This is a genomic window from Tistrella sp. (assembly GCF_002684955.1).
Taxonomy (GTDB): domain Bacteria; phylum Pseudomonadota; class Alphaproteobacteria; order Tistrellales; family Tistrellaceae; genus Tistrella; species Tistrella mobilis.
The window spans coordinates 1-49,397 of sequence record NZ_NYWI01000035.1; the positions used below are offsets into that span (position 1 = coordinate 1).

At 69.4% G+C, this 49,397-nt stretch carries 48 protein-coding genes and 3 tRNA genes; 35 read left to right on the forward strand and 16 right to left on the reverse strand.

Annotated elements, in window-relative coordinates:
* Window positions 1-22 precede the first annotated feature (22 nt).
* From CMO28_RS12255 to CMO28_RS12280, 6 genes are all read left to right on the forward strand, one after another.
* Window positions 23-99, forward strand: a tRNA-Met gene (locus tag CMO28_RS12255).
* 172 nt (window positions 100-271) lie between these two features.
* Window positions 272-685: an MbcA/ParS/Xre antitoxin family protein gene (locus tag CMO28_RS12260; RefSeq protein WP_322111341.1), complete on the forward strand. Its 414-nt coding sequence runs from the start codon at window positions 272-274 to the stop codon at window positions 683-685.
* Window positions 679-1,377: an RES family NAD+ phosphorylase gene (locus CMO28_RS12265; RefSeq protein ID WP_296713829.1), complete on the forward strand. Its 699-nt coding sequence runs from the start codon at window positions 679-681 to the stop codon at window positions 1,375-1,377. The genes CMO28_RS12260 and CMO28_RS12265 overlap by 7 nt, the downstream gene beginning before the upstream one ends.
* 3 nt (window positions 1,378-1,380) lie before the next feature.
* The gene (locus CMO28_RS12270; protein WP_296713831.1) at window positions 1,381-1,713 is read left to right on the forward strand and encodes a hypothetical protein; all 333 of its coding nucleotides are present in this window, start codon (window positions 1,381-1,383) and stop codon (window positions 1,711-1,713) included.
* A 79-nt stretch (window positions 1,714-1,792) separates the two neighbouring features.
* Complete coding sequence (locus tag CMO28_RS12275) at window positions 1,793-2,113, forward strand: zinc ribbon domain-containing protein YjdM (RefSeq protein WP_014744243.1); 321 nt, start codon at window positions 1,793-1,795, stop codon at window positions 2,111-2,113.
* Between the two features lie 79 nt (window positions 2,114-2,192).
* Window positions 2,193-2,945: a hypothetical protein gene (locus CMO28_RS12280; RefSeq protein WP_296713834.1), complete on the forward strand. Its 753-nt coding sequence runs from the start codon at window positions 2,193-2,195 to the stop codon at window positions 2,943-2,945.
* Window positions 2,946-2,963: 18 nt separating this feature from the next.
* Here the strand turns inward: CMO28_RS12280 and CMO28_RS12285 are convergent, their stop codons facing one another.
* Window positions 2,964-3,548: a TetR family transcriptional regulator C-terminal domain-containing protein gene (locus CMO28_RS12285; RefSeq protein ID WP_296713835.1), complete on the reverse strand. Its 585-nt coding sequence runs from the start codon at window positions 3,546-3,548 to the stop codon at window positions 2,964-2,966.
* A 69-nt stretch (window positions 3,549-3,617) separates the two neighbouring features.
* On the opposite strand from CMO28_RS12285, the gene CMO28_RS12290 reads away from it, so the two are divergent.
* Complete coding sequence (locus tag CMO28_RS12290; protein WP_296713837.1) at window positions 3,618-4,715, forward strand: DUF418 domain-containing protein; 1,098 nt, start codon at window positions 3,618-3,620, stop codon at window positions 4,713-4,715.
* 7 nt (window positions 4,716-4,722) lie between these two features.
* Here the strand turns inward: CMO28_RS12290 and CMO28_RS12295 are convergent, their stop codons facing one another.
* The gene (locus CMO28_RS12295; RefSeq protein ID WP_296713838.1) at window positions 4,723-5,313 is read right to left on the reverse strand and encodes a biotin transporter BioY; all 591 of its coding nucleotides are present in this window, start codon (window positions 5,311-5,313) and stop codon (window positions 4,723-4,725) included.
* A 369-nt stretch (window positions 5,314-5,682) separates the two neighbouring features.
* On the opposite strand from CMO28_RS12295, the gene CMO28_RS12300 reads away from it, so the two are divergent.
* Both CMO28_RS12300 and CMO28_RS12305 read left to right on the forward strand, forming a co-directional pair.
* Complete coding sequence (locus CMO28_RS12300; RefSeq protein ID WP_296713840.1) at window positions 5,683-6,162, forward strand: PadR family transcriptional regulator; 480 nt, start codon at window positions 5,683-5,685, stop codon at window positions 6,160-6,162.
* Between the two features lie 104 nt (window positions 6,163-6,266).
* Window positions 6,267-6,605, forward strand: coding sequence for a DUF2218 domain-containing protein (locus CMO28_RS12305; RefSeq protein WP_296713842.1), 339 nt, complete (start codon window positions 6,267-6,269; stop codon window positions 6,603-6,605).
* Here CMO28_RS12305 and CMO28_RS12310 read toward each other — a convergent pair whose 3' ends face one another.
* Window positions 6,606-7,871 carry an MFS transporter gene (locus tag CMO28_RS12310; protein ID WP_296713844.1) on the reverse strand — a complete coding sequence of 422 codons (1,266 nt, stop codon included), beginning with the start codon at window positions 7,869-7,871 and terminating at the stop codon, window positions 6,606-6,608.
* A gap of 108 nt (window positions 7,872-7,979) precedes the next feature.
* Between CMO28_RS12310 and CMO28_RS12315 the strand changes: the two genes are divergently transcribed.
* The 3 genes from CMO28_RS12315 to CMO28_RS12325 all read left to right on the forward strand — a co-directional run bounded on the left by CMO28_RS12315 (window position 7,980) and on the right by CMO28_RS12325 (window position 9,803).
* On the forward strand, window positions 7,980-8,879 hold the full coding sequence (locus tag CMO28_RS12315; protein WP_296713846.1) for a LysR family transcriptional regulator: 900 nt from the start codon (window positions 7,980-7,982) through the stop codon (window positions 8,877-8,879).
* 76 nt (window positions 8,880-8,955) lie between these two features.
* Window positions 8,956-9,444 (forward strand): VOC family protein, encoded by a 489-nt coding sequence (locus CMO28_RS12320; RefSeq protein ID WP_296713847.1) that lies wholly within the window; start codon window positions 8,956-8,958, stop codon window positions 9,442-9,444.
* A 5-nt stretch (window positions 9,445-9,449) separates the two neighbouring features.
* Entirely contained in the window at window positions 9,450-9,803 is a 354-nt protein-coding gene (locus tag CMO28_RS12325) for a DUF1428 domain-containing protein (RefSeq protein ID WP_322111342.1), read from the forward strand.
* Window positions 9,804-9,812: 9 nt separating this feature from the next.
* Here CMO28_RS12325 and CMO28_RS12330 read toward each other — a convergent pair whose 3' ends face one another.
* From CMO28_RS12330 to CMO28_RS12340, 3 genes are read right to left on the reverse strand one after another with little or no spacing between them, the layout of a single operon-like run.
* On the reverse strand, window positions 9,813-10,358 hold the full coding sequence (locus CMO28_RS12330) for a GNAT family N-acetyltransferase (RefSeq protein ID WP_296713852.1): 546 nt from the start codon (window positions 10,356-10,358) through the stop codon (window positions 9,813-9,815).
* 10 nt (window positions 10,359-10,368) lie between these two features.
* Window positions 10,369-10,938, reverse strand: coding sequence for a helix-turn-helix domain-containing protein (locus CMO28_RS12335; RefSeq protein ID WP_296713854.1), 570 nt, complete (start codon window positions 10,936-10,938; stop codon window positions 10,369-10,371).
* A gap of 42 nt (window positions 10,939-10,980) precedes the next feature.
* Window positions 10,981-11,472 carry a MarR family winged helix-turn-helix transcriptional regulator gene (locus tag CMO28_RS12340; RefSeq protein WP_296713856.1) on the reverse strand — a complete coding sequence of 164 codons (492 nt, stop codon included), beginning with the start codon at window positions 11,470-11,472 and terminating at the stop codon, window positions 10,981-10,983.
* 118 nt (window positions 11,473-11,590) lie between these two features.
* Between CMO28_RS12340 and CMO28_RS12345 the strand changes: the two genes are divergently transcribed.
* Together CMO28_RS12345 and CMO28_RS12350 are read left to right on the forward strand one after the other, a co-directional pair.
* Window positions 11,591-12,481, forward strand: coding sequence for an EamA family transporter (locus CMO28_RS12345; protein WP_296713858.1), 891 nt, complete (start codon window positions 11,591-11,593; stop codon window positions 12,479-12,481).
* A gap of 18 nt (window positions 12,482-12,499) precedes the next feature.
* On the forward strand, window positions 12,500-13,534 hold the full coding sequence (locus CMO28_RS12350; protein WP_296713862.1) for an NADP-dependent oxidoreductase: 1,035 nt from the start codon (window positions 12,500-12,502) through the stop codon (window positions 13,532-13,534).
* Here the strand turns inward: CMO28_RS12350 and CMO28_RS12355 are convergent.
* Both CMO28_RS12355 and CMO28_RS12360 read right to left on the reverse strand, forming a co-directional pair.
* Window positions 13,521-14,474 carry a DMT family transporter gene (locus CMO28_RS12355; protein ID WP_296713863.1) on the reverse strand — a complete coding sequence of 318 codons (954 nt, stop codon included), beginning with the start codon at window positions 14,472-14,474 and terminating at the stop codon, window positions 13,521-13,523. The two genes, CMO28_RS12350 and CMO28_RS12355, sit on opposite strands and share 14 nt — an antisense overlap.
* A 102-nt stretch (window positions 14,475-14,576) precedes the next feature.
* Complete coding sequence (locus tag CMO28_RS12360; protein ID WP_416370969.1) at window positions 14,577-15,530, reverse strand: ornithine cyclodeaminase family protein; 954 nt, start codon at window positions 15,528-15,530, stop codon at window positions 14,577-14,579.
* 162 nt (window positions 15,531-15,692) lie between these two features.
* On the opposite strand from CMO28_RS12360, the gene CMO28_RS12365 reads away from it, so the two are divergent.
* Entirely contained in the window at window positions 15,693-16,166 is a 474-nt protein-coding gene (locus CMO28_RS12365; protein ID WP_296713868.1) for a MarR family winged helix-turn-helix transcriptional regulator, read from the forward strand.
* Window positions 16,167-16,288: 122 nt separating this feature from the next.
* Window positions 16,289-17,671, forward strand: a complete 1,383-nt coding sequence (locus CMO28_RS12370) for a hypothetical protein (protein ID WP_296713870.1) — start codon at window positions 16,289-16,291, stop codon at window positions 17,669-17,671.
* 213 nt (window positions 17,672-17,884) lie between these two features.
* Here CMO28_RS12370 and CMO28_RS12375 read toward each other — a convergent pair whose 3' ends face one another.
* Both CMO28_RS12375 and CMO28_RS12380 read right to left on the reverse strand, forming a co-directional pair.
* Complete coding sequence (locus CMO28_RS12375; protein ID WP_296713872.1) at window positions 17,885-18,262, reverse strand: ArsC/Spx/MgsR family protein; 378 nt, start codon at window positions 18,260-18,262, stop codon at window positions 17,885-17,887.
* Window positions 18,262-19,446 (reverse strand): M14-type cytosolic carboxypeptidase, encoded by a 1,185-nt coding sequence (locus CMO28_RS12380; RefSeq protein WP_296713874.1) that lies wholly within the window; start codon window positions 19,444-19,446, stop codon window positions 18,262-18,264. The genes CMO28_RS12375 and CMO28_RS12380 overlap by 1 nt, the downstream gene beginning before the upstream one ends.
* Window positions 19,447-19,574: 128 nt before the next feature.
* On the opposite strand from CMO28_RS12380, the gene CMO28_RS12385 reads away from it, so the two are divergent.
* From CMO28_RS12385 to CMO28_RS12395, 3 genes are all read left to right on the forward strand, one after another.
* Window positions 19,575-20,759, forward strand: coding sequence for a trans-sulfuration enzyme family protein (locus CMO28_RS12385; protein ID WP_296713877.1), 1,185 nt, complete (start codon window positions 19,575-19,577; stop codon window positions 20,757-20,759).
* A 61-nt stretch (window positions 20,760-20,820) separates the two neighbouring features.
* Window positions 20,821-20,913, forward strand: a tRNA-Ser gene (locus CMO28_RS12390).
* A gap of 415 nt (window positions 20,914-21,328) precedes the next feature.
* Entirely contained in the window at window positions 21,329-22,858 is a 1,530-nt protein-coding gene (locus CMO28_RS12395; RefSeq protein ID WP_296713879.1) for a DEAD/DEAH box helicase, read from the forward strand.
* A gap of 103 nt (window positions 22,859-22,961) precedes the next feature.
* Here the strand turns inward: CMO28_RS12395 and CMO28_RS12400 are convergent, their stop codons facing one another.
* The 6 genes from CMO28_RS12400 to CMO28_RS12425 form a co-directional block, all read right to left on the reverse strand.
* Window positions 22,962-24,644 (reverse strand): methyl-accepting chemotaxis protein, encoded by a 1,683-nt coding sequence (locus CMO28_RS12400; RefSeq protein WP_296713880.1) that lies wholly within the window; start codon window positions 24,642-24,644, stop codon window positions 22,962-22,964.
* A 94-nt stretch (window positions 24,645-24,738) separates the two neighbouring features.
* On the reverse strand, window positions 24,739-25,599 hold the full coding sequence (locus CMO28_RS12405) for a PhzF family phenazine biosynthesis protein (RefSeq protein WP_296713882.1): 861 nt from the start codon (window positions 25,597-25,599) through the stop codon (window positions 24,739-24,741).
* On the reverse strand, window positions 25,596-26,855 hold the full coding sequence (locus CMO28_RS12410) for an MFS transporter (protein ID WP_296713884.1): 1,260 nt from the start codon (window positions 26,853-26,855) through the stop codon (window positions 25,596-25,598). The genes CMO28_RS12405 and CMO28_RS12410 overlap by 4 nt, the downstream gene beginning before the upstream one ends.
* A complete protein-coding gene (locus CMO28_RS12415) occupies window positions 26,843-28,024 on the reverse strand; it encodes a C45 family autoproteolytic acyltransferase/hydolase (RefSeq protein WP_296713886.1) in 1,182 nt (393 codons plus the stop codon). The genes CMO28_RS12410 and CMO28_RS12415 overlap by 13 nt, the downstream gene beginning before the upstream one ends.
* Entirely contained in the window at window positions 28,021-29,013 is a 993-nt protein-coding gene (locus CMO28_RS12420) for an ATP-grasp domain-containing protein (RefSeq protein ID WP_296713888.1), read from the reverse strand. The genes CMO28_RS12415 and CMO28_RS12420 overlap by 4 nt, the downstream gene beginning before the upstream one ends.
* A 58-nt stretch (window positions 29,014-29,071) precedes the next feature.
* Window positions 29,072-30,571 carry an MATE family efflux transporter gene (locus tag CMO28_RS12425; RefSeq protein WP_296713891.1) on the reverse strand — a complete coding sequence of 500 codons (1,500 nt, stop codon included), beginning with the start codon at window positions 30,569-30,571 and terminating at the stop codon, window positions 29,072-29,074.
* A 295-nt stretch (window positions 30,572-30,866) separates the two neighbouring features.
* On the opposite strand from CMO28_RS12425, the gene CMO28_RS12430 reads away from it, so the two are divergent.
* The 16 genes from CMO28_RS12430 (at window position 30,867) to cmr5 (ending at window position 49,182) form a co-directional block, all read left to right on the forward strand.
* Window positions 30,867-31,769 (forward strand): EamA family transporter, encoded by a 903-nt coding sequence (locus tag CMO28_RS12430; protein ID WP_062764744.1) that lies wholly within the window; start codon window positions 30,867-30,869, stop codon window positions 31,767-31,769.
* Window positions 31,770-31,789: 20 nt separating this feature from the next.
* Window positions 31,790-32,551 (forward strand): DUF6065 family protein, encoded by a 762-nt coding sequence (locus tag CMO28_RS12435; protein ID WP_296713893.1) that lies wholly within the window; start codon window positions 31,790-31,792, stop codon window positions 32,549-32,551.
* 73 nt (window positions 32,552-32,624) lie between these two features.
* Window positions 32,625-34,265: a sensor domain-containing diguanylate cyclase gene (locus tag CMO28_RS12440; protein WP_296713894.1), complete on the forward strand. Its 1,641-nt coding sequence runs from the start codon at window positions 32,625-32,627 to the stop codon at window positions 34,263-34,265.
* Between the two features lie 301 nt (window positions 34,266-34,566).
* Window positions 34,567-34,740 (forward strand): hypothetical protein, encoded by a 174-nt coding sequence (locus CMO28_RS12445; RefSeq protein ID WP_156503198.1) that lies wholly within the window; start codon window positions 34,567-34,569, stop codon window positions 34,738-34,740.
* A gap of 169 nt (window positions 34,741-34,909) precedes the next feature.
* Entirely contained in the window at window positions 34,910-36,532 is a 1,623-nt protein-coding gene (locus tag CMO28_RS12450; protein WP_231889437.1) for a 2-isopropylmalate synthase, read from the forward strand.
* A 292-nt stretch (window positions 36,533-36,824) separates the two neighbouring features.
* Window positions 36,825-37,865 (forward strand): rod shape-determining protein, encoded by a 1,041-nt coding sequence (locus CMO28_RS12455; RefSeq protein ID WP_014744280.1) that lies wholly within the window; start codon window positions 36,825-36,827, stop codon window positions 37,863-37,865.
* A gap of 199 nt (window positions 37,866-38,064) precedes the next feature.
* Window positions 38,065-38,970, forward strand: a complete 906-nt coding sequence (mreC, locus tag CMO28_RS12460) for a rod shape-determining protein MreC (RefSeq protein WP_062764747.1) — start codon at window positions 38,065-38,067, stop codon at window positions 38,968-38,970.
* Window positions 38,971-38,986: 16 nt separating this feature from the next.
* A complete protein-coding gene (mreD, locus tag CMO28_RS12465; protein WP_296713898.1) occupies window positions 38,987-39,502 on the forward strand; it encodes a rod shape-determining protein MreD in 516 nt (171 codons plus the stop codon).
* Window positions 39,503-39,587: 85 nt separating this feature from the next.
* Window positions 39,588-41,594 carry a penicillin-binding protein 2 gene (gene mrdA, locus CMO28_RS12470; protein WP_296713900.1) on the forward strand — a complete coding sequence of 669 codons (2,007 nt, stop codon included), beginning with the start codon at window positions 39,588-39,590 and terminating at the stop codon, window positions 41,592-41,594.
* Window positions 41,591-42,742, forward strand: a complete 1,152-nt coding sequence (rodA, locus tag CMO28_RS12475; RefSeq protein ID WP_296713902.1) for a rod shape-determining protein RodA — start codon at window positions 41,591-41,593, stop codon at window positions 42,740-42,742. The genes mrdA and rodA overlap by 4 nt, the downstream gene beginning before the upstream one ends.
* Before the next feature lie 105 nt (window positions 42,743-42,847).
* A tRNA-Lys gene (locus CMO28_RS12480) sits at window positions 42,848-42,923 on the forward strand.
* 309 nt (window positions 42,924-43,232) lie between these two features.
* Window positions 43,233-44,663 (forward strand): RAMP superfamily CRISPR-associated protein, encoded by a 1,431-nt coding sequence (locus tag CMO28_RS12485; RefSeq protein ID WP_323755089.1) that lies wholly within the window; start codon window positions 43,233-43,235, stop codon window positions 44,661-44,663.
* Window positions 44,660-46,738 (forward strand): type III-B CRISPR-associated protein Cas10/Cmr2, encoded by a 2,079-nt coding sequence (gene cas10, locus CMO28_RS12490; protein ID WP_296713905.1) that lies wholly within the window; start codon window positions 44,660-44,662, stop codon window positions 46,736-46,738. The genes CMO28_RS12485 and cas10 overlap by 4 nt, the downstream gene beginning before the upstream one ends.
* The gene (locus tag CMO28_RS12495) at window positions 46,731-47,903 is read left to right on the forward strand and encodes a type III-B CRISPR module-associated Cmr3 family protein (protein WP_296713907.1); all 1,173 of its coding nucleotides are present in this window, start codon (window positions 46,731-46,733) and stop codon (window positions 47,901-47,903) included. The genes cas10 and CMO28_RS12495 overlap by 8 nt, the downstream gene beginning before the upstream one ends.
* Window positions 47,900-48,772 (forward strand): type III-B CRISPR module RAMP protein Cmr4, encoded by an 873-nt coding sequence (cmr4, locus tag CMO28_RS12500; protein WP_296713908.1) that lies wholly within the window; start codon window positions 47,900-47,902, stop codon window positions 48,770-48,772. Before CMO28_RS12495 ends, cmr4 begins: the two co-directional genes overlap by 4 nt.
* Window positions 48,769-49,182 carry a type III-B CRISPR module-associated protein Cmr5 gene (gene cmr5 / locus CMO28_RS12505; protein ID WP_296713910.1) on the forward strand — a complete coding sequence of 138 codons (414 nt, stop codon included), beginning with the start codon at window positions 48,769-48,771 and terminating at the stop codon, window positions 49,180-49,182. The genes cmr4 and cmr5 overlap by 4 nt, the downstream gene beginning before the upstream one ends.
* Window positions 49,183-49,397: the final 215 nt, after the last annotated feature.

Below are 49,397 nucleotides of genomic sequence, written 5' to 3' on the forward strand. Positions count from 1 at the left end.
CTGCCAACCGCCTACGCCCTGACGCGGGGTGGAGCAGCCCGGTAGCTCGTCAGGCTCATAACCTGAAGGTCGCAGGTTCAAATCCTGCCCCCGCAACCAAGTTTCCAGCAAACGCCGCCCCGGCCATTCGCCGCGGGCGGCGTTGCTGCGTTTGGGTATCGCGCTTCCGTTGCGCCGGGCAGGCAGGGCAAGGGAGGGCGCGCTGCATCTCTGCCGTCTATTGCCGTTTGGCATCCAGGCTCCATATTATTGCCAGATGCAGGAGGCGCAGATGCAGCTACACCCGATCGCCCCAACCCCGTTCCATCAGCAGGACCCCGCGATCACCGACGCGGAAGCCGGCGCACTGGCGCGGGCCACGGTGAACCTGTTTCGGGCCTGGGGGCTGAGCGATGCCGAGGCCAGAAACCTTTTGGGCGGCATGGCGGCACGGACCTGGGCGCGGTGGAAGGATGGCGAGATCGGCCGGATCGACCGGGATCTGCGGATGCGCATGGCGCATCTGATGGGCATCCATAAGGGGCTGCGCTATCTGTTCAGGGAACGGGACCGCGGTTATGCCTGGGTGCGCAAGCCGAATGCGGCGTTTGCCGGCAAGTCCGCCCTCGACATCATGATGCGGGGCGAGTTGTCCGATCTGGCACTGATGCGGGACTGGCTCAACGCCGAGCGCGGCGCATGGTGAGCGGCGAGGCCGTGTTGCGGCGGGTATGCTGGGAGACGACCTGGCGAATCATCCGCTCAATCTGGCCGCCCATCGACCTGTTCGAGGACATCGCCGATCCGCATGATTGGGAGGCGCTGGTTGCCGTCGAGGCCAAGACCAATCCCCGTGTCCGCGACGAGGTCGGCGATCTGGGCAAGGTGCCTCCGGCGCGTCGGATCGGCGGGCCCGGAGCCAGTCTGGTGATGGCGCCGTTCGTTCACTGTTCGCCCGCCCGCCCGGGGCGTTTCACGAATGGCAGCTACGGCATTTATTATGCCGGCGATCGCGAGGAGGTCGCCCTGGCGGAGACCATTCATCATCACGGACAATTCATGGCGGCAACCGGCGAGGCTCCCGGCTGGACCTCGGATTTCCGCGCCCTGATCGGTGCGATCGATCGGGACCTGCATGACGTGAATGCCGTGCCGGAGGTTCTCCATCCCACCGATTACGCCGCATCGCAGGCGGAAGGTGCTGTACGTCGCGCTGCGGGCAGCGACGGCCTGGTGTGGAACAGCGTCCGGATGCCGGGCGGGCAGTGTATCGGGGTATTCTGGCCCGATGTGGTGACGATCCCGGTTCAGGGCGCGCATTTCTGCTATCACTGGAATGGTACACGGGTGGATTTCGTGAAGCGCTATGGAACCGGAGAGATTCTGGAAGTGAGGTGAGACGTGGAAGAGGGGGACCCGGATGCACCATCCTCTCCGGTCTGCTATGCCGCCGAGGCCGATGATGTCTATATGGGCTATGCCGTGCGGGACGAGATCCTGGTCCTGCTGACCGATCTTCTGCGTCGGGAAGATATGGTGGGGCGGGATGAGGCGGTGCGTGCGGTGCTGACCGAGGAAATCCGGCGGCTGGGCGGCACGCCGCCGGAACCGGGCGATCTTCGGGCAGCGAGGGCTGTGCCGGCGGCGGATGTTCTGCGCCGGCTGGCGGATCTGCTGCCCCGGCTGCGCGATGACGGCCTTCATGCGGTCTTGCGGCGGCTGGTCGATCGGTGATCGGGCAGGTTCGCGCTTGCCTTCGGCGCCGGGGAAGCGGAGGGGGCGGCGCTGATGCAGCACCTGAAGGAGACCGGACATGTCCGACCAGGGTGACGACTACGTGTATGACGAGGCCACCGGCGAATGGCTGCCGGCCTCGGAGTTGGCTGCCTCGCAACCCGAGGGCCAGGCCCCCGCGGGGGAGCGGGTGGTGAAGGATGCGGCCGGCAATGTGCTGGCGGACGGCGACCAGGTGACGCTGATCCGGGATCTGAAGGTGAAGGGCACCAGCCAGACGCTGAAACAGGGCACGGTGATCCGGTCGATCCGTCTGACGGCGAATGACGAGGAAATCGACTGCCGGCACGAGTCCATCAAGGGGCTGGTGCTGCGGACCGAGTTCGTGCGCAAGCGCTGATGATCCGGACCGGTACCGGTGGTTGCGGTGCATGCCGCGTCACCTGTACAGTCGGGTGGTCCCACAGCCCCGAGAGGCCATGTCCGAGATGATGCCGACCGTCTATCAGAGCGATCTGTTCATCCCCCGCTACCGGCCGATCAGCCGCGGGCGCTGGGAGCTGCGGGTGGTGCCGATGAACATGGCCCCGGGCTATTGGACGATGTCGGCGCTGGTCGAGAACATGGCCGTGCTGCTGCGCGACCGGCAGAGCTGGATGTCGACCACCCCGCTCGAGATCGAAAGCCAGGAGATCGGCGTGCATCTGGCACGCGGCCATGTGCTGATCTATGGCATGGGCATGGGCTGGTCGGCACTGGCGAGCGCGCTTCAGGATGCGGTCACCGCGGTGACGGTGGTCGAGTTCGACCCGGATGTGATCGCGCTGCATGAAGAGCTGGATCTGGCGGCACAGCTGCCCGAGGCGGCGCGGGTCAAGCTGAAGATCGTGCAGGGCGATGCCTATGCCTATGTGCCCGACCGGCCGGTCGACCTGCTGATGCCCGATATCTGGCTGCCGATGCTGAATGACGGCCGGGTGGACGAGGTGCGGCAGATGCAGGCGAATGTGCAGGCCGGCGCGATCTATTTCTGGGGCCAGGAGCTGGAGATCGCCCGCCATGCCGTGGCGGCCGGCCATGCGCTGGACGATGACGGCATCGCCGCCGCCATTGCCGGGATGGGCCTGCCGCTGGTCGGCCCCGAACACCCCGGCTATACCGAAAAGCTCGTCGCCGCTGCCCGGCGCTGGCTGCGCGACCGCTGGCTGCCGGGCTCCACGCCACCCTGGTAATGGCAATATGCGCCCCGGTCAGCCGTCCCCGCCGCATTCCAGGCGGAAAGCGGTGCGCAGATGGGCTTCGGCCCCTGCCGTGTCGAGACCTTCGGCGCCCGAGAGCAGCAGCCCGGCCAGGCCGTCATAAAGCGCACCCAGCCTGAGCGCCGTGGCGTCGGGATCGTCTGCCCGCCAGCAGCCTGCGGCGTGGCCGTCGCGCAGGATGGCGGCCAGACTGTCCTGCATGCGCTGCCGCGCGGTCGAAAGCGCGTCGGCGAGCGCTGTATCGGTGCCGGCAAGATCCGTCGCCTCGATCCAGAGCCGCCAGTAGATCCAGGCATCGGGCGCGAAGGCGGTGGCGAGATAGCGCTCCATCGCCACCGCCGGCGGCCGGCTGCCGTGGTTGATGTCCCCGGCCACGGCGTCGAAGATCGCCGACCAGGCCAGCGCCCGTAGTTCCGGCCAGCGGAAATAATGGTTGAGCAGCCCCGTGCCGACGCCGGCGCGGTCGGTCACCATCCGGGTGGTCGCCGCCTTCAGCCCCGCCGTCAGCAGCACCTCCGCCGCCGCGGCAAGGATGAGATCCCGCCGGCCGCGGGGCGCATCGTCATGCCGTGCCACATGTCCCTCCTTGACTCGTTGAGCGGTTGCTCAATAGATTGAGCACATGCTCAATGGCGGGAGGATATCATGCCGGGCCCATTCCGCACCACACCAGCGCGCAACACAGCCGTGGATACCATCCGCCTGGTCGGGCTGGTCGGGATCTGCGTGGTCAATCTGCCCTTCATCGCCCTGCCGGGTGCGGCCGGGCTGGTGCTGCCCGATGCCGGCCTCGACCGCCTGGCCATGCTGACGGTGGAGACATTGTTCCAGGCCAAGTTCTTCCTGCTGTTCTCCTTCGTGTTCGGCTGGAGCTTCCATCTTCAGGATCTGGCGGCACGGCGCGCCGGCGCCAGCCCCGCCCGCCGGCATCTGCGCCGCATGGCCGCGCTGGCGGTGATCGGCTGCCTGCACGGCATCCTGGTCTTTCCGGGCGATATTCTGGTGATCTATGCCCTGCTCGGCTGCGGGCTGGTGGCGGTGCGGCATCTGTCTGCGCCGGCGCTGGCCAGGCTTGCGCTGGCGATGCTGCCGCTGGCGGCGCTCTGTCTGACCGTGCTCTGGGTGTCGCTGCCGGAAGCGGCGTTCAGCCAGCCCCCGGCCGGCGACGCGCTGTCGCAGCGGATCGACGAGTGGCTGTCGACGCTGGGTTTTCTGCTGGTCTTTCAGGGCCCGCTCGCCTTCGGGGCGTTCTGCCTGGGGCTGGCGGCGGGCAAGAGCGGTTTCTTCGCCCCCGACCATCCGTGGCAGCACCGGCTGGACCGGGCGCTGCCCTGGCTGCTGGTGATCGGCCTGCCGCTCAACCTGTTTCATGCCGCAGCGACCGGCGGGCTGCTGCCGGCGGAATGGGTGTTCGCCACCCTGGCGGGGGTCTGGGCACTGGCGCCGGGGGCGCCGATCCTGGCGGCCGCCTGGTTGGCGCTGATCCTGCGGCTGACGCGGTTCCGGCCGCTACCCGAGATCCTGATCGCAGCCGGCCGCAACTCGCTGTCGATCTATGTGCTGCAGGGCATGCTGGCGGGGCTGACCTTCTGCGTGGTCGGCCATGGCAGCGTGGGGCAGGCGCGGCTGCTGGTCGTGGCCTTGCCGCTGGCCGGGGCCGCCATTCTGGCATTGGCCGCCTGGGCGGTGGTCGCCGGCCGCGGGCCGCTGGAGCGGCTGCTGCGGCGGATGTCGGGGGCCTGACCCGGCTTCAGCGTCGGTCAGTTGACCGGTCGCCAGAGGATCGGCGGGCCAGGAGCATCAGCACCGCCACCGCGAGCGCTGATTTCACCAGCCCGCCGGCGATGAAGGGCAGGACGCCGTGTTCGATGGCACGGTCGAGACCGATCTTCGTCGACAGCCAGGCAGCCCCCAGCGCCAGACAGATCGCGTGGGCAAGGATCATGGCCGCCAGCGCATGCACCGGCCGCTCCCCATTCCAGCCGCGTTCGGCAAGCAGGCCGGTCAGGGCCCCTGCGATCGGGAAGGCGATCAGATAGCCGCCGGTCGCCCCGGTGAAGCGGTCGATGCCCGAGGTGCCGTCGGCCAGCACCGGCAGGCCGGCGGCGCCGGCCGCCAGCCAGACCAGAATGGTGAGTCCGCCCAGCCGCCAGCCATAGAGCGCGCCGATCACGAAGACCGCGAAGGTCTGCATGGTCATCGGCACCGGCACCATCGGCACTTCGGCGAAAGACGAGGCGGCGAGCAGGGCGGCGCCGATCAGCACGGCGGCGCCGCGCCAGCCGATCGGGCGGGCCTCGGGGCGGAGCGGGCTGAAGCTGCGAAGGCTGGTCTCGGACATGGGATGCGGACCCCCTGGATGGCTGCGGCGGGCGATAAACCGGCCCAAAATGCAACCATAAGAAGGCAGGGCCGCGAAATCCATCTCTCAAGTTGATTGTTGTTCGGATTTCTGGTGGCCGATGACGCGGGGCTTGTTCTAAGATAGTCTAAGATATATCTTGAGACTGTCTGGAAGAGAGGAGTGACGCAGATGCGTTTCGTACACAGGCAGTGCGACCGTCGCGGTCGCGGGTTTCACGGCGAAGGCCGTCACGGGCATGAGAGTGACGGCCTCGATGGGAATTTTGGTCGCGCGTTTGGCAGTGGCCATGGCTGGGGCCGCGGCTTTGGCCGCGGTTTTGGCCGTGGCCGCTCTGGCGAGGACTGGATGTCGGAGCGGGGCGGCCGCCGGCGCTTCTTCGATGCGGGCCAGCTGCGGCTGGTGCTGCTGAAGCTGATCTCGATGCAGCCGCGCCATGGCTACGACCTGATCCGCGCGGTGGAAGAGCTGACGGGCGGGGCGTATGTGCCGAGCCCGGGCGTGGTCTATCCGGCGCTGTCGATGCTGGAAGACATGAACCAGGTGGCGGGCACCGAGGCCGAGGGCGGCCGCAAGGTCTTCGCGATCACCGCCGATGGCGAGGCGGAACTCGCCGCCAATGCGGCGATGGTGACCGAGCTGATGGCCCGGCTGGCGGCGATGGCCGAGATGCGCGAGCGGGTGGACACCACCCCGGTCGAACGCGCGATCGGCAATCTGAAGATGGCCCTGCGTGGCCGGCTGACGGCACCCGATGCCGATCGCAAGCTGGCGCTGGAGATCGCCCGGATCCTGGACGAGGCGACGCAGAAGATCGAGCGGTCATGACGAAGAATTCGAGGCTTGCGGTCCTCAGGCGGCGCCATGGTCTTGAGCCGCCGCTCCGCCCCGTTCCCGATCTTCCGACCGCGCCCCTGATGGAGACGACCCCTATGACGACCACCACAACCACCGTCACCAGCACCGCCGTGGTGCCGACGGCGCATGGCAGCCGCTATCTGCAGCAGCTGTGCAAGCATTGGAGCCACAACCTGACGGTTGAGTTCAGCCGCGAGCAGGGCTCGGTGATCTTCCCCCACGATGCCCGCGGTGCCGCATGGCCGGGCGATGCCCGGCTGCTGCTGGATGCCGGCGACGGCACCCTGACCTGCCGGATCGAGGCCAGCTCCGACGGGCAGCTGGAGGCGCTGAAGGGCGCGGTGGTGCGGCATCTGGACCGTTTCGCCTTCCGCGAGGCGCCGCTGCATGTCGACTGGCGGGACGGCGTCTGATCAGGCGGCGCCGGCCCGGCGCGGTGCCGTGGCCGAAAGGATGAGGCCGAGCAGGGCGAAGCTGCCGGTGAGGGCCGCGATCGCCGTCCAGCCGCCATGCTGCCAGAACCAGCCGCCGACCGAGCCGGTGATGCTGGAGCCCAGATAGTAGAACAGCAGATAGAGCGACGCGGCATGGCCCTTGGTGGCGCCGGCAAGGGGGCCGACCGAGCCGCTGACCACCGAATGGCAGACGAAGAAGCCGGTGGTGACCAGCACGATGCCGGCGATGATCGCGGGCAGGGCAGGCACCAGGGTGACCGCCACTCCGGCAAGCGTCAGCAGGAAACCCGCGATCAGCAGCGGCCGGCGGCCGAAGCGGTCGCCGAGGCCTCCTGCGATCGAGGACGAGACGATGCCGAAGCCGAAGGCGAGGAAGATCATCGCGACCCGGGTCTGGCTGAGATCGAAGGGGGCCGCGGTCAGCCGGAAGGTGGTGTAGTTGAACAGGGTCACGAAGATGCTGGTCAACGCAAAGCCGGTAGCATAGAGCCGGAGCAGCCCCGGATTGCGCAGATGCCCGGCCCAGGCCCGCAGATGGAAGCCGGGTGAGACGCCCCGTGCCGCCACGAAATTGCGCGAGCGCGGCAGCAGGATCAGGAAGCCGATCGCGGCCACCAGGCCGAGGCCGCCCATCACCGCCATCGCCATGCGCCACGAGGTGAATTCCGTCAGCAGCCCCATGCCGACCCGGCCCATCATCGCGCCGAAACCGGTGCCGGCAACATAAAGCCCCATGGCCTTGCCCAGATGGCGCGGCTCGATTTCTTCGGCCAGATAGGCCATGGCCACGGCCGGCACGCCGCCCAGCGCCAGGCCTTCGAGCGCCCGGGCGATCAGCAGCCCGTGCCAGTCGGGGCTGAGGGCGGCGGCGAGGTTCAGCGCCGCCGCCGCCGCCATCGAGCCGAACATCAGCCCGCGCCTGCCCAGCGCCTGAGAAAAGGCGCCGGCCAGCAGGATGGAGAGCGCGAGCAGGCTGGTGGTGACCGACAGCGCCAGCGAGGCGGAGGCGGCGCCCAGGCCGAAACTGGTGGCGAAGGCCGGCAGCAGCGGCTGCACACAATAAATCAGGGAAAAACTGGCGAAGCCCGCCAGGAACAGCGCGATGCCGGTCCGCCGCCAGGCCGTGGTGCCGCGGGTGATCCAGACCGGGCCGTTGATTCTGACGGCGGTCGGAGCCGGGTGGTGCCGGTGGCGGGCGGGAGCCATGGTCGATTGCAGGGTCATGGAGCAGGCGCTTTCGGGGCCGGGTCTGGTCTTTCGGATATAGCGCTGGCCCTTTCAATGCGTCCAATATATGGAAGAAGCAATCTTCATATCTTTGGTGTATGGCTGATGGAATTGCGGCACATCCGGTACTTCCTGGCGGTGGCCGAGGAGCGCAACTTCACCCGGGCGGCGGCCCGGCTGGGCATCGGCCAGCCGCCGCTCAGCCTGCAGATCCGGGATCTGGAGGCGGAGGTCGGCACGGCGCTGTTCCACCGCGTTCCCCATGGCGCCGAGCTGACGGAAGCGGGGGCCGCCTTTCTGGCGGCGGTGGAGGCGATCCCGGGCCAGGCGGCCGGGGCGGTGAAACTGGCGCAGCGCGCAGCCCGGGGCGAAACCGGTCGGCTCAGCCTGGGCTTCACCGGCACGGCCGCCCTCAACCCGCTGATTCCCGAAGCCATTCGCGCCTTCCGGCGGGCCTGTCCCGAGGTGGTGCTGACCCTGACCGAGGCCAATTCGGTGGCCCTGGTCGAAGGGCTGCTGGAGGGGCGCCTGCAGGTCGCGATCCTGCGTCCGGCCGCGACCGACCCGGCCGAGCTGGCGGTCCACAATCTGGCCGACGAACCCCTGGTGGCAGCGCTTCCGGCCACCCATGCCGCGGCGGCGCTAGCGGGGCCGATCGATCTGGCGCAGCTTGCCGCCGATCCGCTGATCCTGACCCCGCGGGCGATCGGCACCAGCCTGCACGATGTGGTGGTCGCAGCCTTCAGGGCGGCGGGGTTCGAGCCGGTGCTCGGCCAGCCGGCGCCGCAGATCGCCTCGATCCTGTCGCTGGTTTCGGCCGAACTCGGCGTGTCGCTGGTGCCGGTATCGATGTGCCAGCTGGGCATGCGCGGCGTGGTCTATCGCAGGCTTCGCGATCCGGAACCGACCGTGGGGCTGGCGGTGGCCTATCCCCGCCACCGACCACCCCAGGTCGTGCTGAATTTCGACCGGCTGATCCGGCAGGTGGCGCGGGCGGCATCGTGACCTCCGTCCCCTCGCTTGACGAGGTGATCGATATCCATATAGGTTGATATCAACAATATTCAGGAGGGGCCTGCCCATGACCACGACCGCGCAACCATCGGCGGCCGAACGTGCCGCGGCCTTCGGGCTCCATTCGCTGACCCCCCATCTGGTCTGCGCCGGTGCGGCTGCTGCCATCGATTTCTATAAAGCCGCCTTCGGCGCCGAAGAGCTGATGCGGCTGCCGGCCCCGGACGGATCGATCCTGCATGCCTGCATCCGGGTCAACGGCTCGTCGGTGATGCTGGTCGACGAAAACCGCGGCGGCGGCCTTTCCGGGCCGAAGGCGCTGGGCGGCACCGCCGTCACCCTGCATCTGGTGGTCGACGACGTCGATGCGGCGGTCGATCGCGCGATCGCCGCCGGGGCGGTGGTGGTGATGCCGGTCGCCGACCAGTTCTGGGGGGATCGCTATGGCGTGATCGCCGATCCCTTCGGCCATCAATGGTCGCTGGCGACGCCGGGCGATCCGAAATCGCCCGAAGACCTCGCAGAAGCGGCCGCCGCGGCCATGGGGGGTGTGTGATGACCATCGGCTATGTCGACGGGTTCGTCGCGGCGGTGCCGAACGCCGCCCGCGAGACATTTCGTGCCCATGCCGAAGCGGCAGCGGTGGTGTTCCGCGAGAACGGCGCGCTGGGCGTGACCGAATGCTGGGGCGACGACGTGCCCGAGGGTGAGGTGACCTCGTTCTCCATGGCCGTGCAGCGGCGCCCGGACGAGACGGTGGTGTTCTCGTGGATCCTGTGGCCGTCGAAAGAGGTGCGCGATGCGGGCATGGCGAAGGTCATGGCCGATCCGCGCCTTCAGCCCGAGGTGATGCCGATGCCCTTCGACGGCAAGCGGATGATCTTCGGCGGGTTCGTCCCCATTGTTCAGGCCTGAAGATGGCGTTCAGGCCTGAGGGGCCTGCGCGCCCAGCTGCTTGTACATGAAGGTCGTGGCACCCATGCCGCGACCGTCGGTGCGGATGCAGTAGTCGGGGATGGTGCCGACGGTGACATAGCCGAGTGCCGCATAGAGCGGCTCGGCCTTGTCGCCGGTGAGCGTGTCGAGGGTGAGCAGATGCCGGCCCATTGCGCCGGCGCGGGCTTCAAGATCGCGCATCAGCGCCCGGGCGATGCCCCGCCGGCGAAACGCCGGATGGACCAGCAGCTTGCGCACCTCGGCGCGGTGCGGCTGGTTGGGCGGGGTGTCGTGGTCGAGCTGGACCGTGCCGGCGATCCGGCCGTCCGCCTCTGCGATCAGCAGGATCAGCCCGTCGGTCATGAGCGGCGGCAGCACCTTCGCCTCCCAGAAGCGCCGGGCGGCTTCGGCCGTGAAGGGCAGCAGGAAGTTGACGCTGGCCCCGTCCTCCACGCAGGCGCGGAGCAGATCGGCCAGTTCGTCGAGCCGATCCCGGGTCTCTTCGGCGGAAAGCGCAGTGATCGCGACGGTCATCTCAAGGGCCTCAGAGGATGAAGAGGTGATAGCGGGCGCCCTCGGCCTCGGGCGTTTCGAAGCGGCTGACGCCATGCAGGCGGTAGCGCAGGCAGTCGCCGGGTTCGAGGTCATGGGGCGTGCCCTCGACCGTGACCCTGAGCCGGCCCGCGATCAGCAGCAGGTGATGTTCCAGCCCCGGACGCGGCGGCTGGTCGTACTCGATAGAGGTCGCCGGCGGCAGCTCGCAGCCCAGTACCTCGCCGCCGAGGGTTGATGCCGGGGTCGAGATCTGGCGGCGGCGAAAGCCGGTGGCGGGGTCGGTCCAGACCGGCTGATCGGCCGGCCGCAGCCGGGCGGTGAAATCCTCCTCGGCGAGCGCGATCAGCCGCGACATGGTGAGCCCATGGGCTGCGGCGAGCCGGCCGAGCACGGCCGCGGTGGCGCTGACCTCGGCATTCTCGATCCGCGACAGGCTGGCCCGGCTGACCCCGGCGCGGGCCGCCAGATCATCCAGCGACCAGTCGGCCGCCAGCCGCAGCCCTTTGAGCCGGCGGGCAAGACGATCATCGATGTCGGGGATGGTGGGTGTTTTTTCCATATTCGGGAGAATATTCCGAATATGAGAAATCGACAAGCCGCCTCAGGGGGCCGGATCGAGCCCGGCCAGAAAGTCACGCAGCAGGGTATTAAGGGCGGACTGTTCCGCCGCCGACAGATGGCCGACCAGCCGTTTCTGGGTGGCGACGTGATCGGCGACCGCGGCATCGATGACCCGCCGGCCCTGATCGGTGAGGGCGATCAGCACGCTGCGGCCATCCTGCGGATTGGGCCGGCGCTGCACCAGCCCGGATTTTTCCAGCTGGTCGATGCGATTGGTCATGGTGCCCGAGGCGACCATGGTGGTCGCCATCAGGTCGCCGGGGCTGAGCGCGTAAGGGGGGCCCGAGCGGCGCAGGGTCGCCAGCACGTCGAAGCTGGGATAGGCGAGGCCGTGGGCGGCGAAAGTCTTCTCCATCTCCCGCATCAGCTGGGTCATCAGGCGGGTGAGACGGCCGATCAGCCCCATCGGCCCGAGATCGAGATCGGGCCGTTCGCGGTGCCATTGATCGAGAATACGGTCGACGTGATCCATGGCCGGGATCATGGGGCCCGGCCGTCTTGCGGTCAAGGAGGTCTCTCGATATCGAGATAATTATCTTGACGTCGAGAGATATCGGCATAGCCTGAAAGGACAGTGCCAGGGAGGTTCCATGCACCCCGAGACCAGCCGCAACGGCGATGTGCTGCTGACCGCGATCGCCCCGGCGATCTGGGGCAGTACCTATCTGGTGACGACGGGGCTGCTGCCCCAGGGCTATCCGCTGACGGTGGCCATGCTGCGCGCCCTGCCGGCCGGGCTGATCCTGCTTCTGCTGGTCCGCCGCCTGCCCACGGGCGGCTGGTGGTGGCGGTCTTTCGTGCTGGGCGCGCTCAATTTCTCGATCTTCTGGGCGCTGCTCTTCGTCTCGGCCTATCGCCTGCCGGGCGGGGTGGCGGCGACGGTGGGCGCCATCCAGCCGCTGATCGTGCTGCTGCTGGCGCGCCTGGTGATCGGCACGCCGGTGAAGGTGGCGGCGGTGGCGGCGGCGCTGGCCGGCATTCTGGGCGTGGCGCTGATGGTGCTGTCGCCCGATGCGGCGCTGGACCCGATCGGCATCGCGGCAGGGCTCGGCGGGGCGGCGGCGATGGCGGCCGGGACGGTGTTCAGCCGCCACTGGCAGCCGCCGGTGTCGGCGCTGACGGTCACCGCCTGGCAGCTGACCGCGGGCGGGCTGCTGCTGCTGCCCGCGGCGCTGATCTTCGAGCCGGCGCTGCCGGTGCCGACCCTGCATCACCTGATCGGTTTCGTGCATCTGGGGGTGTTCGGGGCCGCCGTCAGTTACATGCTCTGGTTCCGCGGTCTGGGCCGGCTGGGACCGGGGGCGGTGGCGCCGCTGGCGCTGTTGAGCCCGGTGACCGCGGTGATCCTGGGGCTGTCGATCGCGGGCGAGCATCTGTCGATGGTCCAGGCCGTGGGCATCGCCCTGGTGCTGGGCAGCGTGCTCGCGGCACAATGGGTGCAACGGCCACGTCCGGTGAAGGCCCCCCTGGCCACCGGCTGAGCCCTTAAGGGAGGACAGATGACCGGGACTGCATCGAAGAACAGGCAGTGGGTGCTTGCCGCCCACCCCGACGGCAAGGCCACTGCCGACACCTGGCGGATGATCGACAGCCCGATGCCCGAGCCGGGCCCCGGGCAGATCCTGGTCCGCACGCTCTGGCTGTCGGTCGATCCCTATATGCGCGGGCGGATCGCGGCGGCCGGCAATTACACCAAAGGCGTGGCGCCGGGAGAGCTGATGCAGGGCGGCGGCGTGGGCGAGGTGGTCGTCTCCAACCATCCCGCCTGGGCGCCGGGCGATCTGGTCGAAAGCATGACCTTCGGCTGGCAGGAATATGCGGTGTTGAGCCCCGACCTGCCGGGGGCCGCCCGGGCCAACCGGGTGAACCCCGAGATCGCCCCGCCCGAGGCGGCGCTGTCCTGGCTGGGCATGCCGGGGCTGACCGCCTATGTCGGCATGATCGAGATCGCGCGGCCCAAGCCCGGCGATACGGTGCTGGTCTCGGCCGCATCGGGTGCCGTGGGGCAGATGGTCGGCCAGATCGCGAAGCTGCAGGGCGCGCGTGCGGTGGCGATCGCGGGCTCGGACGACAAGCTGGCCTGGTGCCGGGAGCTGGGCTTCGATGCCGGCATCAATTACCGCACCGCCGGCGACATGAAGGCGGCGATCGCCGCTTCCTGCCCGGGCGGCGTCGACGTCTTTTTCGACAACACCGGCGGCCCCATCCACGACGCGGCCCTGGCCAATCTGGCGACCCATGCCCGGGTGGTGATCTGTGGCCGGATCGCCGTGGTCGATCAGGCGCCGGAAGAGGATATCGGCCTGCGCGCCAGCGCCCGGCTGATCGTCACCCGATCGATGATCCAGGGCCTGGTGGTCTTCGACTGGTGGCATCTGCGCGACGAGGCCATGGCCCGCATCGCCGCCTGGCACCGCGAGGGCCGCTTCCGCTTCCGCCACGACGTGCTTGAAGGTTTCGAACGGATGCCCGAAGCCTTCCTGCGGATGATGGCCGGCGACAATTTCGGCAAGCAGGTGGTCAGGGTCGCCTGACCGGCCCCCTGCCGGGCCTGCGGCGGAGGGCAGCGCGCAGCAGGCCCGGCAGCCGCCCGTCGATCAAAGCGAGGCCGACTGCGATCATCGCCATGCCGATCAGATGTTTCGGCTCCAGCCGTTCGCCCAGGAAGGTCGTCCCCAGCAGGATGGCGCTGACCGGCACCAGGAAGGTGACCAGCATCAGATTGGTGGCCCCCGCCGTCGCCAGCAGGCGGAAGAACAGCACATAGGCGAAGGCGGTGGAGATGAAGGCGATGGCCAGGATCGCGGCGACCGTCCCCCGGCCGGGGGCGGGCAGCGTCCAGGGCTGATCGACGATCAGGGCGAGCGGCACCAGCATCATCGCCGCCGTGGTCATCTGGCCGGTGGCGGTCGCCATGGGCGCCACCCCCAGTCGGGCGAAGCGGCGGCCGAAGACGCCGGCCAGCGCATAGGAGAAGGCGGCGCCCAGAATGGCGAGCTGGCCCGCGACATTGCCGCCCAGACCGTTCAGCGCCGCGGGGCCGATCATCGCCGCCACGCCGGCAAAACCGGCCAGCACCCCGGCGATGCGGTTGGGGCTCGCCTTCTCGTCGCTGGTCGCCAGATGCGCCACCAGCACCCCGAAAAGCGGGGTGGTGGCGTTCAGGATGGCGGCAAGTCCGCTCGGGATCTGGGTCTGGCCCCAGACGATCAGGCTGAACGGGATCAGGCTGTTCAGCAGCCCCATGCCGAAAAAGGCCGCCCAGACCTGGGGCGAGCGGGGCATGCTCAGCCCGCGCAGCCGCAGCACGACGTGCAGGGCGAGGGCGGCGAGCAGCACCCGCGCCGCCACGATGGTGAAGGGCGGCAGCTCTTTCACCGCGACGCCGATGAAGAAGAACGAGCCGCCCCAGGGAATGGAGAGCAGCACCAGCAGCCCCCATTCCCGCAGTGTCATGCTGCGCCCCGCGGCCATGCCGCACCTCCGGATTGCCTGAGTGTCGCCGGCCATGAAACCGGCGATGCCTACCGCCCGCAACCGAGCTTTCCCAGGTGGCAGGGTAAGTGCGGCTAAGCCTCAGCCTGCGGCGCTGGCGGCGATGTAATCCGCGATCATCAGGTCGAGATGGGCGCCGCCGCCATTCTTGTAGACCGTGATTTCATCGGCCGAGCGCCGCGCCGGTGCGGTCGCCGGCACCAGGTCGTAGAGATCGCCCAGGACATCCGCCTCGGTGATCACGCCGGCTTTGATCGGCATCGTCAGCTCGCCGATATGGTGCAGCGTGGTGGCGCGCGAATCCACGAACAGCCGGCTGCTGCCGATCAGGGCATCGTCGGCCTCGCGCATATCCGCCTTGAAGGCGCCGATCAGGTCGACATGGGTGCCGGGGCGGACCCGGTCGCCATGGATGACCGGGCTGCGCGCCATGGTGGCGCTGGAGATGATGTCGGCCGTGGCCAGCGCGGCTTCCAGATCAGGGACGGCTTCGATCCGGGCGGTGATGCCGGCGGCCTCGGCCCCGGGCCGGGCGGTATCGAGCAGATCCCGGGCCTGTTCCGGCCGCCGCGCCCAGACCGAGATCCGCTCCAGATCGGGGAAGATCGCGCCATAGGCCCGGATCAGGCTGGCGGCGACCACGCCCGCGCCCACAATCACCAGATGCCGGCTGTCGGGCCGGGCGAGCAGGCGGGCGCCCAGAACCGAATCCGCCGCGGTCTTGAACTCGGTGACCAGGCGGCTGTCGATCACCGCGCGCAGGCTGCCGGTCTCCGCATCATAGACCATCATCGCGCCCTGCACCGTGGGCAGGCCGCGCGCGGCATTGCCGTCCATCACCGTCACCGCCTTCACGCCATAGCCGAGACCGGGAATGAAGGCCGCACGGTTGAGCAGGGTGGCGGTGCGGGGGCCGAGGAAAATATCTGCAATCTCGGCCCGGGGCCGCAGATGGCCGCGCCGCAGCGCCTCGACGGCTCCCGCCCAGTCAAGGGCGCCTGCACAGGCCTCGTAGGTCAGCAGATCCGGCGTCACCATGTCTCCCCCGCATGTCTTCGGATGATCAGAGGCGGGGATGATACGGGTTTCGGCCGCCGGCGGACAGGCCGGCGATCCGGCGCTCGCGGCTGTGGGCAGGGCGGGCGGTCATGCTAGCATAAGGCTCGGCGTCTTGCCTTGATATCAACCCGATTGGCCATGTCAGATCCTGCAATCGTTCCCTTCGAAACCACGCTTCTGGTTCGCGACGCCTGCCTTTGCCTGCATGTGCAGCGGGCGGCGCGGGCGCTGGCCCGGCGCTTCGACGATGCGCTCCGTCCGGTCGGGCTGACGAATGGCCAGTTTTCGCTGATGATGTCGCTGAACCGGCCGGTGCCGCCGCGCAAGGGGGATGTGGCCAGCCTGCTGGCGATGGATCACAGCACGCTCACCGCCAATCTGAAGCCGCTGGAGCGCCGCGGTCTGATCGAAAGCGAGATCGACCCCGAGGACCGGCGCGGCCGGCTGCTGCGGCTGACGCCCGAGGGCATGGCCGTCCTGGCGCGGGCCGTCCCGATCTGGGAGCGTGCCCATGCCGCCACCGAGGCGCTGCTGACCGGGGGCGAGGTCGGGCGATTGCGCAACGATCTGATGGCTCTCTCGGCATCATCTCCAGAGGATCATCAACCATAAGTATTTTATTCCTCGCATAATGGGCCGTTCGACCTTATCATCAGGTGACCAACCAACCATAAAAACACCTGTAGACGGGGCGAGTCATGAAAGCTGGTGTCCATCCGAGCCGTGCGCTGTGCATGGCCCTTGCGTTCTGCGGCCTGGCAGCCGCATCCCTCCCTGCGGCCGCAGCCGACGGCCTGGTAATCCCGCAGCCGATGCCGGGCGGTTTCAACTTCCCCACCCCGGGTTACGTGATCGGGCAGTGGGTCGATGCAAACGATCAGACGGCCATCACCAGCCATGGCTGGGAGATCTGGCAGGCGATGACCCAGCCCGCCGGCCAGAACAACCTGCCGGTCTGGGACACCTGGGTGTCGGAGGCCCAGATTTTCGGCCAGACGAGCAAAACCGGTACCAAGGCCGCAGCGGAGACCGATGCGCTTGGCGCCGTTCAGGGCCAGCTGGAGCGCGGCGTCGCCCTGCCGCAGCTCAGGCCGCTCAGGATTCCGCGCCAGTTCTCTCACACCCCGCATGGCCGTAACGCGCTGGCGGCGACCGCGTCGCAGGGATCGGTGATCGTCGAGACCGAGCGCTTCAACGACGCCACGGCCATCTTCGTCTCCACACCGCAGGTCACCCCTTACGGGACCTTCAAGGTGAACAACGGCAGCAGCCTTCAGGCCTATGCCGCGGCTTTCCCGGCGAACACCTCGACGGCGGCCCGGGCCGTGCGCGACTTCCCCGAAACCGGGATGGAGACCAAACCGGTCTTCGGCTATGTGAAGGCATCGACACCCACTGCCGTGCCCTATTGGCAGGGAACCGGCGCGGTCAACACCGACAACGACCCTGCCCAGGGCTATTACGTCCAGAACTGGAACGACTGCGTGATCGTCGACCCCTCGAACACGGCGACGTCGGGCATGACCAAGCTTTCGGCGGCGCCGACCCCGGGCAGCTTCTTCCAGGATCCGCAGCTCAGCTGCAGCAGCTATTACACGGCGCCGATCGGCATGTTCTATGCCTTCGCGATGACGGCGGCCCAGGCGCAGGGCTTCGCCAATGCCAATGTCGCCGCCGGCGACATGGCGCTGCTGGTCGCCATGCATGTCAGCACCAAAGAGCAGGATCCCTGGACCTGGCAGACCTTCTACTGGCAGGGCACGTCTGAATTCGAGACCTCGGAAGGCCCCGGCTCCATGACCGGCCAGCCCGCCGCGCTGGCGGCGCCGTGGAACGCCTATGCCATGTGCACGGCCTATTCCCAGCAGGTCAACGGCCAGATGCTGGTCTGCTACAACCCGTATCTGGAAACCAATCCCGGCATCCCGTCGGGCATCACCTCGAACTGCATGACCTGCCATGGCATGGCCGCAGTCTATCCGGCCGGATCCCAGAGCCAGACGCCGAGCTACCCCGCCAATTACGACCAGCCGGTGGCCTTCGACGATCCGACGCTGTTCGGCAATGCCATGAAGACCGACTTCTCGTGGAGCATGGCGGATCAGGTGTTTGATTGAGGGAGGTGAGGGGAGAGGAGTCTTTTAGCCCCTCGGCCCAAGCGGGCGTTCCACGCCCTTGGCCGCCGCCTCAATGGCGGGAGTCTTTTAGCCCCTCGCCGGGCGGGCGCTGCCGCGCCCTTGGCCGCCGCCTCAATGGCGGCTTGCGCCGGCCACCTTCGGGTGGCCGGCGCTTGGCTTTGGTGGCAGGGGCGTCCTCGGATCTGCCGGGTTTCAGATGCCGAGGGCGGCTTTGGCGGGGGTGTCGAAGCCCAGGGCGATGACGCGGCCGTCTTCGTCGGTGAAGACCGGGCGCTTGATCAGGGTGGGTTCACGGGCGAGCAGGGCGGCCAGGGCGGCGCGGTCGCCGGTGCCCGCGATCGCCGCCTCGACCACGGCCCGGTCGGCCTCTCCCAGATTGCGCCAGGTGGTGGAGCGGCGGTTGACCAGCCGGTCGGCGCCGATCTGGTCCAGCCAGGCGCCGGCCTCTTCGGCCTTGAGCGCGTCGTCGCGCAGGTCGCGGACCCGGTGGGCGCGGCCTGCGGCTTCCAGCGTCTTGGCCGCCTTGCGGCAGGTGTCGCAGGTCTTGATGCCGTTCAGCGTGGGGAGCATCAGCGGGCGTATCCCGTCTTGAGGGTGGGGGCCATTTCGGCCAGAACGTCGAGGCAGGCGCCGGCCAGCCGCCGGCAGCCCGCGGGCGACCAGCCTTCGTCCGCATCCGGCGCCTCGACGCAATCCTTGAACGGCTGTTCCAGCGTCATCGCCAGCGCACCGAAGGTGTTGGCCACCCAGTTTGTGCACATCGACAGATCGCCGGTCTGCGGCCGGGCGGCCGGATAGCCGATCCGGGTCTGGAAATCGGGCGAGACCTCGTCCAGCCGGCCGCGATAGCGGGCCAGCAGGTCCAGCTGCCCCGGGCGCAGATCGGGGATGCCCTCGAAGCCGGCGATGAAATTATGCGGCAGCGCCTCGTCGCCATGAACGTCCAGGCAGAAGGCGACGCCGGTCTGCAGCATGGCCGCGCGCACCACCGCCACCTCGGGGCTGCGGGCCAGGCTGGGGGCCGCCCATTCCCGGTTCAGATTGGCACCGGCGGCATTGGCCCGCAGATGGCCGCGGAAGCTGCCATCGGGGTTCATGTTCGGCACCACCACCAGATCTGCCGCGGCACGCAAGCCCGCGGCCACCGGGTCGGCGGCATCGGTCAGCCGGTCGAGCGCGCCCTCCATCCACCAGCTGGCCATGGTCTCCCCCGGATGCTGGCGGCCGATGATCCAGCAGACCGGCCGGCTGCCGTCGAAGGTGCCCATCGCCAGCGCATCGAGCGGCCGGCCGTCGACGGTGCTGCCCAGGCGGATCCGCCGCACCCCTGGCCGGCTGCCGGCCCGTGCCACCAGATCGGCATGGGCCGACAGGTCGTAGGGCGCGAAATAGGCCAGTTCCACCTGATCGGCATCAAGGTCCAGATCCAGGCTCAGCACGCGGCCGTCGTAGCGGCCCGGCACCCGGGTCCAGCGGCTGCGATCGGTGGAGAGGACCGGACGATAGCCGTCGAAGCCCTTGGGATAGGTGCAGCTGCCGGCATTCAGCAGCCGCACCGTCACCGGCCGGCCGGCGATGCCCGACAGCCTGACGTCGAACCACTGGCGGAAGCTGCAGCCGGCATCGGTGCGGATGGCGAGGTCGACCACCGTCCGGCCGCCGGCCGTGCCGATGGCGACCAGATCGCCATTGCCGCCGTCGAAGCGGCTGTCGACGGCGATGCCGGATGGGGCGGGGAAGCCGGTGGCGGTCATGGGGCTGGCGCTCCTGAGAAGATGCCTTATGGCGGGATGCAGGTCTTGTCCGGCGCGGGATCGGGGCGACATATGATGTGTCGTCGGGTCTCTGCCCAGGCCGGACGCGCATTGTGAAAGGAGTGGCCGTGACCGACAAGACCGACACCGCGCGCCCGCTCGCGTCCGCGACCGTTGCCGCCCGGGCCACCGGGCGGGTCGATCCCGCGACCGGTGCGGTCGTGCCGCCGATCCACCCCGCCACGACCTATGAACGGGCGGCGGATCTGTCCTATCCGCGGGGGCGGGTCTACACCCGGACCGACAACCCCAATTACGACGCCCCCGAGGCGGTGCTGACCGAGCTGGAAGGCGGGGCGGAAAGCCTGGTCTTCGCCTCGGGCATGGCGGCTGCCGTGACCCTGTTCCAGGCGCTGCCCCAGGGCGCGCGGGTGGTGGCGCCCGAGATCATGTATTGGGGCCTGCGCAAATGGCTGATCGAGGTGGGCCGCCCCGCGGGGCTGGGTGTTGCCTTCGTCGACATGACCGATCAGCAGGCGCTGGCGGCGGCGCTGGATGAAGGGGCGGATCTGGTCTGGGTGGAAAGCCCCGCCAACCCGCTCTGGGGGATTACCGACATCGCGGCGGCAGCCCGGCTCGCCCATCGCGCCGGCGCCGTGCTGGCGGTGGATTCGACCGCCGCCACCCCGATCCTGACCCGGCCGATCGATCACGGCGCCGATATCGTGATGCATTCGGCGACCAAGTATCTGAACGGCCATTCCGACGTGCTTGCCGGCACGCTGACGGTGGCACCGGGTCTGGCCGGCGATCCGCTCTGGGCCCGGGTGCGGCAGCTCCGGTCGATGTCGGGCAATATTCCGGGGCCGTTCGAGGCCTGGCTGCTGCTGCGCGGCATGCGCACCCTGGCGCTGCGGGTGGAGCGCGCCTCGGCCAATGCGCTGGCCATCGCACAGCATTTCGCGCGCGACCCGCGGCTCGATGCCGTGCTCTATCCGGGCCTGCCCGATTTCCCCGGCCACGAGATCGCCCAACGCCAGATGACCGGCGGCTTCGGTGGCATGCTGTCGATCCGGGTGGCGGGCGGACGTGACCGCGCGATCGAGGTTGCGGCGCGGCTGCGCCTCTTCGCCCGTGCAACCTCGCTCGGCGGGGTCGAAAGCCTGGTCGAACACCGGGCGAGCATCGAGGGCACGGACAGCCCCGTGCCCGACGATCTGCTCAGGATTTCGGTCGGGATCGAGGCGGCGGCGGATCTGATTGCCGACCTGGATCAGGCGCTGGGCAAGGCTCCGGCGGGCGATGCGCAGTGATCGTTCCGCTTGTCGTTGACAAGCCGATGACGCACGGTTATCTAGACGCACGACCTGCCGTGGAGGGGTGGCCGAGTGGCTGAAGGCGGCGGTTTGCTAAACCGTTATAGGGTCTAAAGCCCTATCGAGGGTTCGAATCCCTTCTCCTCCGCCAGTTCCGAAGGCCCCGGCCGAGCGCTGCTCGGCCGGGGCCTTCGCGCATCCGGCATCTCCACGCAGGGCAGGCCCGGGTATTTCGCACTTGCGGCAGGTACCCGCGGGTGTTACTCAGGCAATCCGATCGGTGGCGGTCCCGCCCGCCACCCACAAAACTCCAAACGGGCATGTTCGGGCTTTACTGTTCCGCGACCTGCCACCCGCCGGGCGCCCCGGCCGCGTGACGAACCGCAAACGGTCTCCCCCTGGGATACCGGGTTCGCCGTCCTGGCGCCGATCTGCGGCGGACGCCCATGACTGGCCCAGGCACGCGGGGCACGTCCCTTACTTATCCGGCTGCCGGAAAATCCGCAGCCGGCGAGGCTTTTTTGCCCGCCGGTCGCGGCGGCGCCACCCGTTCGAAAGACCGACCCTTGATCAATTTCTCCGAGCTTGGCCTGTCCGAGACGCTGCTTCGCGCCCTGGACCAGGCGGGCTACGTGACGCCGACCCCCATCCAGGAACAGGCCATCCCGCATCTGGTGGCAGGCCGTGACCTTCTGGGCATCGCCCAGACCGGCACCGGCAAGACCGCGGCCTTCGCGCTGCCGATCCTGAACCGGATCGCCGCCGACCGGAACCGCGCCAACATGCCGGGCCGCACCCGCTGCCTGATCCTGGCGCCGACCCGCGAACTGGCCGCCCAGATCGCCGACAACATCAAGACCTATGCCCGCCACATGCGCGTTCATGTGGCCGTGGTGGTGGGCGGCGTCAGCGCCGGCCCGCAGATCCGCGCCATTGCCCGCGGCCTCGACATCCTGGTGGCGACGCCGGGCCGTCTGGTCGACCATCTGGACAGCGGCGTGCTGAAGCTGGACCGCACCGAGGTGGTGGTGCTGGACGAGGCCGACCACATGCTCGACCTCGGCTTCATCATCCCGATCCGCCGGATCCTGGCCAAGCTGCCGATCCGTCGGCAGAGCCTGTTCTTCTCGGCGACCATGCCGAAGGAGATCGGCGCCCTGGCCGGCGAGATGCTGCGTGACCCGATCGAAGTGTCGGTGACCCCGGTCGCCACCACTGCCGAGCGGGTCGAGCAGCGCGTGGTGCGCATCGAGCCCGCCCGCAAGCGCGGCGTGCTGATCGAGCTGCTTGAAACCGAAGGCGTTCACCGCGCCCTGGTCTTCACCCGCACCAAGCGCGGTGCCGACCGCGTGGCCCATGATCTTGAAGTCGCCGGCCTGCCGGCGGCTGCCATCCATGGCAACAAGAGCCAGAGCCAGCGCGAGCGGGCCCTCGGCGGTTTCCGTGACGGGCGGGTGCGGATCCTGGTCGCCACCGACATCGCGGCGCGCGGCATCGACGTCTCGGGCGTCAGCCATGTGTTCAACTACGAACTGCCCGACGTGCCCGAAAGCTATGTCCACCGCATCGGCCGCACCGCGCGTGCCGGCGCCGAGGGCATCGCCATCACGCTCTGTGCCGATGACGAGCTGGGCCTGCTGCGCGACATCGAGCGTCTGACCCGTCAGACCCTGCCGATCGACGAGCGGCGCACGGCCGAATCGATCGCCTCGGCACCCGAGCGCCTGCCCCAGCGTCAGCCGATGCGCAATGGCCGCCCGGCTTCCAAGGCGCGCCCCGGCGGCGGCGTCGGCCGGCCTGCCGGCCGCGGCCATGGCCGCCCGGGTGACCGCAGCGAGCGGAGCGAAGGTCCCGCCCGGCCCCAGCGCCCGCAGCGCCAGGGGCAGCGCGCCCACGGCGATCGCCCCAATGGCGACCGCCCCTACGGCGACCGGCCCCAGGGCGATGGCTACCGTGGCGACCGGCCCCAGGGCGACGGCTACCGTGGTGACCGGCCCCAGCGCTCATCGCGCCCGGCCCGCGGCGACCGGCCCCAGGGCCAGCAGGCCCGGAGCGGCGAAGGCCGTCCGCGCCGGCAGGGCCAGTACGCCGGTTGAGCCGTTACGCCGGCTGATCCCGGCCTCGGACATCGAAGCATAAACCAAAGGCGCGGTTCCGGAGACGGGACCGCGCCTTTGGTCTGCTCAGGCCTTCAGATGCTCAGGCGGTTCTGACGGTGCCGAGGAAGCCGTCGATCTGGCCCTTCAGGCCCCGGGCACGGGCGCCGAGATCGTCGGTCACCTGCTGCAATTCGGCGGCCTGATCGCCGGTGCGGCGCACGGCGCCGGTGACCCGACCGAGACCGGCCGAGACATCGCGGCTGCCGGCGGCCGCCTGATCCACCCGGCCGGCGATTTCGCGGGTGGCGGCGCCCTGGCGCTCCACCGCGGCCGCGACGGTGGCGGTGATGCCGTCGATCTCGCCGATGGTGGTGCCGATCCGGCCGATCACCGTCACCACCCGGCCGGTCTCGCTCTGGATGCCGCCGATCCGCTCGGCGATTTCGGCGGTGGCGCGGGCGGTCTGGTCGGCAAGCTGCTTCACTTCCGAGGCGACGACCGCGAAGCCCTTGCCGGCGTCGCCCGCGCGCGCCGCCTCGATCGTGGCGTTGAGCGCCAGAAGATTGGTCTGTTCGGCAATCTCTGAAATCAGGCCCACCACCTGGCCGATCCGGCTGGCGGCGTCGGCGAGCGTGGTGATCTGGGCATTGGCCTCGCGGGCCTGACGGGCGGCGTCGGCGGCAAGCCCGCCGCTGCGCGCGGTCTCGCGCCCGATATCGGCGATCGAGGCCGCCAGCGCCTCGGCCGCTTCGGCGACCGCCTTCACATTTGCCGCCGACACCTCGGACACGCGGCCGACCTCGCCCGCATCGCCGGTGGCGGCATCGGCCAGACCGCGCATCTCGCGCGCGGTTCCTTCCATGCCGGCGACCGCTGCGATCACCTGGCGCAGCGCCTCGGACACTTCGTGGTCGAAGCGCCGGCAGGCGGCCTCGATCTCGGCCGTGCGGCGTTCGCGACGCGCGGTCTCTTCGGCGCGTTCGGCGGTGAGCCGGTCGTTGCTGAGCGCGGTGTTGCGGAAGACCTCCACCGCCTGGGCCATGCGGCCGATCTCGTCGCGCCGGCCGGTGCCGGGCACCTCGGCGGCGGTATCGCCCGCCGCCAGCGCCGTCATGCGCTGCGCCATGCGGTCGATCGACCGGCCGGCATCGCGGCCGATGATCAGGCTGACCGACAGCACCAGCAGGGTGGCGAAGCCGGCGGTGACCAGCAGGATGGTCATCAGCCGGGCATTGTCGGCCTGGGCCTCGGCGGCGACGGTGCCGCTCACCGCCTCGATCTCGTCGCCGAGCGTGCCCATGCGGGTCTCGAGCGCGTCGAAGGCGTCGATGAAGGCGGGGAAGCCGGCTTCGGCCCGGGCGCGATCCCCGGCCGCCGCCGTCACGATGGCCTCTGCGGCCCGCACATAGGCATCCACCGCGGCGGTGACCGCCGGAAGCTGGGCCGCGATCCCGGGCGAGACGTTCAGATCGCGCAGGCTGGCCATCGCGGCGCGAAACTCTTGGGCATGCTCGGCCAGATCGGCCGACACCGCGGCCCGATCCGCCGCCGGGGCATCGGGGGCCAGGCGCAGGGCCATCAGCACATCGGCGCGCAGGGCATCATGCATCATGTCGCCCTGCATCTGCTGGCGCACCGCCGCGGTCACCCGGGTCACGGCCGAGAGCCCGTCGTCGGAGCGGATCAGTCCCAGAATGCCGGCGCCGCCTGCGGCGGCAATCAGCACGACGGACACAAGGCTCGACCAGGTGAGCCGGGCCCGGATTGACGAGGATCGTGACATCTCCCCTCCTTTCACATGCGGGGGCAGGATGCCGGCGGCATCCTCGTGTCGCGATCGTAACTGTCTGCAATTTAAGAAAGTGTTTAGAAAGACTTTAGATGGTGACACGCCCTGATACGAGCCAGTCCGCCCCTGCCGGATCGAGCCGCTGCACGCCGATCGATGTGGTCCCGGTCAGAATGCCTGGCCCCTGATCGATGACGGCCGCCTCAATCCGGCCCGTTCCCTGATGTTCCAGATCGAGCAGGGGGGCGGCGGCCGCGCCGCCGGTCGCCGGATCCTCGGCAATGCCGAGACCTGCGGGGAAATGGCGGGCGCGGATGCAGAGGCAGCCGGTCTCCGCCTGGCCGGAGAGGGCATAGAGGTAGAGGCCGGTGGCGCCGGTCCGCCCGGCCAGCCGGGCGACCGCGGCGGGATCGGGGACCGCCCGGCCCACCAGTGCCGGATCTTCCAGCCTGAGGACCAGCTTGGGCCGGGCGGCGCCGGCAAGCGTCGGCGGGAAGGCGTCGAGCCCCACGCAGAGCCCGGTTGCGGCGGCGATGTCGGGGCGGAGCGCTGCGCCGTCGGCGATCGGCCGGTGGTGATTGCCGGCAAGCCGGATCGCGGCCCCCGGCGGGCGATGATCCGCCGGCACCGGGCTGACCGTCTGCGGCCCGGCGGCGGTGGCGATGACCAGCGCCCGGTCCTGCGCCTCCCCGTCCTGCCAGAGCCGGACCGCACCTGCCAGCAGCCCGTGCAGGCAGAGCGTGATCTCAGACGCCGGCAGGAAGAACCGCGCCCGCCAGCCGGTGTCCGGATCGGGCTGAAGCCAGGTGACTTCGGCGCCGTGTCGCTGGGCCAGCGCGCGTGCCCGGGCTTCGGTGCCGCCCAGCTGCACCAGGGCCGGGTTGCCGCCGCTGCCGTCGGCGCGGCAGAAGGCCATGGCCGGCCGTTCGGATGCCGTGCCGGACATCATCTGCCTGCCGCCCGGCCGGCGACCGCGGCGCCGTCCACCCTGCGGGCGACATCGACCAGAAGCCAGCCGGCCAGCAGGCCGCCGGCCAGGAACAGCGCCGCCATCACCTGGGGCGGGACATGGCCGACCGCGGCGACACCGGCGGCCCCGGTCATCAGCGCCAGGCGGAAGCCCAGATTCATCACCGCCGCCGCCCGGCTGCGGCCGGCTTCGGGTGCAAGTGCGGCCATCAGTGCCAGTTTGGGTGGGGCGTAGAGCAGTTCGCCCACCGTGAACAGGGCGGTGAAGCCGATCAGCAGCCAGGCATCGGTCGACCAGCCCAACACCCAGAACCCGGCGGCGAAGAGCGCGAAGCCGATGGTCAGGCGGCTGGTATCCGACATGTTGCGCGCCAGAATCTGAACCAGCGGCGCCAGGGCCACCACCATCAGCCCGTTTTCGATCCGGAGCAGGCCGAACAGGCCGGGGCCATCGAGCGCCAGATGCAGGCCCGACCAGTCGATCAGCGTGACCGTTCCGGGCAGGCTGCCCAGCCGCACCGCCACGTAATGGGCGAGCTGGGCCGCCACCGCCAGCGAGAGCGCCACGCCTGCGGCATAGCGCAGGAACAGCCGGTCGCGCAGCACCTCGGCATAGCCGGCCAGCATCTCGGCCGGGCGGAAGGGGGCCGGCCGCTCCACCGGCCGGGTCTCGACCAGGGCGAGCGCCAGCGCGAGCGTCACGGCCGCCGCGAGCCCGGCGATGCCGGCGAGCAGCCAGCCGAACCACAGGCCATAGGCCGCCGCCCCGGCCAGCGTGCCGGTGGCGCGCGCGACATTGGTCACCCAGTAGACCGCGCCATAGATCTGCCGCCGCCGTTCGGGCGTTGCAAGGTCGATCACCGTCGCCTCGGCGGTGGGGGTGGAGATGCCGGCGGCGATGGCGAGGGCGAGGAAAGGCAGGGCGGCGATCCAGGCGGCGAGCACCGGGTCGACGGCGCGGGTTTCGGGCAGCACCGCGAGTGCGAGTGCGGCGGCAGCCAGCGCCCGGCCGGCTTCGGCCGGTACCAGCACCCGGAGCCGGCCGCGGGTATCGGCCAGATGTCCGGCCCAGATGCCCGCCACCGTCGCGCCCGCGAAGGCCGCGAAGATCAGCAGCCCGGCCGTGCCGGTGCCGAGGCGTTCGGCGAACAGCAGCGCCATGAAGGGGAAGATGGCGGCCTCGGCGAATTTCTCGAGGAAGAGCACCGCCAGGCGGAGCCGGATCACCCGTTCCATGACGCATCCTCCAGCCGGTGGGTGGTGAAGGGGGTATCGCAGGCGGTGCCGAGGGCGACCTCCATCCGCCGGGCGGCCGGGTCCAGGATCACGCTTGCGACCGTGCGGCCCAGCCGCGGGCTGTTGCGGCCATGGGCGCAGATCGACAGCGGTGCATTGGCATGGTCGGCGAGCACGGCCCGCGCGTCATCGGCGCCGGCTGTACCCTCCGCCCAGGGGCTTTGGGCGAAGATCTCGTCCAGCCGCGCCGTCCGCAGACGGGTGGACGACCAGGCCGGCACCCGGTCGAGCGGCGCCAGATCGGGATGCAGGTAGTGATTGCAATGGGCAAGCCGCGCCTGGGGCAGGTCCGGATCGGGATCGAGCCGCCGGCAGCTGTCGATGGTGGTCTCGATCATCCGGTGGCCGGTGCCGTCGGCCAGGGTGTAGCAGCGCGAGGTGGCGCGCGGCAGGCGGGCGATGGCGGCTTCGGCCGCATCGGCATCGGCCAGGCCCAGCAGATGGCGAACGATCAGATAGGGCGGCGGTGCCACCTGCCAGCCGGGGGCGACGACCATGTTGATGCCGATGGCGAGCCCGGCCTGGTTGAGGCCCAGAAAGCCCAGCTGGCCAAGCGGCGCCCAGGCGAGCGACCGCCCGCCCGGCCCGTCGCCATCCAGGTCGAGCACGGTACCGAGCCCGTCCATATCGCCCGGCAGATCGGCGGTCTGGGCGATCAGCGAGCGGCCGTCCGCGCCGGTGAAGGCAAGTGTGGTGCAGCCTTCGAGCCCGCCCGACCGGTCTTCGGGCTGTGCGGCCCCTGCAACCACCGGCCCGGTGCCGGGGGCGGCAAGCTCGCGCCTCAACTGCAGGATCAGCGCATCGGCAAGCGGGATGCCGGCGCCCTCGGCCAGGCCCTCGATCTCTGCCATCACCTCGGGCAGCAGATCGGCGATCGGGGCTGCGAAGGTGAGCGCCAGCCGCCGCGCGGCCTCGCGGCCCAGCGGTTCCGGCCGCAGCCGGTCCAGATGGGCGACATCCTCGTCCAGAAAGGCGCGGATCGCCGGGCCGAGGGCCTGGCCGATGCTGCGGCCCCGCGCCCGCGCCGTCCCCCGGGCGCGGATCGGCCAGGCCAGGCCCGAAAGCAGCTCTGCCGCGGTCGGGCGGCGGGTGGGCTGAACCAGGCTCATGCCGCCTGCCTCCGCCACAGGCCGTCGCCGGCCAGGCGGATCAGGCTCTGGGCCAGCAGGTCGACCGCCTGACGGGCCAGCGGCTCCAGCACCGGGCGGTTCGGCCCGGCAAGGGTCGCGGCGGTATAGATGCCGGGCGTCATATTGACCTCCAGGATCACCGGGCCGCGGCCCGGCACCTCGATCAGGTCGACACCGGCGAGCGGCGCATCGACCGCGCGCGCCGCCGCCGTGGCAAGGCGGGCGAGGGCGGGCGGGATGCTGGTCAGCGCTTCGGCCCTGCCGCCGGCATGCAGATTGGCGACGAAGGCCCCCGGGGCGGCGTGGCGGCGGAAGGCATAGACCGGCCGGTGATCGACGCATTGAATGCGCAGATCGCTGCCGTCATTGGGCAGGAATTCCTGAAGATAGAGCGGCAGCCGCGCGGCCCCGGCCTCGGCCAGACGGGCGATCAGCTCGGCGCGGTGGCCGAGCGGGCCGACCCCACCGCCCTTGGTGCCCAGGCAGGGTTTCACCACCATCGGCAGGCCAAGCCCGGCGATCAGCGCATCCGGGTCGGCATCGGCGCCCGCGATCAGGGTGCGGGCATGGGGCAGGCCGGCGGCGGCGAGGCGGAGCGACAGGGTGGGCTTCAGCTGGCCGGCATCGAGCACGGCCGCCCGGTTCATCACCGGTACCCCGGCCATTTCCAGCGCCTTGAGCAGCCAGAGCCCGGCATCGCGCGCCGCGAGCGATGTCCAGCCCAGGCAGGCATCGGGGGTGAGCGGGCTGCCGTCCGCTTCCAGGATCACCGGCCGGCGACCGTCGATGCGGATGGTGAGGGCTTCCGGGCGGCGGATGATCGGGCGGGCGCCGCGTGCCCGCAGCGCCTCGTCGAAGGCGGCGACATCGGCGGTCAGGTCGCGCACCAGGATCAGCACGGCCGGGGCCCGCCGGTCGAGCGGGCGCGCGGCGGCGGCGGGGGAGGGGTGCGATGAGGGGGAGGGCATCGCCGATCTCTCCGTGGTTGAGTAATCGGCGATTTATACGCTCTTAACTATGACGGGATCAAGCGACCTCGGGAAGTGCGCGGGGCGCGGGCGGGGTCCGCATCCCGGCGGCACCGGCGGGGACGAGCCCCAGCCGGTGGCGCCGGGTCCAGCGCGTCAGCATCAGCACCGCCACGGTGGCGAGGCCTGAGGCCAGGCCGATCCAGAGCCCGGTGCCGCCCATGTCCAGCCCGAAGGCGAGGCCAGAGCCCACCCCCAGCCCCACGCCCCAATAGCCGAAGCCGGCATAGATCATGGGAACGGCTGTGTCCTTGAGCCCGCGAAGCAGGCCCGCCCCCACCGCCTGGGCGCCGTCGGCCAGCTGGAAGATCGCCGCGATGCCCAGGAAGCCGACCGCGATCGCCGTGGTCTCGGCCACCGCCGGATCGTTGCCGTCCAGGAAGAAGCCGATCAGCGTGCGGGGCATGGTCAGCATCACCACCGCCGAGAGCGCCATGAAGCCGATGCCGAGCAGGATGGCGGCCCGGCCCGCTTCGCGGATCCGCCCGGCATCGCCCCGGCCGGCGGCGATGCCGACCCGCACGGTGCCCGCCTGGGCCACGCCCATCGGGACCATGAAGGTGACGGCGGCCAGCTGCAGCGCGATGGCGTGGGCGGCGAGCTGGTTGGTGCCGATCAGCCCCATCAGGAAGGCGGCGGCGTTGAAGACCGTCACCTCGAAACCCATGGTCAGGCTGATCGGCAGACCGATCTTCAGCATCTCGCGAAGCCGCGGCCAGTCCGCCCGCCACCAGCGGCCATAGAGCGCGAAGCGGTTGAAGCGGCGGTCGGCCAGGGTGACCAGCGCCAGCGCGCCGAACAGGAAGATGTTGGCGAGCGTGCTGGCGATGCCGGCCCCTTCCAGCCCCAGCGCCGGCAGGCCGAAATGCCCCAGCACCAGGCCCAGATCGAGCACGGCGTTGACCGCGACCGCCGCGATGGTGATCACCATCGCAGGCCGCGGCCGCCCGAGGGCCGAGATGAAGTTGCGCAGCACCACGAACCACAGCGCCGGCAGGATGCCCCAGCGCAGCGTGTCGACATAGACCGCCGCGGCGGCGGCCAGATCGGGCGCCTGGCCCATGGCCCGCAGGATGGTCTCCGTCTGGCCCAGCACCAGGATCCAGGCGGTGGAGACGGCAAGGCAGAGCCACAGCCCCTGACGCACGGTGCGCCTGAGATCGCGGACCATGCCCAGCCTGGCGCCCACCGCCTGGGCGAGCATCGGGGCGGTGGCCATGGCGAGGCCCATGCCGTAGATGAACAGCGCGAAATAGAGATTGGCGCCGAGGGTGGCAGCCGCCAGCGCCTCGGGGCCCAGCCGGCCGATCACCAGCACATCGGTGGTGGTGATCGCCATCTGGGCGAGGTTGGTCAGCACGATTGGCCAGGCGAGGGCGAAGGTCGCCCTTACCTCGCGCATGAACGGGGCCTCGCGCACGAACGGGTTCTGTGCGCCGGCCGCGGGGGAAGCGATGCCGGTCATGGTCTCTGGTGCCGAAATGGTGAATGCGCGCACGGTATCCGGCGACGGCGGCCGGCTGACCGGCGGGGGGGGGCTTGCATCTGCCCCGGAGGGGGATGCGGCCTGCCATGGTCATGGCCGTGTGACGGTCCGAGGATGGCGGGGCTGCGATGGCAGCCTGGGCTGTTGTCGCCATCCGGCGCCCGAGCCGCACAGAATATGCGCAGATCGTGACGCGACACCCGCGCGGGAATTGCGGGTCTGGCCCGCAGGATTCGCATGGTATACCAATATCCGGCGCAATGGTATACCAATGCCCATAACAACCGGATGAGGGCGGGGCAAGGGCATGGTCGAAACCTGGGTGGTGGTCACGGCGGCCGCGGCCGCGCTGCAGGCGTCGCGCACGGCGCTTCAGCAGCGGCTGCGCGGGCTGCTGAGCGTTCAGGGCGCAGGCTTCGTGCGCTATGCCTATGGTGCGCCGGTCTCGCTGGCAGCACTCGGGGTCGTTGCGGCCTCTCCCGCCGGTGTGCCGGATCTGACGCTCGCCCATGCCGGCTGGTGCGCGCTGGCCGGCATCGCCCAGATCCTGGGGACCAATCTGCTGATCATGTCCTTCGGTGCCCGCGGCTTCGCGGTCGGCACGGTCTATTCCAAGGCCGAAACCGTGATCGTGGCCCTGGTCGGCTGGGCGGTGCTGGGAGAGGCCCTGGCCGCCACGGCCTGGGCCGGCATTCTGGTCTGCATGGCCGGGGTGGTGGCGCTGGCCACCCGCGGCAACCGCGAGGGGCTGAAGGCGCTGGCCCGCGGCGCCGGCGACCGGGCGGCACTTTACGGGCTGGGGGCGGGGGCGATGTTCGCCGTCGCCTCGGTCTGCATCCGGGCGGGTGCGCTGGAGCTGGGGCAGGGCGACGCCTTTCCGCGGGCGATCGCGACACTGGCGGTGATGAACTCCATCCAGGCCGTGCTGATGGGCGTCTGGCTACTGGCCCGCGAGCCTGCAACCTTCACCGCCGTGTTCCGCACCTGGCGCAGTTCTTCGCTGGTGGGCCTGCTCAGCGTCACCGGCTCGGCCGGCTGGGCCTGGGCCATGACGCTGGAGACCGCGGCGCTGGTGCGCGCCTTCGGCCAGGTGGAACTGGTCTTCACCGTGATCATGGGCCGGCTGCTGCTGGGCGAAACGCCCAAGGCCGCCGACATCCCCGGAAGCCTGGCGGTGATCCTGGGTGTGCTGCTGGTGCTGCTCGCCTGAAGGCGCTAGTCTTTGGGCCCATGAGCGATGCGGACGACATCACCCGGCTGACCGCCTTTTCCCTGGGCGCCGACGGGCCGGCCATCCGGCCGGCACCGGTGGAGCGGGCATGGATGGACGCCACCCCCCAGGGCTTCGCCTATCGCTGCCTGCCGCTCGCCATCGCCAATGCCTGGGGCTGGGAGCTGCTGAACCCGGCCGGCTTCACCGCGGTCTGGACGGGGGACGAGGCGCCGGCGGGGGTGGTGGTGACACCCGACGACCCCGCGGCGGCCGTGCCCGCGGTCGGGCATTTCGGATCGGGCATCCTGACCTTCCATGTCCCCTGGCTGTTCCGCACTGCGCCCGAGGTGGCGCTGATGGTGCAGGGGCCGGTCAACCGGCCCAAGGATGCCATCGCCGGCCTGCAGGGGCTGGTGGAAACCGGCTGGTCGCCCTTCGGCTTCACCATGAACTGGCGCTTCCCCCGCACGGACACGCCGGTGCGGTTCGAGGCGGGGGAGCCTTTCGCCGCGATCGTGCCGGTGCTGCCGGCCCTGGTGGAGGCGATGCGCCCCGAGATCCGCCCGATCGCGAGCGAGCCCGAGACCGAGCGCGCCCACGCCGCCTTCGTCGCCGGCCGCTCGGCCTTTATCGAGGCGCTGGACGACGAGGGAAGCCTGGAGCGCCGGGCCGGCTGGCAGAAGGACTATTTCCGCGGCCGCACGCCGGACGGCAATGCCGCCGGGGGCCCCCATCGCACGAAGCTGAAACTCGCGCCCTTCATCCGCCGCGACGGATGATGACGCGGTTCCGCTCCGCCCGTTCCGGGAGATCGATGCACTGCCGCTTCGTCTGAATGATCTTCGCAGCCGCGTGGCACTGCTTGCCGTGGTGCTGATCGCCGTGCTGGTGATCGGCCTGCAGACCCTGATCGGCCGGCGCGCCGCCGACCAGATGGCGGCCGAGATCGGTGCCGGGCTGGCGGAAGTGGCGCAGCAGGTCGCCGACCGTTTCGACCGCGAGATCTGGAGCCGGTCGAACGAGATCCGGCTGGCCGCCCGTAATCTGGCCCGCATCGATCTGGCGCGGATCGGTCGGGGCGACGAGGCGCGGATGGCCGGGATCGTCGGCGGCCTGCAATCGACTTTCCCCTCGGTGGTCTGGGTTGGCTATGTGGGGGCCGACGGGCGCTGCCTTGCCGCCAGCGGCCGTGGCCCGCAGATCGGCGACGCTTTTCCCGACCGGGACCTGCTGGCCGCGGCCGACCGGCCGCTGGTGATGGACACGCATCGCCGGACGGCGGGAGAAGACGGCAGCCCCGGCCCGCATCTGCTGGCGGTCGCAGCCCCTGCGGTTGCCCCCGACGGCAGGCAACGGGGGACGCTGGTCGCCTGGCTGGGCTGGGACTGGGGCCGCGACATTCAGCGCGATCTGGGCCGGGCGTTACGTCGCGACCGGCCGCTGGAGATCCTGGTCGCCGATGCGGCCGGGCAGGTGATCATCGGCCCGGAAGCGGCGATCGGGCAGCCGGTGCCCCGGGGCTCGGCGATGCCGGCGGCGACCGGCCGCAACGGCTGGATGGTGGCCGACTGGCCCGACCTGCCCGATGCGCGGCAGCTGACCGGTCATGCCGCGGTGATCGGCCGCGGGGACCTGGGCGTGGTGGGCTGGACGGTGCATGTCCGCCTGCCCGAGCGTGTGGCGCTGGCGCCGGTGGACGGGCTGCGCCGGACCGTGCTGATCTGGGGCCTGGGTGGCGGGCTGATCATGGCGCTGGCCGGCTGGGTGGCCGCCGGCTGGATCGCCCGGCCGTTGCGGCGCATCGCCCAGGCGGCCGACCGGATCAGGTCGGGTGACGACGGGGTGGAAATCCCCGAGGTCGGCGGCGCGACCGAGGTGGAGCTGCTGTCGCGGTCGCTGCGCGCGCTGATCGACCGGCTGACCCACAGCCGCAGCGAACTGGACCATGCCCTGTCGGCGGCCGGGCGCGATGCACTGACCGGCCTGCCCAACCGCCGCTTCTTCGACGAGGTGCTGCATCTGCTGACCGACCGGATCGCGGCACATGACGGCACGCTGGGCGTGATCTTCATGGATCTGGACGGGTTCAAGGCGGTCAACGACGTTCACGGCCATGCGGCGGGCGATCAGCTGCTGATCGCGGTGGCCGGCCGGCTGGCGCATGCGGTGCGCGAGCGTGACGTCGCCATCCGTCTGGGCGGTGACGAATTCGTCGTGCTGCTGGATCTGGAAGGCGAGGATCCGGCGGGCCAGGCCAGGCGGACCGCCGAACGGCTGATCGCCCTGGTCGGTCTGCCGGTGCCGCTGGGCGAGGGGGCCGCCGTCACCGTCGGCGGCAGTGCGGGCGTCGCCCTCTGGCCGGCGGATCATGCCGATCCGCGCGAGGTGCTGGAGCTGGCGGACGCCGCCCTCTACGCGGTCAAGCGCGGCGGGCGCGGCCATGTCCGGCTGCATGACGGGGCGGTCCAGGGTTTCGTCTCCCGGAATAACTAGGACAAGAAAGTTGCCCTAGTTATTGCAAATCCGACATAAACGTTCGATTTTGCATATTTGCCGCTGGACAGCCGGCATGACATCCGCATAAGGTCCATGACACTGTTATCGATACGGTCGAAGGCCGGGCGATGACGGTTCAGCCGGAATACCCGGTCGACAAGCGTCGCGATGTCGGCCATCATGCGGTCAGATGTGGTCCATAAGATGCCACCAGCCGTATGAGCCTTACGCGACGGCGGTGACACACCGTCGGGACCAGACACCCACCAGGACCAGAGACCCGGGAACCCGGAAGCAGATGTACGACGATCCGCGCCACACCGCCATTGCCGCACGCCGCCGCGCTTCCGCGCGGGCCGCGGTGATTGCACGTGCCGAGGCGCGGCGCGCGGAACTGTTCCTGATGGCCTCCGGTGGCGTGATCGTCATCCTCCTTGGCCTTGCCCTCTCGCTTCGACTTATCGGCCCCTGAGCGCCGCACGGTCACCTGCGTAAACCACGGGTGACACACGCTCAGGGGACAAGAGACAGACCCGCATGCCCGGCGCAGGATGCCGGTGCGTGCCGACCCCGTCCGGGCCCTTCCCAACCGCATCGCCCGCGGCCCCGGCCCGTCTCTCTTCGAAGCAAGGCAGTTTCAGATGACCACCGAGACCAATCCCGCCCGTCAGCCGGTCGACACCACCCGTGCCGCCGAGGTCAATGCCGGCGACCGCGTCGTGATCTTCGACACCACGCTGCGTGACGGCGAGCAGTGCCCCGGCGCCTCGATGACGCTGGACGAGAAGCTGCGCGTCGCCGAGATGCTGGAGCGCCTGGGCGTCGACGTGATCGAGGCCGGCTTCGCCATCGCCTCCAACGGCGATTTCGAATCGGTCTACAAGATCGCCGAGCGATCGCGTGAGGCGGTGATCTGCAGTCTGGCGCGTGCGAAGCATGCCGATATCGAGCGCGCGGCCGAGGCGCTGAAGCCGGCCCGCCGCCGCCGCATCCACACCTTCATCTCCACCAGCCCGCTGCATCGCAAGTTCAAGCTGAACATGGACGAGGCGCAGGTGCTGGAGGCGATCGCCGACAGCGTCTCCTTCGCCCGCCGCTTCACCGACGACGTGGAATGGTCCTGCGAGGACGGCACCCGCACCGAGCCGGAGTTCCTGTACCGGGCCATCGAGGTGGCGATCGCCAATGGCGCCACCACCATCAACGTGCCCGACACCGTCGGCTATACCATGCCCGAGGAATATATCGGCCTGATCCGGGCGATCCGGAACAATGTGCCGAACATCGACAAGGCGATCCTGTCGGCGCATTGCCACAATGATCTGGGCCTGGCGGTAGCGAACTCTCTGGCCGCGGTCTCGGCCGGTGCGCGCCAGGTGGAATGCACCATCAACGGCATCGGCGAGCGCGCGGGCAATGCGGCGCTGGAAGAGATCGTGATGGCGATGCGCACCCGCGCCGATCTGATGGGTGTGGGCACCGGCATCGACACCACCCTGATCACCCAGGCTTCGCAGCTGGTCTCGTCGGTCACCGGCTTCCCGATCCAGTACAACAAGTCGATCGTGGGCCGGAACGCCTTCGCGCATGAAAGCGGCATCCATCAGGACGGCATGCTGAAGAATGCCCAGACCTACGAGATCATGACGCCGGAATCGGTGGGCGTGAACAAGTCGTCGCTGGTGATGGGCAAGCATTCCGGCCGCCATGCCTTCAAGACCAAGCTGAAGGAACTGGGCTTCGAGCTGGGCGACAACGCCCTGGAAGATGCCTTCCGCCGCTTCAAGGATCTGGCCGACCGCAAGAAGACCGTGTTCGACGACGACCTGGTCGCCCTGGTGTCGGACGGTGCCGGCCACGAGGGTGAAAGCCTGAAGCTGACGGCGCTGTCGGTTGCCTGCGGCATCGGCGTCGACCATGTCGCCACCGTCACCATCGAGCGCGAGGGCACGGCCCACAGCGCCAGCGCCAGCGGCAACGGCCCGGTGGATGCCGCCTTCAACGCCATCGGCCAGGCGATCCCGCACGAAGCGGTGCTGCAGCTCTATCAGGTCCATGCCGTGACCGAGGGCACCGATGCCCAGGCGCGGGTGACCGTACGTCTGGGCGCCCGCGGCCGCAGCCATGGCGGCATCGGCGCCGATCCCGATACCGTGGTCGCCTCGGCCAGCGCCTATGTGAACGCGCTCGCCAAGCTGCTCGAAAAGGCGGCGGATGCGCCGGAAGAGGCGGCGGATCCGTCGATCCGCAGCGCCGCCATCTGATCACGCCCGGCTTGCCTGTTTCGGCGCCCCCGCCGGACACGACGCCCGCCCGGGAACGGCCCCCGCCCGTTCCCCGCGCGGGCGTCGTCGCGTTCGATGCGCTGACACCGAATTGACGGTTTCAATGCGGTGCGGTTTGTGGCGTAATCTCGCCGCGTTCGCCCCCGACCGTCCCAGAGCGCGCAGACCCTTGCGCGCAGCCCGGACGGTAACCGGGGCGCAGGCTTCGACGCCGCCGGCGCACCCCCGGTCCGGGCACTGACAGTCAGATCCAGCGAGCAAAGCCAGCTACATGTTCTCGAGCCTCCTCGGCATTCTCTCGGCCGACATGGCCATCGACCTCGGCACCGCCAACACGCTCGTCTACGTGAAGGGCCGGGGTATCGTGCTCAACGAGCCGTCGGTGGTTGCGATCATGAACGTCAAGGGCAAGAAGCAGGTCCTCGCCGTGGGCGAAGAGGCCAAGCTGATGCTCGGCCGCACACCCGGCAATATCGAGGCGATCCGCCCGCTGCGTGACGGCGTCATCGCGGATTTCGAAGTCGCCGAAGAGATGATCAAGCACTTCATCCGCAAGGTGCACAACCGGCGTACCTTTGCGAGCCCGCAGATCATCGTCTGCGTGCCCTCGGGCTCGACCGCGGTGGAACGCCGGGCCATCCAGGAATCGGCCGAAAGCGCCGGCGCGCGCCGGGTGTTCCTGATCGAGGAGCCGATGGCGGCCGCGATCGGTGCCGGCCTGCCGGTCACCGAGCCGACGGGCTCGATGGTGGTCGATATCGGCGGCGGCACCACCGAGGTGGCGGTGCTGTCGCTGGGCGGCATCGTCTATTCGCGCTCGGTGCGCGTGGGCGGCGACAAGATGGACGAGGCGATCATCGCCTATATCCGCCGCAATCATAACCTGCTGATCGGCGAGTCGAGCGCCGAGCGGATCAAGACCGAGGTCGGCTCCGCCTGTCCGCCCGCCGATGGCGACGGCAAGGTGCTGCAGATCAAGGGCCGCGACCTGATGCACGGCGTGCCGCGCGAGATCGTGATCACCGAACGCCAGATCGCCGAAAGCCTGGCCGAACCGGTGGGGCAGATCGTCGAGTCGGTGAAGGTCGCGCTGGAGCACACCGCCCCGGAACTCGCCGCCGACATCGTCGACAAGGGCATCGTGCTGACCGGCGGCGGGGCGCTGCTGGGCAATCTGGATCTGGTGCTGCGCAATGCGACCGGCCTGCCGGTCTCGATCGCCGATGATCCGCTCTCCTGCGTGGCGCTGGGCACCGGCCGGGCGCTGGAAGAGATGAAGAAGCTGAAGCACGTCCTCTACGAACAGTACTGACTCTTCAAGCAGTGCTGGCCGGCGATCGGATCGTCGGTAAAGAAATCCTTAAGGTCTTTCCGGAAGCCGGCAGTTGACGCCCGCCATCCGGGAAGACCTGTCCTGCAGACACAATGATGTCCGGACCATGGTCTTGCGGCCGTCATTATGCCATGCTTGAAGATCAGTCGAGCCCCTCAGCCTCGGGGAGAACGCTCCGGTGAAGCCGCTCGGATACGGCCGCGCCGTGGCTCAGCCACTCAGACAGCTCGCCCATCGCTTCGCCTTCGGAGCGCTGGTGGTGGGCTCCGTCGGTCTGATGATCGCGACGCGCTTCGACGTCGTGCCCGTCACCGATCTGCGCACCGCCATCGCCGACGCGTCCACGCCGGCGCTGGAACTGTTCTCGCGCCCGGTCGCCAGCCTGACCGGGCTGACCGACCGGATCGGCACGCTGACCGATCTTGCCGCCGAGAACGCCCGTCTGACCGAACAGAACGAGCGCCTGCGCCATTGGGAGCAGGTGGCACTCAGGCTTGCGGCCGAGAACACGGCGCTGCGCCGGCAGCTGGGCGTGGTGCCCGATCCCGAACAGCGCTTCCTGTCGGCGCGGATTCTGGCCGATACCGGCGGGCCCTTCGTGCGCACCCTGTTGATTTCGGCCGGCGCCCGCGACGGCATGGCCCGCGACGGGATTGCCGTCACCTCGGCCGGTCTGGTCGGCCGCGTGATCCAGGTGGGCGAAACCTCGTCGCGCCTGCTGCTGCTCTCGGATCTGAACAGCCGCGTGCCGGTGACGGTGGAAACCCCGGACGGGGCCGCCCAGCGGGCCATACTGGCCGGCGACAATTCGCCGCGTCCGGCGCTCGCCTATCTGCCGCCCCATGTGATGCCCGAGGTGGGCGCGCGGGTGGTGACATCGGGCGAGGGCGGCATCTTCCCGCCCGGCCTGGCCGTCGGCCGGGTGATCTCGGTCGAAGAGGGCCAGATCCGGGTCGAACCCTTCGTGGACTGGCGGCGGCTGGATTTCGTGCGCATCCTGCTCGGCACCGAGCTGCATCCGGAAGGGGCGCCCGAGGTTTCGCCGGCCCTGCCGGTGGCACCGGCGCCGGCCCGCAGCCAGTGACGGCCGGCGGAGGGGCATGAACGACACCCTGTTGCAGAAGCTCGACCGTCAGGTGCGGGCTTCGGTGCCCTTCCTGGTGAGCCTGGCCTTCGTGCTGGTCGCCGCAGCCCCCTGGTCGCGCCTGGGCGGCACCGCCATGGTGCCCTGGCCGGTGCTGATCGCGGTGACCTATTGGAGCATCTACCGCCCGGACCGGCTGCCCTACTGGTCGGTCTTCATCCTGGGGCTGGTGGAGGATGCGATCGGCTGGGGACCGTTCGGCCAGACGGCACTGGTGCTGCTGGTGGTCCGGGCGATCCTGGTCAGCCAGCGGAAAGTCTTCCGCGGCAAGTCGTTCCTGCTGATCTGGGCGGCTTTTGCGGCGGTGGCACTGGTTGCCTGCAGCCTGGTGTGGGTCACCACCATGATCTATGCCTGGTCGGCGCTGTCGCCGGCCCCGGCGGTGGCGCAGTGGATGGCGAGCGTTGCGGCCTATCCGCCGGCTGCATGGCTGCTGGGCCAGATCCACGCGCTGGCGCTGCGCCGGCAGTGATCCTATCTTCACGGGGGCCGGCCCGGACCGGCCCCCGGCGGCGCAGCGCCCTTCCTCTGCGCGTCGACTTTCGGTGCCCTGCTCCATGCGTGACGAACAGAACCGCCACCGGCTCATCACCCGCCGCACCCTGCTGCTGGGCGGCGCCCAGCTGGCGCTGACCGGCGTGCTGGGCGCGCGCATGTGGTATCTGCAGGTGGCCGAAGCCGACCGCTACAAGACGCTGGCCGACGACAACCGGATCAGCCTGCGCCTGCTGGCGCCGCCGCGCGGCCGGATCTTCGATCGTGACGGCCGGCCGCTGGCGCTCAACCGCGAGAATTACCGCCTGCTGGTCGTGCCCGAACAGGCGGTGGATCTGGAGCAGGTCCTCTCCCAGCTCTCCCGGCTCGTGACACTGCCCGAGGACGTTCAGGCCCGGGTGGTGCGCGAGGCGGAACGGCGGCGGCGGTTCTCGGCCCTGCCGGTGCGCGACAACCTGACCTGGGACGAGGTCGCCAAGGTCGAGGTCAACGGGCCGGATCTGGCCGGCGTGATGATCGATGTCGGCCTTGCCCGCGAATATCCGATGGGCGCCACCATGGCCCATATCATCGGCTATGTCGGCGCCCCGGCCGAGAAGGATCTGGACGGCGACCCGCTGCTGGAACTGCCCGATTTCCGGATCGGCAAATCGGGGATCGAGCGCGCGGCGGAGCCGCGGCTGCGCGGCCGTGCCGGCACCATCCGGGTGGAGGTCAATGCCTATGGCCGCGAGATCCGCGAACTGGACCGGGCCGAAGGTGTGCCGGGCGACGATGTCCAGCTGACCATCGATGCCGATCTGCAGACCTTCACCACTGCCCGGCTCGCCTTCGACAGCGCGGCCGCGGTGGTGATGGACATCCATTCGGGCGACATTCTGGCCGCGGCCTCGGTGCCGACCTTCGACCCGATGCTCTTCGACCGCGGCATCTCCATGGCCGAGTGGACGGAGCTGACCTCCAACCCGCGAGCGCCGCTGATCAACAAGGCGCTGGGCGGCCAGTACCCGCCCGGCTCCACCTTCAAGATGGTGGTGGCGCTGGCGGCGCTGGAAGCGGGCGTGATCCCGCGCGACCACACCGTCTTCTGCCCCGGCCATCTGGACATGGGCGACAACCGCTTCCATTGCTGGCGGCGCGGCGGCCATGGCGAGGTCGGCGTGGTGGAAGCCATCGCCCAGTCCTGCGACGTGTTCTTCTACGACATCGCCCGCCGGGTGGGCATCGATGCCATCGCCGCCATGGGCCAGCGCTTCGGCCTGGGCCACCGGCTGCAGATCGGCCTGCCGGGGGAACGCCCGGGACTGATGCCGACCAAGGACTGGAAGATGGCCGCCCGTGGCCGTGGCTGGACCCAGGGCGAGACCCTGATCGCCGGCATCGGCCAGGGCTATGTCCTGTCGACCCCGCTTCAGCTGGCGGTGATGACGGCGCGGCTGGCCAATGGCGGCCGGGCGGGGGTGCCGCGGCTTTATCGCGAGATCGACGATGCCCGTGCGGCCGGCGCGCAGCTCTGGAACGTGGCGGCCCCCGCTGCCGGCACCGGGCTGGATCCGGCGGTGCCGCTGCCCGAAAGCGGCATTCAGCTGGCCGATAGCATGGGCATCGACCGCAGCCATATGGAACTGGTGCTGGAAGGCATGCGCCGGGTGGTGAACAACCGCCGCGGCACTGCGCACAAGGCGGCGATCGAGGATCCGGCCTATGCCTATGCCGGCAAGACCGGCACCGCCCAGGTGCGGCGCATCAGCCGGGCGGAGCGCGAAAGCGGCCGCTACAAGGCGGCCGACGTGCCCTGGCTTGAACGCGATCATGCGCTGTTTGTGGGCTATGCGCCGCTCGGCGCCCCGCGCTATGCCTGTTCCTGCATCATCGAACATGGCGGCAGCGGCAGCGGCGTCGCGGCGCCGGTGGTGGCCGACATCCTGCGGGCGACGATTGCGCTGGGGGCCGAGCGCGAGCGTCGCGGCAACCGGCCGCCGGCACCGCAGCCGCAGCCGGCAGGAGCCGGGCGCCCCGATCGCATCGTCCGGGGCCCCGGACGTCCGGGCCAAGGGGAGGCGACATGAGCCTGCACGATCATTCCGCCCCGGCCAGCCTGGGCCTGGCCCAGCGCATCCGGTCGTTCGGCTGGGGGCTTCTGGCCCTGCTGACCATGGTGGCCGGCACCGGCTTTCTGGTGCTCTATTCCGCCGCCAATGGCAGTTTTTCCCCCTGGGCCGATGCGCAGATGATCCGTTTCGCCATCGGCGTGGTGCTGATGGTGGTGATCGGGCTGACCCATCTGAAGCTCTGGTTACGGCTTGCCTATCCGCTCTATGGCGTGGCCCTGCTGCTGCTGGTGGCGGTGGAGATCATGGGCGATATCGGCATGGGCGCCCAGCGCTGGATCGATCTCGGCTTCTTTCAGCTTCAGCCGTCGGAGGTGATGAAGATCGCCATCGTGCTGGCGCTGGCCCGCTATTTCCACGGCTGCACGGCCGAGGATATCCGCCGGCCGGTCACCCTGCTGCTGCCGCTGGCGATGGTGGCAGCACCGGCGCTGCTGGTGCTGCGCCAGCCCGATCTCGGCACCACCGGCATGCTGATCCTGGGGGCGGGCGCGACCTTCTTCGTGGCGGGGGTACGGGCCTGGAAGTTCCTGGTGGTGCTGGCGCTGTTCGGCGCCTCGCTGCCGGTCGGCTGGTCGATGCTGCACGAATACCAGCGCCAGCGCGTGCTGACCTTCATGGACCCGTCGCGTGATCCGCTGGGCGCCGGCTATCACATCACCCAGTCCAAGATCGCGCTGGGTTCCGGGGGCGTCACCGGCAAGGGCTTCATGCAGGGCACCCAAAGCCATCTGAGCTTTCTGCCCGAAAAGCAGACCGACTTCATCTTCACCATGTATGCCGAGGAATTCGGCCTGATCGGGGGCATCCTGCTGCTGCTGCTGTTCGTGTCGGTGGTGCTCTATGCGCTCTCGGTCTCGCTCAGGGCCCGCACGGTGTTCGGGCGGCTGGTCGCGGCGGGTGTGGGGACGACCTTCTTCTTCTACTACTTCATCAACATCGCGATGGTGATGGGGTTGATCCCGGTGGTGGGCGTGCCGCTGCCGATGGTGTCATACGGTGGCACGCAGATGATGACCCTGATGATCGCCTTCGGCCTGCTCGCCTGCGTGAACACCCACCGCGACGTCCAGCTGCGCCGCCAGCCCGGGCTGGAGGGCTATTGAAAACAGGGGCGAAATTCGGGGCGTCGGAAAAAATTCATGGGACATAGAAAAACCCTCTTGGCAGACCCCGCTTTCCCTTGTTATAAGCCGCGCACCGCACGATGCGGGCGCATAGCTCAGTTGGTAGAGCAGCTGACTCTTAATCAGCGGGTCCAAGGTTCGAGTCCTTGTGCGCCCACCAAATTCGAAAAGAGCGTCATCAGAAATGATGGCGCTCTTTTTTTATGCGTCCAGGGCTGATTTGATGCCCTCAGGGCTGACGTGCACTGCGGCCCAGTGGCCCTGACGCCGATACTGGCACTGACCAGCCTTTACATACCTGCGATCTTGTGGCCGAGGGTGACGTTTCCCCCTCTTGTCGGGCAACGCATGTCCGTGAAACGTCACATCGGCCGGTTTCCTGGTGACATATCATCTGCCACGTGCCAACAATAAAACCTGTTGGTTGTGGAGTCGGATTATTGCCGGCACCGATGGTCGGGTGGTGGTTATGGCGCGCGGCACTGAGATTCTTGCACGGTTTCAGACGACGACACCGATGTTCCCCGGTGAGGCCGGCGGGTCGGACGGGATAATGGGGGCGGAGATCCGACCGACGGCGATCAAGGCGGCGCTGCGGTTCTGGTGGCGCAGTCTGGCCTATGCCCGGCTCGGGAACGATACGGCCGCCCTCAAACGGGAAGAGGACGCGCTGTTCGGTGCCCCTGCCGACGACGAGGGCGGCAGGCAGAGACGCGGCGGCACCGCGCGTGGACAGGCTGCGTTCATGCTGCGGCTCACCTCTGCGCCGGCGGCGGAGACCGATCTGTTTCCGCAGGGCTTGCCCGCGCCTGCGGAAATCGATGGTGCTGCCATCCCGGGTGGCGTGGCCTATCTGGGGTACGGCCCGATTCTCTACAGCAGGGATCTGGGGGGACCGGCCTTTCATCGCCGGGGAATCAAGCCGGGCACGATCTTCTCGGTAGCTCTTCGCTGCCGGGCGGATAGCGATGTCGATGGGCTGATCGCGGCGCTGAAGCTGTTCGGTCTGCTTGGCGGCATGGGGGCACGCAGCCGCCGCGGTTTCGGCAGTGTGGCCCTGCTCGACCTCGTGCGGGACGGCGAGGTGATCTTCAATCAGCCCGAGACTTTGCGCGACTATGTCCAGCAACTGAAAGCGGTGCTGCCGGGGACTTACGTCGCCTCCGCCGGGGCCCGCCCCGACTGGTCCGCCTTCGCGCCGGGCCGCGACGGGATGCGTGGCAGCGTCTGCGCCATCGTCGCGGCCGGCAAGGCGGTGCCTCTGGCCGGTCAGGCCCCGACTGCACGACGGCCGCAGCGGCAGGGGCAGCGCGGTTCCGGGGGACCTGTATCGTTACAGGCCGCTCTGGAATTCATGCCTCCCTCATGGTTGCAAACGCTGAACATGCTCGGTGTCGGCATGATGCTTTATCGCAGCTCTGGCCGGAATGGAAAGATCGCCTACCGGGACAAACCGGCATGGCGGCAGTTCCACGAGGATCACGACTGGTTCTATGAAATTGCTGGAGGGCGAAGGGCGGAGCGTGTGCCCGAGCGCGTGGCATTCGGTGTGCCTCTGCCCTTTTACAGCTCAACAACCAGGGGGAAGGTGACGGTTGGCGCCGCTGCTGCCACCCGCGACCGCCGGGCGAGCCCGGTGTTGATGCATGTTCACCGTGTCGGGCAGGATTATCTGGGCGTCGTCACCATCCTGCCGGGGCGCTATCTGCCCGACGGCGACAGCTTCGGCGTGAAGCGCGGGGAGCAACCGGCCGGGACGGTCACGGCGCTTCCGCCGGAGGGTTTCGATTTCGATCCGCTGTTCGACCTGATCGACGGTCATGGTCGTCCTCCCCACCGCCAATCCCCGTTTCGGGTGGTGGATGGCGGCTGGATCCTGACCGGACGGCCGGCGTCATGACCGGGGTGGCCATGCGGCGGTTGATGGTGTCGATCGGGCCGGTGCAGGGCTTCGTGGCCCAGGCGCGGCGGACGCGGGACCTTTGGGCAGGATCCTTTCTGCTCTCGTGGCTGACCGGCAAGGCCATGGCGGCGGTAACCGCTGCAGGGGGGCGGATTCTGGTCCCGGCAGTGGACGAGGATCCGCTGTTTCTGGCGATCACCGGAGCACCCTCGGGTCTGGCGGCGGCGCCCTTCATCGGGTCGCTGACCAATCAGTTCTCGGCCGATCTGCCCGAAGGGGTGGATCCGGCGATCTGTCGCAAGGCGGTGCAGGATGCCTGGTGCGGGCTGGGCCAGGCGGTCCGCGACACCTTCGTCACCAAGGCCGTAGCGGATACGGCGAAAGGCGGCCGGCCTGGTCTGGATGCGCTCTGGGACCGGCAGATGGCCGGCTTCTGGGAGGTGATCTGGGTGGCCGGGCCGCAGCTGCCACCAGCAGAAACGGGGCACTGGCTTGCCATGCGCAAGAACTGGCGTGCCCATCTCCGCAGTGGCCCCACCGGTGCCGATGGAGGCGACAACTGTCTGCTGATGGGGGACTGGCCGGAACTGTCGGGCTGGCTGCGTTCGGTGCGATCCGAACGGGCGAAGCAGGATGCGTTCTGGGCGGCGCTGCGCCGGGCGGTGCGGGAAAAGCCGACCGATGTCGACACGCTGGAACTTGCCGAGGGGGAACGCCTGTCGGCGATCGCCCTTGTGAAGCGGCTGTTTCCGGTGCTGCCCGAACCGGTGCTGAAGCGTGCGATCGGCTGGGTACCGGGGGGCAGCCGCGACCGGCTGAGATCCTGGCCGTCCACCCGCTATATGGCGGCTCTGCCCTGGATGCAGCGGTTGCAGGCCGATCAGGCCGGCAAGGCACTGGCCCGGACCTATGCGGACGAAATCGGCCGGGAGACGGAGCTTGCCGGTTATCGTGTGGCCGAACGGCACGCCTATCGTCATCTCGGTCTGCCCGAGCAGGCAGGCTTCATGGCGCTGGACGGCAATCTGTTTTTCGACGCTGCTCTGGCCAATCCGCGGGAATTCAAAGTTTCCGACGTCACCCGGAAGAGGTTACGGACCCGGTTGGCGAAGCTGATCGACGAGGGCGGCATCGGGGCCCCTTCGCCCTATTACGCCGTGCTGCTGATGGATGGCGACAATGTCGGTGCGTTGATCCGCAGCGCCGGGGTTGATCCCGTGACTGCGCTGTTTTCGGGCTTTACCGCCCAGGTCGACACCCGGGTCCGATCGGCGCGCGGGGCCACCATCTATGCCGGCGGCGACGATGTGATGGCGCTGCTGCCTCTGCCGGATGCGATCGCCTGTGCCCGGGACCTGCAGCGGGCCTATCGGGATGCTGCCCACAAGGCAGCCGCAGCCTCCGGACTGGCGCCAACGGCAGCGGCCGCGTTCGTCGCCGCGGCCACGATTTCCGCCGGCATCGTCTTCGCCGAAGCGGCCGTCCCGCTCCGGCTGGTGCTGGAGCGGGCGCGGACGCTGCTCAAGGATCTGGCCAAGACCGCCAATGGCCGCAACAGTCTGGCACTCGCCATACTGAAGCCGGGCGGCAAGGATCGCGAGTGGGTTTCCGCCTGGGATGGCCCCGCTGTCGACGCGCTGGTTCGCATGGTCGACGGCATGGTCAATCCGCGGGAGGTCAGGGTCTCGTCGGGCTTCATTCATGCGCTCGCCGGCCCGTTCGGCACAATGCTGGCCGGGCTTCATGCGGCAGACGACCTGCCGGATTTCGATGACGACCGCCTGCTGGATCTGCTGATCGAGACCTTTCGGGGCGATCCGTCGACACGCACATTGAGCGAGGCGCAGCTCCGCACCGTCATGGTCGACTACCGCAACCTCTGCTGCCGCATGCGGGGCGATGGAGGCAAGACCGCCGCCTTCGATCCCGGGGCCGGGCTGGTTCTGCGCTTTCTGGCCGAGAACATGCCCGCCGCGACGAAGCCCGAGCCCGAACCGGAGCAGGGGCCCGAACCGGATCAGAGGCCCGAACCGGATCAGAAGTCCGAGACAGGGGAGGCGAAGGATGGCTGAACCTTCGGCCCTGCTGTTCGTTTTCGAACCGCTGGATACGCTGTTCTTCCGCACCGGCCGGCCCTTCAACCAGGACGATCCGGGGGCCGCCCTTGCGGAAAGCCTGTTCCCGCCCAACCCGCCCACCCTGGTGGGGGCGCTGCGGGCCGCCCTTGCGCGTCTTCTGGGCTGGAGCGGGCAGAATGACTGGCCGGCCGACGTCAAGGCCGCGCTGGGCGATGGCGACCGGCTGGCCGCAGGCCTGCGTTTTCACGGGCCATGGTTGATGCGCAGAGAACCGGACGGGGGGTGGCACCGCCTTTATCCGGCCCCGGCCTCGGTGGTGGAAATGCCGGCGGGCACGCCGGCCGGGCGGCGGTTCCGGCGCCTCCAGCCCTCGGTGACCGTTCTGGAGACGGATCTGGGGCCCGATCCGATCCGTTTGCCGGCACCTGCCACCGACGAGCGCGACGCCGCATTCTGCCGGCGGCCGAATGGCCTGTGGTTGACCGCCGACGGTCTGTCGGCGGTTCTGAAGGGGAAGGTGCCGGGGCAGGCGCCGCCCGGTGCACCGCGCTGCTGGTACGATGAGGCGGAGCTTTGGGCCGTGGAACAACGGGTGGGTATCGGCCGCGATAACGCCACCCGCCGGGGGGAAGACGGCCATTTCTACATCGCCTCCCACATCCGCCCTGCCCGGGGCGTTGCCCTGGCGCTGCAGGTCTCGGGCCTGTCGGCAGAGCTGAGGGCGAAGGTCGAGGCGCACCGGGGGGAGCTGGGGGTGGTGTCGCTGGGCGGCGAGCATCGTGCCGCCTGGCTGAGCTGCGTCGCGCCGCCCCGGCCCATGTTCGAGCGCACGGCCGATGCGGCACGGCGCGTTGCCATTGCGCTGACCCCGGTCCGGGCGACCGCCGCCATGCTGGAACCGCAGGCATCGTTTGCGGGGCATGACGGGCTGAAGATCACCATGGTCAGCGCCCTGCGTGCCGACATCGCCGGCGGATGGGATTCGGTCGGAAGCCGCCCGATGGCGCAGCATCCGCTGCTCGCCCCCGGCACGACCTGGCACATCACCTGCGATCGGGACCTGCGGGATGAAGACCTCCCCCGCAGCCTGGGCGGCATGACCGACTGGGGATATGGCGAACTGATCTGGGGGCGTGACGCCTCGTCGGGGGGGACATGACACATCTGATGCTTGGCATGCTGGCCGAAACCTTTCTGCACCCGGGCACCGGCCAGACGGACGGAGCCATCGACCTTCGTGTGGCGCGTGAAAGCGTGACCCGCCACCCTTTCATTCCGGGATCGGGCATGAAGGGCGCGCTGAAGGCGCATTTTCGCGACCGGCCGCCGGCCGCCTGGCAGCCCGACGACCTCGCAAATGTCTTCGGCCTGGAGGATCGCGCGGGTGGTGTGCTGATATCGGATGCCCGCCTGCTGCTGCTGCCGGTGCGTTCGCTGTCGGCGCCCTATCTGTGGCTGACCTGCCCGCTGATCCTGGAACGCCTGGTGCGCGATCGGAGCCGCAGCGGTTTCGAAGCGCGGCCTCTGTCCGTGGCCCGGCAAGCGCTGGCGGCCCCCGGGCCCGGAGAGGTTCTGATGAACGACGTGGCCAGACACGACCGGATTTTTCTGGAGGACCGGCTGTTCAGCGTTGCCGGTGCCGTTCCCCCGGACGTCGTCAGCACCTTTGAGGCGCTGTTTCACGACGATGCCGCGCTGACCGCCGGCCGTCTGTTCCGCCAGCTTTGTATCGTGTCGGACGACGATTTCGCCTGGGCGGCCGACAATGCCCTGCCCGTGGCGGCGCACAATGTTCTGGCGGAAGGAACCAAGGCGAGCAGGAACCTGTGGTACGAGGAAAACCTGCCGCCGGACACCCTGCTCTATGCCACACTCAGCGCCCGCGGCGGCGGCGATGCCGGGTTCAAAACCCTGCATCGGGCAGTTGTGGACGACGCGGCCTGCGCCTGGCTGCGCATCGGCGCGAACGAGACCACCGGCCTTGGCTGGGTGGGTTGCCGCTGGCTTGCGCAGGGGGCGACGGCATGAGCGATCTGGAGCGGCTGAGGGCCGGGGCAGCCCATCAGGCGGTGATGGAGATCCGGGCCATGACGTCGGCCCGGGCCTATCGTCAGCGCATCCGCAGCCTGCCAGCCGAAATTGTGATCAACGGGCTGGGCCAGGCGCTGGCGATGCTTGTCCGGGACGGGGCATCGGACCGTCTGGAAGATGCGGCGGCGGCCAGAACCCTGATGGAGCATCTGCAGGCCTGGCTGTGCAGGGGGTTCCCGGCCAGCCCGCTCGCGGCTCGGAAGGGGCCGCTGGGGGAGAGGATCACGACCTGTAGCGACGCCACCTATGTCTGGGCAGGGGTGGAGGCGCAGGCCTATCTGCGCTGGCTGAAGAAGTTCGCCGAGGCCTATCTCGCCGATGCCGATGATGGGGGAAGACGTGGGTAAGCATAAATCAAAGGGCAGGGGAAGAGACCGGCGGCGACCGCCGGATCGGGTACGGGAAGAGGCGGCCTCGACACGCCAGCCGGGCCCTCTGCATATTCCGCGCACCTCCGCCTCGGCCCCGGCCGGGGGCGCCCTGATCATGCATGGGCGCCGGCTGCTTTCCGATGCCGGGCCTGCCCTGTCGGCAGCCGTCGACGGGCAAAGCGTGATGCCGC

What these genes read in the sequence shown, in the direction of transcription:
- CMO28_RS12260 (WP_322111341.1), top strand. Translation starts at nt 272, where the DNA reads ATGCAGCTACACCCGATCGCCCCAACCCCGTTCCATCAGCAGGACCCC.
- CMO28_RS12265 (WP_296713829.1), top strand. Translation starts at nt 679, where the DNA reads ATGGTGAGCGGCGAGGCCGTGTTGCGGCGGGTATGCTGGGAGACGACC.
- CMO28_RS12275 (WP_014744243.1), top strand. Translation starts at nt 1,793, where the DNA reads ATGTCCGACCAGGGTGACGACTACGTGTATGACGAGGCCACCGGCGAA.
- CMO28_RS12280 (WP_296713834.1), top strand. Translation starts at nt 2,193, where the DNA reads ATGTCCGAGATGATGCCGACCGTCTATCAGAGCGATCTGTTCATCCCC.
- CMO28_RS12290 (WP_296713837.1), top strand. Translation starts at nt 3,618, where the DNA reads ATGCCGGGCCCATTCCGCACCACACCAGCGCGCAACACAGCCGTGGAT.
- CMO28_RS12295 (WP_296713838.1), bottom strand. Translation starts at nt 5,313, where the DNA reads ATGTCCGAGACCAGCCTTCGCAGCTTCAGCCCGCTCCGCCCCGAGGCC.
- CMO28_RS12300 (WP_296713840.1), top strand. Translation starts at nt 5,683, where the DNA reads ATGTCGGAGCGGGGCGGCCGCCGGCGCTTCTTCGATGCGGGCCAGCTG.
- CMO28_RS12305 (WP_296713842.1), top strand. Translation starts at nt 6,267, where the DNA reads ATGACGACCACCACAACCACCGTCACCAGCACCGCCGTGGTGCCGACG.
- CMO28_RS12310 (WP_296713844.1), bottom strand. Translation starts at nt 7,871, where the DNA reads ATGACCCTGCAATCGACCATGGCTCCCGCCCGCCACCGGCACCACCCG.
- CMO28_RS12315 (WP_296713846.1), top strand. Translation starts at nt 7,980, where the DNA reads ATGGAATTGCGGCACATCCGGTACTTCCTGGCGGTGGCCGAGGAGCGC.
- CMO28_RS12320 (WP_296713847.1), top strand. Translation starts at nt 8,956, where the DNA reads ATGACCACGACCGCGCAACCATCGGCGGCCGAACGTGCCGCGGCCTTC.
- CMO28_RS12330 (WP_296713852.1), bottom strand. Translation starts at nt 10,358, where the DNA reads ATGACCGTCGCGATCACTGCGCTTTCCGCCGAAGAGACCCGGGATCGG.
- CMO28_RS12335 (WP_296713854.1), bottom strand. Translation starts at nt 10,938, where the DNA reads ATGGAAAAAACACCCACCATCCCCGACATCGATGATCGTCTTGCCCGC.
- CMO28_RS12340 (WP_296713856.1), bottom strand. Translation starts at nt 11,472, where the DNA reads ATGGATCACGTCGACCGTATTCTCGATCAATGGCACCGCGAACGGCCC.
- CMO28_RS12345 (WP_296713858.1), top strand. Translation starts at nt 11,591, where the DNA reads ATGCACCCCGAGACCAGCCGCAACGGCGATGTGCTGCTGACCGCGATC.
- CMO28_RS12350 (WP_296713862.1), top strand. Translation starts at nt 12,500, where the DNA reads ATGACCGGGACTGCATCGAAGAACAGGCAGTGGGTGCTTGCCGCCCAC.
- CMO28_RS12355 (WP_296713863.1), bottom strand. Translation starts at nt 14,474, where the DNA reads ATGGCCGCGGGGCGCAGCATGACACTGCGGGAATGGGGGCTGCTGGTG.
- CMO28_RS12365 (WP_296713868.1), top strand. Translation starts at nt 15,693, where the DNA reads ATGTCAGATCCTGCAATCGTTCCCTTCGAAACCACGCTTCTGGTTCGC.
- CMO28_RS12370 (WP_296713870.1), top strand. Translation starts at nt 16,289, where the DNA reads ATGGCCCTTGCGTTCTGCGGCCTGGCAGCCGCATCCCTCCCTGCGGCC.
- CMO28_RS12375 (WP_296713872.1), bottom strand. Translation starts at nt 18,262, where the DNA reads ATGCTCCCCACGCTGAACGGCATCAAGACCTGCGACACCTGCCGCAAG.
- CMO28_RS12380 (WP_296713874.1), bottom strand. Translation starts at nt 19,446, where the DNA reads ATGACCGCCACCGGCTTCCCCGCCCCATCCGGCATCGCCGTCGACAGC.
- CMO28_RS12400 (WP_296713880.1), bottom strand. Translation starts at nt 24,644, where the DNA reads ATGTCACGATCCTCGTCAATCCGGGCCCGGCTCACCTGGTCGAGCCTT.
- CMO28_RS12405 (WP_296713882.1), bottom strand. Translation starts at nt 25,599, where the DNA reads ATGATGTCCGGCACGGCATCCGAACGGCCGGCCATGGCCTTCTGCCGC.
- CMO28_RS12410 (WP_296713884.1), bottom strand. Translation starts at nt 26,855, where the DNA reads ATGGAACGGGTGATCCGGCTCCGCCTGGCGGTGCTCTTCCTCGAGAAA.
- CMO28_RS12415 (WP_296713886.1), bottom strand. Translation starts at nt 28,024, where the DNA reads ATGAGCCTGGTTCAGCCCACCCGCCGCCCGACCGCGGCAGAGCTGCTT.
- CMO28_RS12420 (WP_296713888.1), bottom strand. Translation starts at nt 29,013, where the DNA reads ATGCCCTCCCCCTCATCGCACCCCTCCCCCGCCGCCGCCGCGCGCCCG.
- CMO28_RS12430 (WP_062764744.1), top strand. Translation starts at nt 30,867, where the DNA reads ATGGTCGAAACCTGGGTGGTGGTCACGGCGGCCGCGGCCGCGCTGCAG.
- CMO28_RS12435 (WP_296713893.1), top strand. Translation starts at nt 31,790, where the DNA reads ATGAGCGATGCGGACGACATCACCCGGCTGACCGCCTTTTCCCTGGGC.
- CMO28_RS12445 (WP_156503198.1), top strand. Translation starts at nt 34,567, where the DNA reads ATGTACGACGATCCGCGCCACACCGCCATTGCCGCACGCCGCCGCGCT.
- CMO28_RS12450 (WP_231889437.1), top strand. Translation starts at nt 34,910, where the DNA reads ATGACCACCGAGACCAATCCCGCCCGTCAGCCGGTCGACACCACCCGT.
- CMO28_RS12455 (WP_014744280.1), top strand. Translation starts at nt 36,825, where the DNA reads ATGTTCTCGAGCCTCCTCGGCATTCTCTCGGCCGACATGGCCATCGAC.
- mreD (WP_296713898.1), top strand. Translation starts at nt 38,987, where the DNA reads ATGAACGACACCCTGTTGCAGAAGCTCGACCGTCAGGTGCGGGCTTCG.
- mrdA (WP_296713900.1), top strand. Translation starts at nt 39,588, where the DNA reads ATGCGTGACGAACAGAACCGCCACCGGCTCATCACCCGCCGCACCCTG.
- rodA (WP_296713902.1), top strand. Translation starts at nt 41,591, where the DNA reads ATGAGCCTGCACGATCATTCCGCCCCGGCCAGCCTGGGCCTGGCCCAG.
- CMO28_RS12485 (WP_323755089.1), top strand. Translation starts at nt 43,233, where the DNA reads ATGGCGCGCGGCACTGAGATTCTTGCACGGTTTCAGACGACGACACCG.
- cas10 (WP_296713905.1), top strand. Translation starts at nt 44,660, where the DNA reads ATGACCGGGGTGGCCATGCGGCGGTTGATGGTGTCGATCGGGCCGGTG.
- CMO28_RS12495 (WP_296713907.1), top strand. Translation starts at nt 46,731, where the DNA reads ATGGCTGAACCTTCGGCCCTGCTGTTCGTTTTCGAACCGCTGGATACG.
- cmr4 (WP_296713908.1), top strand. Translation starts at nt 47,900, where the DNA reads ATGACACATCTGATGCTTGGCATGCTGGCCGAAACCTTTCTGCACCCG.
- cmr5 (WP_296713910.1), top strand. Translation starts at nt 48,769, where the DNA reads ATGAGCGATCTGGAGCGGCTGAGGGCCGGGGCAGCCCATCAGGCGGTG.